This is a genomic window from Aeromonas sobria, from assembly GCF_050266975.1.
Classification (GTDB): Bacteria; Pseudomonadota; Gammaproteobacteria; order Enterobacterales; family Aeromonadaceae; genus Aeromonas; species Aeromonas sobria_B.
In genome coordinates this window covers 1-57,671 of record NZ_JBKISU010000005.1, presented here as the reverse complement: position 1 = coordinate 57,671, position 57,671 = coordinate 1, and the positions used below count along the sequence as shown (strand labels likewise).

Genomic DNA, 57,671 nt, shown 5'->3' with positions numbered 1-57,671 from the left:
ATGAGGGCCAGCACCAGCAGGGGCAGCACGGGGTCGAACCAGGTACCGCCTGAGCCGAACAGCAGGTTGAGCAGGGCGACCCCGGTGCCGCCGATGGCCCAGGCGATGGTGGTGGGGATGGACCAGACCACCATCTGCTGCTTGACGTCCGAGATCCCCATCATGCGGTTGACCACCCAGAACAGGCTGTCGTTGAAGTAGCCGAAGAAGAGCGACCCCATGGTGGCGGCCTGGGCGGCCAGCAGCATGTTGACCCCGGGGATCTGGGCCAGTATGGGGGCCGAGATGGAGGCCGCCGTCACCATGGCGACCGTGCCTGAGCCCTGAATGAGGCGCACCAGGGTGGCGACGATGAAGGGGATCAGAATGGGGGAGATGGGCAGCCCCGCAATCTGCTCGGCCAGCTGGTTGCCGGCGCCGCTGTCGCGCAGCACGGCCCCCAGGGCGCCGCCGGCGCCCGTCACCAGCAGTATGATGCCGGCCGATTGCAGTCCCTCCTCGAGGCGCTCGGCGGTGGCGTGTTTGTCCATGTGGGGCACCAGGGTATAGACCGCCAGCAAGACGCTGATGGCCAGTGCTATGATGGGGGTGCCGATAAAGCCTATCCCTTGCACCAGCGGGTTGCCGGCGAGGAACGCCATCCCCTCCATGGCGCTCAGGGTGGTGAGGATCGCCTTGCAGAAGATGAGGACGATGGGCACCAGGATGGGCAGCAGGGAGAGGGTCAGGCTCGGCAGGGGCTTGCCCGCCTTCTCCTTGAGGTACTGCTCATAGCTGGCTTGCAGCTCGTCCGGGGTCTTCATCCCCTGCTGGCCGAATTCCGGGTACTTCTTGTCGAGCCACTGGGCGTAGAGCACGATGCCGATGACGCAGGGTACCGCCAGGCACATGCCGGTCAGCAGCATGGCGCCGATGTCGACCCCGAACAGGCCGGCGACTCCCAGGGGCCCCGGGGTGGGGGGCACCGTATGGTGGGTCACCACCAGGCCGCCCGCCAGGGCCACCCCCAGGGTCAGCAGGGATCGCTTGCCGCTTTTTGCCAGCGCCTTGGCCACGGGGAACAGGATGACGAAGGCGGAATCCACGAAGATGGGGATGCTGACGATATAGCCGGTGATGGCCAGGGCCCACTCCTCACGGCGCTTGCCGAGCCACTTGATGAAGCTGTAGGCGATCTGTTCGGCCGCGCCCGACACCTCCAGCAGGCGACCCATCATGACCCCGAGGCCGATGACGATGCCGATGCTGCCGAGGGTGGAGCCAAAGCCCTGGGTGATGACGGTGAGGGTCTTGTCGATGGTCATGCCGCCGGTGAGTCCGGCGATGCAGGCCGCGGCCAGCATGGCGATCAGGGCGTGGACCCGGGTGCGCAGCACCAGGAAGACCAGGGCAAAGACCGCGATGATGAGCCCAATGATGGGGGTAGGTATATCGATCATGATGCCTCCTGCATGTCATGGGTGATAAAGCTGTCGATGATGTCGGCGAAGGTCCCGTCCGCCACGAAACCAAGCTCACAGGCCCGGCTGTTGTCGATGCGCCCTGGCCAGCTGGCGACGATGCGCTCGATAGCGCCATCCCGGGCCAGGGTGACCCGCTCCCGGGCGGCCTGGCCACCTGCCTGGGTCAGGGTGGTCAGCATCTCCTCGACCGTGACGCTGATGCCGGGCAGGTTGATGCTGCGCCAGCCGGTCGGCGGGCTCAGGGTCGCGGCGGTGAGGAAGTTCGCCACCACTGTGGCCGGACTCGACAGCCAGAGCCGCAGGGCCGGATCGACCGGGCAGTGGGTCGTCTCCCCCTGCAGCGGCTCGCGGATGATGCTGCTGACAAACGACGAGGCGGCGCGGTTGGGCTTGCCCGGCCGCACGCAGATGGTGGGCAGACGCAGCACCAGGCCATCCACATAGCCCTTGCGGCTGTAGTCGTTGACCAGGATCTCCCCCATGGCTTTCTGGGCGCCATAGGAAGAGGTCGGGGTGAGCGCCGTGCCGTCGTCCACCTGCTCGGGCAGGGGGCCGCCGTACACCGCGAGCGAGCTGGTGAAGATGAAGCGGATGCCGGGGCGGGCGTGGCGGCACGCCTCCAGCAGGGTGCGGGTGGTGTCCAGGTTGACACGCCAGCCGAGATCGAAATCCTGCTCGGCGTGGCTGCTGACGATGGCGGCCAGGTGATAGACGATCCCCGTCTCCCTGGTGATCAGGGTCTCGGCCACCCCGGGGGCGGTGAGATCCTTTTGCAGGCAGCGCACCCTGGGGTCGGGCTGCGGGCTCATCGGCATCTGTATGTCCACCAGCAGCAGTTCGCTGAAGGGGAGGGGTCCTTGCAACAGGGCGCGGGCCAGGCGTTGGCCGAGAAAGCCGCCGCCCCCCGTGATGATGATCTGCATCTTGTTATCCTCAGACTCGTTCGTGTGTAGGGTCATGCTTGTTATGGGTTATCGGGACTGCCATTGCGCCAGCCAGCCGAGACCTGCCTGGGTGCCGGCGCTGGGGTGGTACTCGCAGCCTATCCAGCCCTGGTAGCCGGCCCGGGCCAGGGCCTCGAACAGGTGGGGGTAGTGGATTTCACCGCGATCCGGTTCGTGGCGATCCGGCACCGAGGCTATCTGGACATGGCCGATGGCCGGGCCCAGGGTGGCGATGAGACGGGTGAGATCCCCGTCCATGATCTGGGCGTGGTAGAGATCGAGCTGGACTGCGACATTCGGCCTGTCTATCTCCTGCACCAGGGCCAGGGCATCGCGCTGGTGGGCCAGGAAGTAGCCGGGCACGTCCCGGTTGTTGAGGGGTTCGAGCAGCACCTTGATGCCGTCCGCGGCGAGAAAGTCGGCGGCGAAGCGGATGTTCTCCACCAGGGTCTGGCGGTGGGCCGCCAGGCTATGAGCCGGGTCGACGATGCCGCTCATGGCGTGCACCTTGGTGCAACCGAGCGCCAGGGCGTATTCGCGCACCTTCGGCAGCTGGGCGCGAAACTCCGCTTCCCGACCCGGGATGGCGGCCATGCCGCGCTCACCGGCCGCCCAGTCTCCGGGGGGCATGTTGAACAGGGCCTGGGAGAGGCCGTGCTCCCGCAGCTGACGGGCCAGTTCGGCGGCCGGCCACTCGTAGGGGAAGAGACACTCCACCGCCTCGAAACCGGCGGCGCGGGCCGCGGCGAAGCGTTCGATAAAGGGCAGTTCGGTAAACAGCATGGTCAGGTTGGCGGCAAACTTGCTCATGGCTTCATGTTCCTCAATTGGGCAATGTCGGTTTCGCTCAGGTAGCGGATGGGCTGGCCATGGAGCAGCAGGGCCAGGCGGGCCGTCTCCTCCAGCTCTTCCATGTTGTTGACCGCCTCCACCAGGTTCTTGCCCATCACCACGGGGCCGTGGTTGGCGAGGAGGAAGGCGCCTGCGTCCAGGGCGCGGCGGCCCAGCTCCTCGGCGATGCGCTCATCCCCCGGCCGGTAGTAGGGGATGAGGGGCAGGCTGCCGACCCGCATCACGTAGTAGGGGGTGAAGGGGCGGATCACGTTGGCCGGGTTCAGCCCATCCAGGCAGGAGAGGGCGGTCAGGTGGGTGCAGTGCAGGTGCACCACCGCCTGGCAATCGGGGTTGTTGTGGTAGAGGGCGAGGTGGAAGGCCACCTCCTTGGAGGGGCGATCCCCCCCCAGGTGCTCGCCGCTCATGCTCACGCGGGAGAGGCTCTGGGCGCTGAGCCTGCCGAGGCAGGAGCCGGTGGGGGTGGCGATCAGGGTGCCGTCGGGGAGGCGGGCGGAGAGATTGCCCGCGCCGCCGGTGGCATAGCCTCGCGCAAACAGGGAGGCCCCCAGCATCACCATGGTGTCGCGCAGTGCCTGTTCAGTCATGGAATGCCTCCTGGGCGGTGGAGAAGAAGTGTTCGTCGCCAAAATTGCCGGACTTGAGCGCCAGGGAGAGGGGCCTGTCCGTGGCCCGCACCCAGGGCACCCCGGGGGCTATCTGGGGACCTATGTGGAAGGCATTGATGGCCAGGGCCTGGGTGACCCGGCTCGAGGTCTCGCCCCCGGCGACGATGAGCCGGCTCACGCCCGCCGCCACCAGCAGGCGGGCCACGGCGGCGAAGCAGGCTTCCACCGCCTCGCTCGCAGCCTGCACCCCGTACTGGCGCTGGATCTCACTTAAGGCCTCGGGGGCCGTGGTGGCGTAGAGCAATGGGGCCGGGCCCTCCCCCTGGCCGAGCAGCCAGTCGGCGAGGCGGGCCGGGTAGTCCGGTTCGGTGAGGCAGGCCTCCACCGACAGGGCCAGGCTCGGCGCCAGCGTGCGATAGTGGGCTACCTGACGGTTGGTCATCTGGGAGCAGGAGCCGGACAGGATGGCGCAGGGGCCGGGCACGGGGCGACCGGCGGCCCGGGCCGCCAGGGGCTGACCCCGGCTCAGCTGGCGGGCCAGGCCGATGGCGAGGCCGGAGCCGCCGGTGACCAGGGGCCAGTCGCGCACGGCGGCGGCGATATCCAGCAGGTGCTGCTCGGTCAGGGTGTCGACCACGGCGTAGCGATAGCCATCATCCCTGAGGCGGGTCAGGGCGGCGGCGATGGCCTCTGGCCCGGCCGCAATGGTGTTCAGTGGCACCAGGCCGGTGCGCCCGCGCCCCTGGCCATCCATCAGCCGCAGCAGGTTGCTGTCGGTCATGGGGGTGAGGGGGTGGTGGCGCATGCCGGATTCGGCCAGGGGCTGGGGCCCGACGAACAGGTTGCCCTGATAGACGGTGCGGCCATTGACCGGCAGCGCGGGGCAGATCAGGGTGAAGTCGTGGCCCAGGGCCGCCAGCAGGGCATCGGCCACCGGCCCTATGTTGCCCTGGGGCGTGCTGTCGAAGGTGGAGCAGTATTTTTGATAGATGCGATCGCAACCCTGTTCCCGCAGCCAGGCGAGGGCGGCGAGGGAATCCGCCACCGCCTGTTCGGCTGGGCAGGATCGGCTCTTGAGGCTCACCACCAGGGCATCCGCCCGAGGCAGATCCCCCCCGCTCGGCACCCCGGCCAGTTGCAGGGTGGAGAGACCGTTCTCCACCAGGAAGCCGGCGATGTCGGTGGCGCCGGTGAAATCGTCCGCTATGACCCCGAGTCTCATTGTGCGTCTCCCGGCAGCTGGATCCCGGCATAGGCCTTGATGACGGCGCTGTCGTCCTCCTGGCCGTGGCCGGCGTTGCTGGCGCTGAGGAACTGGTTCAGGGCGGCGCTCGCCAGGGGCAGCGGGAAGTTCAGGGCCCGGGCCGTGTCGGCCACCAGGTTGAGATCCTTGACGAAGATGTCCACCGCGGAGCGGGGGCGGTAGTCGCCGTCGATGACCCTGGGCATGCGGTTTTCAAACATCCAGGAGTTGCCGGCGGCCTGGGTGACCACCTCGTACATGAGATCGAGCGGCACCCCGGCGCGGCTCGCCAGCGCCATGGCCTCGGCGGCCACCGCGATGTGCACTCCCGCCAGCAGCTGGTGGATGATCTTGACCGTGCTGCCCTGGCCCGGTTGTTCGCCGATGACGAAGACCCGGCCCGCCACCGCATCGAGCACGGGTTGCAGCCGCTCGAAGGCGGCCCTGGCGCCCGAGGCCATCACCACCATCTCCCCCGCCTCGGCCTTGACCGCGCCGCCGGAGACGGGGGCATCGAGCACCAGCAGACTCAGGGCGGCGAGCTCGGCGGCGATGGCTTTCGCCTCCTCGCTGGCGATGGTGGCGCTGATCATCACGGCCGTGCCGGGCCTGAGGCGGCGGGCCAGCCCCTCTTCGCCGAGCAGGATGCGGCGCACCTGGGCGGCATTGACCACCAGCAGCAGCACGGCATCGAGCCGGTCGGCGATGGCGTGGGCATGGGTGCCGACACTGGCGGCGCCGGCGGCGGCGAGCCGCTCGCGGGCGGCGGGGGCCAGGTCTATGCCATGGGTCTGCAACCCGGCCCGCAGGCAGGAGAGGGCGGCGCCCATGCCCATGGCGCCAAGGCCGATGACGGCAACCTGATAAGGATGAGACATGCTGAGTTCCTCTATGAGACGACGTATGGGCTCATAGTAGGGGCTAATGGCGGTGAAATATCGGGCGCAAATCACAAAAATTAACTCACTGTCTGTTATTTTTTGTGATTTGGTTCAGTTGGGCCCTTTCGATGGCGCAAATGGTGGGGCTTTTTTGTGAGTTAATGTTAACTTCAGTGACTGTGATGAAGTTTTATCATTTTTTACCATGCCGTTGGGCTAGAATGGCGACGCCACTGACAGGAGGAGGCCCCATGATCCCCATAGAACGACAGCAACAGATATTGCACCTGCTGGCCGAGCGCGGCGTGGTCAGCATACTGGAGCTCACCGAGCGGCTCGATGTTTCCCACATGACGGTGCGTCGGGATATCCAGAAGCTGGAGCAGCAGGGGCGGGTGCTGTCGGTCTCCGGCGGGGTCAGCCTGGCCGAGCGCATCACCAGCGAGCCTTCCCACGCCGCCAAGCGCAGCCTGATGCAGGAGGCCAAGCTGGCCATCGCCCGCCTGGCCGCGGAGCAGGTGACGGCGGGCAGCACCGTCTATCTGGATGCGGGCACTACCTCCCTGGAGCTGGCTCGGGAGCTGGCGCTGCGCGACGACCTCATGATAGTGACCAACGACTTCATGGTGTGTGCCTACCTGATCGAGCATGGCCTGGGCCGGCTCTATCACACCGGCGGCATGGTGATCCGCGACAACCAGTCCTGCGCCGGGGAGGCGACGGCCCACTTCCTGCGCAACCTGCATCTGGATATCGCCTTCCTCTCCTCCTCCTCCTGGGATGGCCATGGCATCTCCACCCCGAACGAGGAGAAGGTGCCGGTCAAGCGGGCCGTGGTGGACGCCGCCTCGACCCGCATCCTCATCTGCGACTCGTCCAAATATGGCAAGGTGGGCACCTTCAAGGTGGTGGGCTGGGAGGCTGTCGATCGGGTGATCAGCGATGACAGGCTCGCCCAGAACGCCAGGGAGATGCTGGCCCAGCACGGGGTTCAGCTCTCCCTGGTGCCCCTGACCCCGGCTCAGGCCAGCGCGTAGCGCCCCTTGCCGGCGGCCTTGGCGCGGTACATGGCGCCATCGGCCTGATTGAGCAGGGCATCCAGGGTCATCTCCCGACCCGGCGGGCACAGGGCCGCCCCTATGCTGCAGGTCAGGCGCAGGTGCTGGCCCGCCAGTTCCCGCTCCATGGCGAGATCCGCCAGCAGCCGCTCGCACACCAGGCTCACTTCCCTGTGGGGATCCCCGAGATCCGGCAGCAGCAGGGTAAATTCATCCCCCGCCAGGCGCGCCACCATGTCCCCCGGCCGCACGCAGGCCTGCAGCCGCTCGGCGAAGTAGCGCAGCACCTTGTCGCCAAAGTCGTGACCCAGGCTGTCGTTGAGCTGCTTGAAGCCATCGAGATCGATAAACAGCAGGGCCAGGTGGCCGCGGCCCTGGCGGGTGCGCGCCAGCTCGCGTTCGAGACGCAGGCTGAAGGCGCGCCGGTTGGGCAGGCCGGTGAGGGCATCGTGGGCCGCCTCGTGCTCGAGGCGCCGTTGCAACTCGGTCAGCTCGCTGATGTCGGTGGCCAGTATGTAGAGGCCGGTGCCGGGCTCCGGGTTGGGCACATAGTGGGAGTGCACCATGCGCTCCCCCTGCAGGGTGTCAAACGGCGTGTCGAAGGCGAGCTCCTCCCCGGCCAGGGCCCGGGCCAGGTGGGGGGCCGCGACCCGGTAGGCCTTGGGGCCGATGAGATCCGCCACCGTCATGGTATAGAGCTGCTCGCTGCTCACCCCGAACCACTCCTGATAGGCGCGGTTGGCGTAGAGATAGCGCTGCTGCGGGTTGATCTGGGCGATCAGGGCCGGCATGTTGTCGGCGATGGCCTTGAGCCGGCTCTTGCTCTGCTTGAGCTGCTGGGCCACGCTGCGCCGGGCCGAGATGTCATGGATGAAGGCGAAGCGGCTCGGCCGCCCCCCATGCTGGCTCGACTCGGCCACCACCTCCGCCTGGACGAGGCGCCCGTCCCGGTCGCGAATGTCCACCTCCTGGCGCCTGGGCTGGGGATCCTGGCCCAGCAACAGCTGGCAGAAGGGGGAGTCCGGGTCGAACAGGGCGACGAGGGGCCGGCCCAGCACGGCCTCGGTCTGCCAGCCAAACAGGCTGCTGGCCGCCGGGTTCCAGCCGCAGAGGCTGCCCTGCTCGTTCACCTCGATGAAGGCGGCGCTGCTGTTGTCCAGCATGTTCTGGAAACGGTTCTTCTCTTCCATCAGCCGCGCCTGCGCCTGGGCGCGCTCCGCCATCTCCCTGTCCCGCTCCGCCAGGGCGCGGGAGAGGGCCTGGGTGCGCTCGGCCACCTGCTGCTCCAGCCGGGCCTGCAGCTGGTGCAGTTGCTGCTCCGCCTGCTTGCGATCGTCAATGTCGGTGAACACGGCGATCAGGTGAGTCTGCTGGGGGCTGCGGCCCCGGCACAGGGTGACGCTGAGCTGGACCCAGTGGGGCGTGCCGTCGAGGCGCAGCAGCCGTTTCTCCAGCCGGTAGTTCTGCCGCTCCCCCGCCAGCAGCTGCTCGAACAGCCGCACCTCGGCCGCGAGATCCTCGGCATGGGTCATGGATTGCCAGTCCCGCTCGATGAGCAGGGACTCCGGATAGCCCAGCAGCTGACACAGGCTCTGATTGGCCCGCAGCCAGCGACCGTCCGGGGCCGAGAGGGCCATGCCCACCGAAGACTGGTTGAAGGTGAGTTCGAACAGCTGGCTGTAGCAAGCCGGGCTCCCGGGGACGCTTTGCAACATGCACACGAGCTGGCGGGCGAAGCCGTCCAGGTCCTGGCGCTCCCAGGGGGTGAAGTCATGGCTGCCGGGCAGCAGGAGCGCGAACCAGCCGAGGGGGCGGCCCTCGCCGCCGGTGAGGGGGACCAGGGCGCAGGCCCCCGGGATGCCGGTGTCAGGGGAGGAGGGGAGGCCAGATATTGGCGGCCGATCCCGATAAAAATGGGCCCCAGCCCCCACCCGGCTGGCGAGGCCGAGGAGGGCGGCCTGCTCCCCCGGCGTCAACCCGAAGGCGGCGGGGGCCATGGGGGCGGCGGGCACGATCAGCACCCGGGCACCCGGGAAGTGGCGACCCATCAGGGCGGCGAAGGAGACAAGGTCGGGGGCCGGGCCGGGAAGAGGGTCAAGAGCGGGCTGAGGGGGCATAAAGGGTCTCTGTGGGGATCCTGCGCAATTTAGGGTCGGCCGGGATCGAGCTGATGGGGTCGAGCATAAGGAGCAGGAAAAACCTTATTACAGAGCGGCGCGGCGAGCCACTGCTTTATGGGGGCGAAGGGCCGGGGGCACCCGGCCCGGGGTCACTTGTCGGCGCTCTTTTGGATCGTCTCGCCGACTTTTTCGACATCCTTGCCCACGCCGCTCATGGTGTTGCAGGCGATCAGCAGGCCGCAGCAGAGGAAAATGGTCAGGGTCTTGAGGGATCTCATGGTCTTGCTCCTTGTGACACTCCGGGATACGGGCCCTCTCAGTTTAGTCGAGAGGTCGAGGCGTCAGCCGCAACAGCTTGCCCGATCCGCTGTCGGTGAGCAGATAGAGGGCACCATCGGGTCCCTCCTTGACGGTGCGGATCCGCTCCCCCCGCTCCCCGAGCAGGGTGCGTTCGCCGACGATGGCGTCGCCGGCCAGGGTCAGCTCCCGCAGTGACTGGCCGCGCAGGGCGCCGACAAACAGCTTGTCCCGCCACTGGGGGTAGCGAGCCCCGGAGTGAAACACCATGCCGGAGGGGGCGATGGAGGGCACCCAGACCTTGAGGGGGGCGACCAGCCCCGGCGCCGATGCCCCCTCGCCAATCTTGCCGCCGCCATACTCCTCGCCGAAGCTGACCCTGGGCCAGCCGTAGTTTTGCCCTCCCAGGATGAGATTGACCTCGTCCCCGCCCTGGGGACCGTGTTCATGGGTCCAGAACTGGTTGGCCAGCGGCCGCCAGGCCGCTCCCTGCATGTTGCGATGGCCCAGGCTCCAGATCTCGGGCAGGGCCCCCGGGGTGTGGCGAAAAGGGTTGTCCGTCGGCACGCTGCCATCCCGGTTCAGGCGCACCGTCTTGCCGATGTGGTTGTCCAGGCGCTGGGCCAGGTCGCGCTGGTGGTAGCGATCCCCCAGGGTGATATAGAGCAGGCCATCGCTCCCCAGCACCAGGCGCGAGCCAAAATGGGCGCCGCCCGACACCTTTGGTCGCTGGCTGAACAGGGGTTGCAGGGAGATGAGGCGATCGTCTTGCAGCCTGGCCCGGGCGACGGCGGTGCTGCTGCCCCCCGGGCCGGGCTCGCTGTAGCTGAAATAGAGCCAGCCCTCGTCATCCAGGGCCAGATCGAGCAGGCCCCCCTGGCCCTGGGCCGCTATCTCGGGCAGGCCGGTCACGGCATGGCGCCGGCCGTCGGCCCCCAGGCGCAGCAGGCGGCCGGGGCGCTCGCTCACCAGCAGATCGCCGCCGGGCAGGAACACCAGCCCCCAGGGGTGGGCCAGGTCCCGGTGCAGCAGGCTGACGTGGAGGGGACTGGCCCCGGGCAGGGGGGCCAGGGTGAGGCAGAGCAGGAGGCAGAGGATGAGACGCGGCACCATGGGGTACTCCGGGTGAAGGATGACACCGGCCAAGTATAGTGGCCGGCTCCTCGGTGCCGCGTCCAGGGGGCGGTGCGTCAGCTGGCCAGCTGGGCCTCCCAGCAGGGCGCGGGGGCCGAGGCAAGGTGGCGACGGCGTGCCGAGACCGCCTCGGCCAGCAGGGCGAGCAGGCTCAGGCTGTCATCCCAGCCGAGGCAGGCATCGGTGACCGACTGGCCATAGGTGAGGGCGCCGAGGGGCGCGGGGGCCTGAGCGCCCTCCACCAGGAAGCTCTCGACCATGACGGCGGCGATGGCCTGGCTGCCCTGGGTCAGTTGCTGGGCGAGGGACTCGGCGACCCTGAGCTGGTTCTTGTGCTGCTTCTGGCTGTTGCCGTGGCTGCAATCGACCATGAGCCGGGGGGCCAGCCCCTGACCGCGCAGGCGCTGCGCCGCCGCGTCCACATCGGCCGCATGGTAATTGGGGCTGGTGCCGCCGCGAAGGATGATGTGGCCGGCCCCGTTGCCCTGGCTCTGGACCACCACCATGCCCCCCTCGCTGCCCGGCGTGGTGAACAGGTGGGGGGCCCGGCTCGCCTGGATGGCATCCAGGGCGACCCGGACGTTGCCATCGGTGCCGTTCTTGAAACCGACCGGGCAGGGCAGGGCAGAGGCGAGCTGACGATGAACCTGGGACTCGGTGGTGCGGGCACCGATCGCTCCCCAGCTGATGAGGTCGGCGAGATAGAGGAAGCTGGTGGTGTCGAGAAACTCGGTGGCGGTGGCCAGGCCCAGCTCGCCAATGTCGAGTAGCAGCTGGCGTGCCAGGCGCAGACCCAGGGCGAGGTCATGGCTGCCATCCAGGTGAGGGTCGAACACCAGCCCCTTCCAGCCCACAGTGGTGCGCGGCTTCTCGAAGTAGGCCCGCATCACGATCTGCAGCCGATCCTGGTACTGAGCGGCCAGGGGGGCCAGGCGCCTGGCATAGTCGAGGGCCGCCTGGGGATCGTGCAGGGAGCAGGGGCCTATCACCACCAGCAGGCGATCATCTTCCCCACCCAGAATGTCGCTGGCCTGCTGACGATGTTGTGCAATCCGGGTCTGCAACTGGGCAGGACAGGGTTGCTGTGCCAGCAGATCTGCCGGGGTGGGGAGCGTCGTCACCGTGGCGGCGCGCATGACCGAATTCAAGACTGCCATCTGGATTACCTTGTGAGGGAATGGAGGCGATGGGGCCGATGCCGAGGTGGCATCCGTCGGTGGGCCTTTCCATCGCAGTTGTTGAGAGTGATTATCATTATCTTGTTTTGCCCGTGACTTGCAAGCACTAACGGGAAGGGCAGGGAGGGGGAGAGACAAACGGAAAGGGCCCGGGCATGGCTGCCACGGGCCCGGACGGGGCAGGGGGAGATCAGCTGTCCATCACGTCGTGGCGGGCGTGGTGATAGGCCTCTTCATCCTTGCCATGGCGCCAGTAGGGGACGGCGTAGACGCGGCTGCGGTCCACCTCCAGGGTGCGCCTGACATGGCGGCGCATGGGGACCACCAGCCCCTCCTCGCCACCGAACCAGAAGTAGCTGTTGTCGCCGCTCATGGGCTGGCTGGTGAGATGGCTGATCAGGGGCTCCGTCTGCTGCGGGCTGCCGACAAACCAGCGCAGCTCGACCCCGGCCGGCAGCGGGATGTCCAGCATGTCTTGCTCATGGGGCACCAGCAGGGCTATGTGGCCCCTGGCCTGGGGCGCCATCACCTCGGCCATGGCGCAGATGGCGGGCAGGGAGGTGAGATCCCCCACCATGTAGTAGTGGTCGGCCGCCTGCAGCATGGGGTTGGGGCCACCGGGACCCGAGATGGCGAGCCTGTCCCCCGGCTTGGCATTGAGGGCGAAGCGGCTGGCCGGCCCCGTCTCGCCATGGAGCGCGAAGTCGATATCCAGCTCCAGGGCCTCGGGGCGAAAGGCGCGAATGGTGAAGGTGCGCATGATGGGTCGCTGGCTCGGATCCTCCCAGCGCGGCCCCTGGGGAGTGGGGGTGGGCAGGACGGCATGGGCCTGGCCCGGCTGCGGCAGCATGATCTTGATATGGGCGCCGCCACAGGTGAAGGGGTAGTCGGCAAGGTCGGGGCCGGTCAGGCAGATGCGGCGCAGGTGAGGGGTGAGATCCTGAACCCGCTTGACGCTGAGCAGACGGGGACGATTGACGGGGGCGGGCTGGGACATGGACGGACTCCTGGCTGACGATGGCGGTCATTATCCGATAAATGCAAATAATTATCAATTGCCGGCCCTTAGTGGTATTCATATGGTTCCGATTTGGCGTGTTCGCCACTGGCCTCAGTGACGGGAAAGCCCCAGCCACCGGCCGTCCTGACGATGGCGGCGACGCTCTCCGATAAATGCAAATAATTATCAATTGCCAGTCATAAGTTGGTTCTCATATGATGCCCAAGTATCACCCAGGACACTGGCCTCCGGGGCTGCAAGCCTCAGCCACCGCCCGCCCTGACGATGGCGGCGACGCTCTCCGATAAATGCAAATAATGATCAATTGCCAGTCCTGAGTGGGTATTCATATGATCCCTTATCATCACCCAGGTCACTGGCCTCCGGGGCGGCAAGCCTCAGCCACCGCCCGCCCTGACTGACGATGGCGGCGACTCTCCGATAAATGCAAATAATGATCAATTGCCAGCCCTGGGTTGGTATTCATATGATCCCTTATCATCACCCAGGCCACTGGCCTCCGGGGCGGCAAGCCTCAGCCACCGCCCGCCCTGACTGATGATGGCGGCGACGCTCTCCGATAAAGGCAAATACTGATCAATTGCCAGTCCTGGCTGGGTATTCATATGATCCCTTATCATCACCCAGGCCATTGGCCTCTGGGGCGGCAAGCCTCAGTCATCGGCTGTCGCAACCCGAGTCCCGGGGCGGGGACCACTCCCGCCCCATGGGGTGGCAGTGCCCTGCATTCTGGCCGATACCCACATAAAGGCTCCCGTTTTGTCCCATGCAAATTCCATTGACCCGGGGATTTCAAAGCGAGTATTTTAGCGCCGCACAATAGTGGACTGATAATAGTTATCATTTATAGTCTTATTCGATGGGTGTGAAATGGATACTCAAGTGATGGAAACCCGCGCGCCGGTTCAGGCTGCGCCCCCCGACGTCCTGTTCACGTCGAGCCAGGGAGAGATCCGGGCCAATGATCTGGGCCAGCCGATCCGAACGCCAGCCAGCGAATGGCCCCTGCTGGAGCGGCAGATAGCGGATGCGCTGGCGGCGGCCAGGGCCGCGGGCCAGGCCAACCCCCTGCTTATCGGCGCCTTCGCCTTCGACCCCTCAGAACCCTCCTGCCTCTATGTGCCCGGCCAGGTTGAGCGCAGCGAACGCCGCCAGCGCGAACCCGGCCCCCAGGCCTCGAACCAGGCCATCTCGGTGCAGAGCACCCCGGCCGCCAGCGAATTCAAGGCCTCGGTCAGCGCGGCGCTGGAGGCGTTCGCCCAAGGTCGCCTCGCCAAGGTGGTGCTGTCGCGCAAGCTCTCCCTCACCCTGCACCAGCCCGCCGACCCCGAGCAGGTGCTGGCCCGGCTGATGGCCCAGAACCCCCATGCCTTCCACTTCTCCCTGCCCCTCGATGGAACGCGCCGATTGCTTGGCGCCAGCCCGGAGCTGCTGTTGCGGGTCAGCGGGGGAGAGGTGTTCACCCACCCCCTGGCGGGCTCCGCCAGGCGGGCGGGCGAGCCGCAGCAGGACGAGGCGGTGGCCCGGGATCTGCTGGCGTCCCGCAAGGATCAGCATGAGCACAAGTTGGTGATCGACGAGATCCGCCGGGTGCTGACCCCCCATTGCCGCGAGCTGGCGATCCCGTCCAGCCCCAGTCTGATGAGCACGGATACCCTCTGGCATCTGGGCACCCCCATCGCCGGTCGCCTCAATGGCGGTGAGGCGTCGGTGCTGTCCCTTGCCTGCCAGCTCCATCCCACCCCGGCCCTGTGCGGCTATCCCACGGATATCGCCCGCCAGTTCATCCGCGAGCAGGAACCCTTCCGGCGCGCCCTGTTCAGCGGCATCGTCGGCTGGTGTGACAGTCAGGGCAATGGGGAGTGGGCCGTGGTGATCCGCTGCGGGGTGCTCGATGGTCATCGGGTGGAGCTGTTTGCCGGCGCCGGCATCGTCGCGGGCTCGGATCCCGCCATGGAGTGGGCCGAGACCGGCACCAAGCTGGGCACCATGCTCAAAGCCCTAGGATTGGATCTGGAGGTGGCGCAATGAGCCTGCATCAATACCTGGGCTGGCCGAGCGGGCAGCCGAATCTCAAAGCCCTGGGCCTGGATTTGGAGGTGGCGCAATGAGCCAGCGTCAATACCTGGGCTGGCCGAGCGGGCAGCCGAATCTCAAAGCCCTGGGCCTGGATTTGGAGGTGGCGCAATGAGCCAGCGTCAATATCTGGGCTGGCCGAGTGGGCAGCCGAATCTCAAAGCCCTGGGCCTGGATTTGGAGGTGGCGCAATGACGCAGTCCAACCGCTTCCTGCCCTATACCCGCTGGCCCGAAGCCTTGGCGGAGCAGTACCGCTCCAAGGGCTATTGGCGTGGCGAGCCGCTGACCGCCATGTTGCATCGCCAGTGCAAAGTGGCGCCGGATGCCACCGCCATCCTCTGCGGCGAGCGGCGCTTGAGCTATGGCGAGCTGGACGCCGCCTCCAGCCGGCTGGCCGGGCGTCTGGCCCGCCACGGCCTGGGGGTGGGGGATACCGCACTGGTGCAGCTCCCCAACGTGGCCGAGTTCTATCTGGTCTTCTTCGCCCTGCTCAAAGCGGGCATTGCACCGGTCAACGCGCTCTTTAGCCACAACCGGCTGGAGCTCCTCTCCTATGCCGAGCAGATCACACCGCGCCTCTTTGTCGGCTCGCTGGCTCATCCGTTGTTTGCGAGCAAGGGGCGCGAGAGCGAGTTGCTGGCAACCATCGGTGCCGAGCTGGTGCTGCTCGATGGCGACGCAGGGGCGCTGGGGCTGACCCGCTGGTTGGCGAAGGGGGATGAGAGTGAGCCGGTGAAATCTGGCCCGACCCCGGCGGACGAGGTGGCCTTCTTCCAGCTCTCCGGCGGCAGCACCGGCACCCCCAAGCTCATCCCTCGCACCCACGATGACTACCTGTACAGCGTGCGCCGCAGCAACGAAATTTGTGGCCTCGGCCCGCACACCCGCTATCTGTGCGCCCTGCCGGCGCCCCACAACTTCCCCCTGAGCTCCCCGGGTGCTTTGGGGGTGTTCGAGGCGGGCGGCACTGTGGTGCTCGCACCCGATCCCAGCCCCATCAGCTGTTTCCCGCTGATCGCCCGCCACCGGGTCAATCTCACCTCGCTGGTGCCGCCGGCGGTCTCCCTCTGGCTGCAGGCCGCGGAAGCGGACCCCACTGCGCGCACTCAGCTCGAGAGCCTCGGCTTGCTGCAAGTGGGTGGCGCCAAGCTGGGGGAGGCGGTGGCCAGCAAGATTGGGCCGCTGCTCGGCTGCCGGCTGCAGCAGGTGTTCGGCATGGCGGAAGGACTGGTCAACTACACCCGGCTGGACGACCCCGACGAGAAGGTCATTCACACCCAGGGCCGCCCCATGAGCCCGGATGACGAGGTGCGTATCCTCGATGAGGCGGGCAATCCGGTCGCCCCGGGCGAGCCTGGCGCCCTGCACACCCGCGGCCCCTATACCTTCCGCGGTTACTACCAGAGCCCGGCCCACAATGCCCGGGTGTTCGATGCCGAGGGCTTCTACTGCTCCGGCGATCTGGTGGTACAGGATGCCGATGGTTACCTCACCGTGGTGGGGCGGCAGAAGGATCAGATCAACCGGGGCGGCGAGAAGATCGCGGCGGAAGAGGTGGAAAACCAGCTGCTGCACCATCCTGCCATCACCCATGTGGCCCTGGTCTCCATGCCCGACAGCGCCATGGGGGAGAAGAGCTGTGCCTTTATCGTCAGCACGGATCCCGCCTTGAAGCCGCTGGCTTTGCGCAAGTTTCTGCGTGAGCGCGGGGTGGCGGACTTCAAGCTGCCCGACCGTTTCGAAGCCCTGGACGCCCTGCCCATGACGGCGGTGGGCAAGATTGACAAGCAGGGGCTGCGGGCACGCATTGCGCACGCCATCGCCGCCAACCAGCCCCTGACAACAGCATAAAACTAAAAGGAATCATGACGTTATGGCTATTCCAACCCTGAACAATTACGCCATGCCCAGCCAGTGGAAGGCCAACAAGGTCAACTGGTCCCTGGATCCCAAGCGCGCCGCCCTGCTGATCCACGACATGCAGGAGTACTTCACCGCCTTCTATGGCGAAAACAGCCCGCTGATTGCGGCGCTCACCGAGCAGCTGGCCGCCGTGCGCAAGCAGTGCAAGGCCCTCGGCATTCCGGTCTTCTACACCGCCCAGCCCAAGGATCAATCCCCTGAAGATCGCGCCCTGCTCAACGACATGTGGGGCCCGGGTCTCAACAAGCGACCCGAGCAGCAGCAGGTGGTGGCCGCCCTGCGCCCGGAGCGGGACGACACCGTGCTGGTCAAGTGGCGCTACAGCGCCTTCCAGCGCTCCGAGCTCGAGCAGATGCTCAAAGCGCTGGGGCGGGATCAGCTGATCATCGGCGGCATCTACGGCCATATCGGCTGCATGATGACCGCCTGCGACGCCTTCATGCGCGACATCCAGCCCTTCTTCCTGGCGGACGGGGTGGCGGATTTCTCCCTGGCCGACCACCAGATGGCGCTGGACTACGTGGCGACCCGCTGCGGCAAGGTGATCCGCTGCGAGGAGGTGCTGGCGCTCGCCCCGGCTTCCACTTCTGCCGCCCAGCCCACCAATCCCTTGCTGACCAATCCGTTGCTGACGTATGAGGGGCTCAAGGCGCGGCTGCTGAGCCATATCGACGAGGACGAGGGGGAGTTTGACCCCGACGAGAACCTCATCGACTACGGTCTGGATTCGGTGCGGATCATGGCCCTGCTCACCGAGTGGCGCGCCGCTGGGGTGGAGCTCGGCTTCGTGGATCTCGCCAAGCTGCCGACCCTCAACGGCTGGTGGCGCCTCATCGAGGCCAAGCTGGCAGCCCAGGCCTTGGAGGTGACCCCATGAACCGCTTCCCCTTGACCATCCCCCAGCAGGGGCTCTGGTCCGGACATCTGCTGAACGATGACAAGGCGATGTTCAACACCGCCGAGTGCATCGCCTTCGACGGCAAGGTCGAGGCGACCGTGCTGGTCGCAGCCCTTGCCAAGGCGGTGGGGGAGTGCGAGGCGCTCAAGGGCCACTTCGAAGACGATAAGGAGGCGGTCTGCTTCGTCTCGCATGAGCTGCCCCTGGCCTATGAAGAGGTCTCCCTCGAGCGCGATGACGAGATGCTGGCCCGCGCCTGGGCCTGGGCTGATCTGCGCCGCCCGTTCGAGCTGACCCAAGAGGCACCCTGCCGTTTCGCCCTGCTGCGCGGCCCCGGCCGCGATTATCTCTACAGCTGCGTGCACCACATCGCCCTCGACGGCTTTGGCACCACCTTGCTGTTCCAGCGCATCGCCGAACTGTATGCCGAGGGGCTGGCCGGTGAGATGAACTCCCCATCTCCCTTCGGCTCGTTGGCTGAGGTGCTGGCAGAAGAGGCGAGCCGCGAGCAGAGCGGCAAGAACGACGCAGCACGCGCCTTCTGGCAGGAGCAGCTGCAAGGCTGGCCCGAGTTGAAGTCCTTTGGCGAGACCCGCGCACCGATTGCCGCCGACTTTATCCGCGAGAGCCGTCCGCTGCCGGCGGCGCTCTGGCAATCCCTGACCGGCTTTGCCGACGAGCACAAGCTGGGCTGGCCCGATCTGCTGCTGGCCGGCCTCTCGGCCCAGCTGTCGCTGTCGAGCGGCCAGGATAAGACCCTGCTCGGCCTGATGATGATGAACCGCATCGGCTCGGCGTCGCTGACCGTGCCCTGCATGCAGATGAACATTACCCCGCTGGCGCTGACTCTGGGTGAAGAACTGGATCTGGCGGGGGCTGCTGGCGCCGTGGCCAAGGCCAAGCGCGGGGTGCGCAAGCACCAGCACTACCGCTACGAGCTGCTGCGCCGCGACCTTGGCCTGGTGGGGGGCGACAAGCGCCTGTTCGGCCCGCTGGTCAACATCATGCCGTTCGATCACGCTCGCCGCTTCGGGCCGCTATCTGCCCATATTCTCAACATCAGCGCCGGGCCGGTGGAGGATCTCACCATCGAAGTGCAGGTCGGCGTCGATGGCCAGCCCAGACTGGATCTGGACGCCAACCCCGGCTGCTACCAGCAGGCCGATCTGGCTGCCATCGCCGATACCCTGTTTGCCCTGCTGGGCCGCTGGCTGGCCGAGCCCGCCCAGACCCTGGGGACGCTCAAGGCCGACTGGCTGGCCGAGCAGCGAGTCAGGGCCCTGATCGCCGGCCCCGCCCATGAAGTGATCAAGACACGGCCGGTGCTGGAGGCGCTCTGCCACTTCGCCGCCCAGACCCCGCACAAGATTGCCTTGGTTCAGAGCACGGAGCAGGGAGAGGCCCGCTTCAGCTACGAGGCGCTGCTGGCCAGATCCGAACAGATGGCGGCTGCCCTGCAGGCCGCAGGCGTCGCCCCCGGCGACAAGGTGGGGGTCATGCTGGCCCGCACCCCACAGGCCATCTTCGCCCAGCTGGCGGTGCTGCTGGCGGGCGCCGTCTATGTGCCCCTCGACCCCGAGCAGCCGCTGGAGCGTCAGGGCCATATCCTGCGGCTGGGGGAGGTCAAGACCCTCATCACCCAGGCCGAGTACCGCCACAAGCTGGCCAGCCTGTTTGAGGGGCGCACTCTCTTGGTTGGGGATCTGCTGGCGGGGGATCTGGTGAGCGATAACCGCTTGAACCAGCCGGCCGCCGGCCGCGCCGTCGCCTACCTGATGTTCACCTCGGGCTCGACCGGCCTGCCCAAGGGGGTGGCGGTGAGCCACGGCGCGCTGGATCACTTCGCCGCCGCCGCCCGCTGCCGCTACCACCTGGATGAAGAGGCGCGGATGTTGCAATTCGCCCCCTTCAACTTCGACGCCAGCATCGAGGAGGTGTTCGCCACCTTGAGCGCCGGAGCCACCCTGGTGCTGCGCACCGACGCTCTGCTCGAATCCATGCCCGCCTTTGCGACCGGGGTGGAGCAGATGGGGATCACCCACCTCGATCTGCCCACCGCGTTCTGGAACGAGTGGGTGGTGGCGCTGACGGCGGGTCAGGCCCACATTCCTGCCGGGCTTACCACCGTCATCATCGGCGGCGAGGCGGTCTACCCCGAGCAGCTGGCCCAGTGGCAGCGCCAGGGCCGCTCCGATGTGTGCCTGTTCAACACCTATGGCCCCACCGAAACGACCGTGGTGGTGACCACCCAGGAGCTGCAACAGGAAGACCCGAACCAGGCCCAGTTGCCCATCGGCCTGCCGCTGCCCGGCATGCAGGCGCTCATTCTGGGGGCGGGGGAGCAACCCGCCGAGGAAGGGGAGCTGGTGCTGCTCGGCCCGCAGCTGGCCAACGGTTACGTGGGGGGCGTGCAAGGGAGCTTTGGCACCCTGCGGGTTGGCGCGGAGCAGATGCCCGTCTATCGCACCGGCGATCGGGTGCGGCTGGTGGCCGGCCGGCTGGTCTACCTTGGCCGGCGCGACAACGAATTCAAGATAAGCGGCTATCGCATCCAGCCCGGCGAGGTGGAGGCCCAGCTGCTGGCCCTGCCCGGGGTGGACGAGGCCTGCGTGCAGGGGGTGAGCATCGGCAGTGTGCGCAGGCTGGTGGCCTTCGTGGCGGGGCCGGAGTGCGACAGCCGGGTCATCAAGGCGCAGTTGGCCAGGGTGCTGCCTGCCGCCATGATCCCCACCGACTATCGCCACTATGACCAGCTGCCCCGCACCGGCTCCAACAAGCTGGATCGCAAGGCCCTGCTGGACGCCTACCAGGCGGGCGGCGAAGCCCTGACCTTGAGCAGCGAGACCGAGAACCGGGTCGGCGCCATCTGGCAGCAGATCCTGGGGCTCGCCACCATGGCGCCCACGGACAACTTCTTCGAACTGGGGGGCCAGTCCCTGCAGACCATCCAGATAGTGAACCGGCTCGGCGCCGAGTTCGGGGTGCAGGTCAAGGTCTCCGACGTGTTCGATCACCCTCGCCTGGATGATTTCTGCCGTTTCCTCGACGGCCTGCTTGCCGAGGACGAAGAGAGCGTGGAGATGGTGTGGTGATGGATAAGGAGCAACAAGCAATGGCCTTTGATTTCACTGGCAAGCGGGTCTGGGTGACCGGGGCCGGGCGCGGCATCGGCCGCGAGGTGGCGACGCAGTTCGTGGCGGCCGGTGCAATCGTGGTGGGGCTGGATCTGGCGTTTCCCGAGGCCGACTACCCCTATGCCACCCGGCTGCTCGATATCGGTGACTCGAAGGCGGTCAACGCCAGCTGCGCAGCGCTGCTGGCGGACGGCGGGCTGGATGTGCTGGTCAACGGGGCCGGTGTGCTGCACCTCGGTCCTACCGAAACCTTAAGCGATGATGACTGGCACGACTGCATGACGGTCAACGCCAGCGGCGTCTTCTATCTGCTGCGGGCCCTGGTGCCCCACTTCAAGGGGCAGCAGCGCGGTGCCATCGTCACCATCGGCTCCAACGCCGCCCATGTGCCGCGCATGCAGATGGCGGCCTATTGCGCCTCCAAGGCGGCGGTCACCAGCCTGACCCAGACGGTGGGGCTGGAGCTGGCCCCCTTCGGCGTGCGCGCCAACCTGGTGTCGCCGGGCTCGACGGATACCCCCATGCTGCGCGGCATGCTGCCAAGCGAGGAGGCCATGGCCCGCACCATCGCCGGGCTGCCGGAGCAGTTCAAGCTCGGCATCCCCCTGCGCAAGGTCGCTACTCCGGCGGAGATCGCCCATACCGTCCTCTTCCTGGCCTCGGATCTGGCCAGCCACATCACGCTGCAGGATCTGGTCGTCGACGGCGGCGCCACCCTGAGTGCCTGAGGCTTGAGAAACAGATGAACAATATGATTTTGCTGTTGAAACAGCTGGAACGGCAGGGAGTGAAGCTGGCTTTGAACGAGAAAGGCCAGCTTATCTCCCAGTCGAGCAAGGAGGCGGTGACGCCGGCCATCGGTGCCACCATCAAGACCCACAAGGATGAGCTGGTGCGCTGCCTGGCGGCCCGTGCCGCCTTCGAGGCGCCCATTCTTGCGCTACGTGATGCCGAGGGCGCCCGGCAGGGGCCGCTCTCGTCGTCCCAGAGCGGGCTCTGGTTTATCGAGCAGTACGAGGAGGCCTCCCACCTCTACAACATGCCGGTCTATTTTCGCGTCAAGGGAGAGCTGGACACGGCGGCGCTGGAATTTGCTTTCGACCACCTGTTTGCCCGCCACCCCAGCATGCGTACCCGCTTCATCAAGGACGAGGCGGGCAGGGGGGCCCAGGAGATCCTGCCCCACACACCTTTCAAGTTGCAGATTGAGGACGTGAGCACAGAGCCCGCAGCCGAGCGCGAGGCCTATGTGGCCCGCCGGGTGCGCGAAGAAATAGGCCGTCCCTTCTCCCTGACCCAGGGGGATCTCAGCCGGGTGCATCTTATTCGGCTGGGCAGCCGCGAACACGTGCTGCTGATCACCCAGCACCACATCATCTCCGACGGCTGGTCGGTCAAGAACATGTTCGCGGATCTCAAGCGTGCCTTTCTTGCCCATCAGAACCGCGAGCCTCTGCAGGTAAGCGAGCTGTCGCTCACCTACATCGACTATGCCCGCTGGTTCAACTCACCGCGTTTTCTCGATTATCACGCCGAGTTCAAGCCGTTCTGGGTCGATCGGCTCGGTGGCAGCCCCGAGGTGCACGGTCTGCCGCTCGACAAGCCGCGCCCGGCCCATCAGGACAGCGGCGGCGAGCTGGTCTTCTCCACCATCGAGAGCGACCTGTGGGAGAGCTTCAAGCGCCTGTGCCAACGGTACAGCACCTCCAACTTCATCGGTCTGCACGCCCTGTTTGCCTTGCTGATGGTGCGCCAGAGCGGCGAGAAGGAGGTGGTGATCGGCACCCCGCTTGCCTATCGCGAGCGTCACGAAATCGAGTCGCTGGTGGGCTTTTTCGTCAACACCCTGGTGCTGCGCACTCAACTGAGCGGCAAGCCCAGCTTTGTCGACTATCTGCAGCAGTGCCGGGAGGAGGATCTGGCGGCCTTCGATCACCAGCTCTACCGTTTCGAGGCGCTGGCCGAGGCCATCGGCGCCGATCGCACCACCGCCATCAACCCCATCTTCCAGATCATGCTGGTCTATCAGGCCAAGGTGGACTTCAACGCTCTCATCCCCGGCTGCCAGCTGGTGGAGGAGACCTCGCCTGTGCTGCCGGCCAAGACCGACATCTCGGTCAAGGTGACCGAGCTGATGGATTCGGTCAGAGTGGACTGGCTGTTCGCCACCGCCCTGTTCGAGCGAGAGACCATCCAGGCTTATGCCGATCGCCTGCTGCACCTGATGCGCGCCGTGGTGGCGGCCCCCGAGACCGACATCTGGCAGTTGCCGCTGGAGGCGGGCACCGACCAGGCAGCGCTGGCCGCCGAGCTTGCAGACCTGCCGCCGGATTACCCGAGTCGCGACACCCTGCTCTGTCATATCGAGCGGCGCGTTGGGAAGTGCTCGGACGCGTTGGCGGTGAGCGACGGTGTGCAATCGTTGACCTATGGCGAGCTGGAGGTGCTAGCCAACCGGCTGGCCCACTGGCTGCAGGCTCAGGGCGTCACCCCGGGCGCCGCCATCGGCATCCAGGCCAGGCGCGATGTGGCCTTCGTCATCGCCCTGCTCGCCTGCTGGAAGGCGGGGGCGGCCTATGTACCGCTCGATCCTGCCTATCCCGCCGAGCGGCTGGCCCATATCCTTGGCGATGCATCCATCAGCCTGGTGCTGGGTGGCGTGCCGGATCCGCGGCTTGGCGAGGCGCTGGCGGGCACGACGGCCGAATATCACGATCTGCAAGGGCTGGTGCTGGACAAGATGCCAACCAGCACGCCCGCACTGCCTCGGGACGCCGCCATGCTGGCCCAGATCATCTACACCTCCGGCAGCACCGGCCTGCCCAAGGGGGTCATGGTGGAGCAGGGCAGCCTGGTCAACCTGATGGCGGATCACGGCGAGCGCATCGCCCTTGATCAGAATGGCGCCATGTTCAACTGCATGTCCCTCTCGTTCGATGCAGGCAACATGACCACCCTGCTGCCGCTCTACTGCGGCGCGGCCCTGCACTTCGGCGAGCCGGGCGAGGGGGTGATCGGTGCCGCGATCGCTTGCGGTGCCAGCCATATGATCCTGCCCACGGCGCTGTTGGCGAATCTATTGCCCCCGGCGGATCTCGGCTCCCTCAAGGCCATCGGCTTTGGCGGCGAGGCGTGCCCGAGCAGCCTGGTGGAGCGCTGGGGGGAGCGGGTGGCGCTATTCAACATGTACGGCCCGACCGAGTGTACCGTCACCGCGCTCTGCGCGCGGCTCACCCCGGGCGCGCCCATCACCATAGGTCGACCGGTCAACAACCTGAAGGCGCTGATCCTGGACGAGGCGGGCAACCTCTGCCCGGTGGGGGTGCCCGGCGAGCTCTGTCTGGCGGGGCTGGGGCTAGCCCGCGGCTATCTCAATCTGCCAGAGCGCACCCAAGAGGCTTTTATCGAGCTGGCCTTTGATGCAACGAATGATGAACCTACCCATCGCCTCTATCGCACCGGCGATCGGGCCCTGCTGCGCCGTGATGGCAACATCCAGTATCTGGGTCGGATAGACGAGCAGATCAAGCTGCGCGGCTATCGCATCGAGCCGGGGGAGATAGAGACCCGGCTTGCCGAATTGTGCCCAGCCATTCGCCAGATCAAGGTGGTGGTGCAGGAGGGGCGCCTGCTCGCTTACGCCTGTTTGCAGGCCGGGGCAAGGGAGCCCGACGGCGATGCCCTGCTGCAGCGGGCCGGCGAGTGCCTGCCCGAATACATGGTGCCGGCGCGCCTCTGCTGGCTGCCCGAGATGCCGCTCACCCCCAACGGCAAGCTGGACTTGCGCCGCCTGCCCGCCATCGTCTGGCAGCAGAGCAAGGGCGAGCCGCAAAACGAACTGGAGCAGACCGTGCTCGCCATCTGGCAAGGGGTGCTCAAGCAGCCCCTCGGGGTGGAGGATGACTTCTTCCGCTTAGGCGGTGACTCCATCCTCAGCATTCAGCTCACCACCCGGTTGCGGGATGCGGGATTGCACTGCAGCGTGAAGGACGTGTTCGAAGCCAAGACGGTACGCCGCCTCTGCCGCCAGCTCGGCCAGCAGCAGGCCGTCAGCCACAGGAGCGAGCAGGGCAGCCTGACCGGCGAGTTTCCGCTCCACCCCATTCAGCACTGGTTCTTCGAGCAGGGCTTTGCCAGGCCCGGTCACTGGAACCAGGGGGTGATCCTGCGCCTGCCGGCCGGGGTGGACGATGAGGCCCTGCGCGGCTGGCTGAATGCCCTGCGCCAGCACCACGATGCCCTGCGTCTGGCGGTGACCCCGACCGGCCAGCGCTACCTGGCCGAACTGCCATTACCGCCGCTGCCGACCCTGGATGCCGGCAGCCTCGATGAGGCCGGGCTGCAGGCCCGCCTGACCGAGCTGCAGGGAGATTTCGACCCTGCCAGCGGCCACACTTTGGCCTGGGCCCGCCTGCGCAATCTCTCTCTGGAAGGTGAGCGGGCGGGCGATCGCGAGACGGTGGAGGGGCTCTTCCTCGCCTTCCATCATCTGGTCATCGATGCCGTCTCCTGGCGCATTCTGGCCGAGGATCTGGTCCGGGTGAGCAGGAGCGAGCCGCTGCCCGCCAAGGGCAGCAGCTATCGCCAGTGGGGTGAGGGGCTCGCGGTCTACGCCAAACGGGAAGAGGATCAGCTTGGCTTCTGGCTGGCGCAGGGGGAAGGCAGCCAGGGTCACCTGCTGGAAGCGGCGCGTTCCGTCGATGGCCGCGCCGCCGCCAGCCTGCTGCAACTGAGTCAGGAGACCACGGCCCGGCTCATCGACACCGCCAACCAGGCCTACTTCACTCAGGTGCCCGACCTGCTGCTGGCGGCACTGACTCGTACCCTGAGCGAGCAGGGTTACGGCAGCCGTCACTGCGTGATGCTGGAAGGACACGGCCGTGAGGCCATCGATGCCGAACTCGACGTGAGCCGCACCCTGGGCTGGTTCACCAGCACCTACCCGCTGGCGCTGGCGGATGCCAAGGAGTGGGATGGGCTGGTGTGCGCCACCAAGGAGCGGCTGCGCGCCGTGCCGGACAAGGGGGTGGGCTTCAACGCCCTGCGGCTGCACCATCCCCGTGGGTCTGAGCTGCCCCAGGCCCTGGTCGTCTTCAACTACCTGGGGGTCAGCCATCAGGGCGAGGCCGCTCAGCCCTGGCAGCCCCTGCCGCTGGCACCGGGGGCACCCAGTTCCCCCGACAACTTGCCGCGCGAGCTGGTCAGCCTGCACGGTGGGGTGTTTGATGGCCGCCTCACCTTGCGCCAGGTGGGCGCCCTCAACCAGCAAGGGAGCGACGCCCTGATGGCGCGGCTGGCGGACAACCTGACGGCGTTGGTGGAGCACTGCTGCGCCCAGAAGGCCCCGCGTCACACCCCGAGCGACTTCCCGGGGCTTGGCCTCTCACAAGCCGCGCTCGATCGGGTGCTGAGCGGGCGTGAGGTGGAGATCCTGCTGCCCATGACCTCGCTGCAGCAGAGCATGTTCCATCACAGGGCGCTGCTGCCCCGGGATCACGCCTATCACCTGCAGACCGAGTTTGACTATCACCAGCCGCTGGACGTGGCGGTCTACCGTCAGGCCTGGCAGGGGCAGATCGCCCGCTGGCCGGCCCTTCGCAGCGAACTGGTGCTGGCGGACGGGGTCGCGCTGCAGCGCATTCTCAAGCGTGCCGAGTTGCCATTCCACTATGAGGACTTGTCTGAAGTGGGACATGCAGAGGCTCGGGTCCAGGCCTATCGCCAGCAGGATCTGGCCCGCCCGATCCCGCTCGAGCAGGCCCCCCTGCTGCGCCTTGCCTGCTTCAAAGTGGCCCCCGATCACCACAAGGTGATCTTCAGCGCCCATCACGGCGTGCTGGATGGCTGGAGCGGCCCCGTGTTGCTGGGGTCCTTGCATCGCGGTTATCAGGCGCTGATGAACGGCCTGCTGCCGCAGGGTGAGCCGGATACCGCCTGGCTCGAATTTGGCGGCCATATCGCCAGCCAAGCCCGCAGTGCCGAGGCTTACTGGCAGGGGCGGGAGGAACTGCTAACAAAGCCTAACGATCTCGCCTGCCTGTTCGGGGTGACGCTGGACGCTCGCTCAAGCGGGCGCCACACCCAGCAGCGACCGGCGGTGTGCGCCACGGCGCTGCCGGCCGAGGTGGCGGCTTTGCTCGCCCATCGTGCCCGCGAGCTTGGCGTGACCGCGGGCCTGTTGGCCCAATATGCCTGGCATCGCCTGCTGGCACGTCGCTCTGGCGATGCCGTCACCCTGGTGGGCAACGTGACCCCGGGACGGGACTATCCCATCGAGGGGATCACCGCGAGCGTCGGGCTCTACATCAACAGCCTGCCGCTGGCCCTGGAGTGGCGCACCGAGCTGACCCTGGCCGAGCATATCGCCCGGTTGCAGTCGGATCTTATGGCCCTCAATGAGCACGGCACCCAGTCCCTGGCGGCGCTGACCAAAGGCCGGGCCCGTCTGTTCCAGAGCCTGTTCGTGTTCGAGAACTACCCCATGCCGGCGGCCCCTGCCGCCCCCGAGCCCCACCAGCTGGTGCCGCGCTTTGGCGCCGTGGTGGAGAAGGTGGAGCTGCCTCTGTCGCTCGTGGTCAGCAGCCGGGGTGAGACGCTCCAGCTGCGCCTCGAATTCGACGGCGATCAGATCCCCGAGGCCCGGGCCGAGGCGGTGCTGGCTGACTGGCTGGCGGAGCTCGGTTGGCTGGCGCAGGCGGATCTAAGCCAGCCGGCCAGAGTGGCGGTGGCACAGTCCCCGGCGAGGGCGCAGGTGGCCATCACCCGGGCGGAGCCCGGCCTGGCTCTGCCACCGGCCGAGGCCCGCGAGCTGGTGGCCCTGTGGGAGCGCCAGTGCGGCGTGCCCGGCATCTGGCAGCAGACCTTGATGGATCTGGGGGTGGATTCGGTGCAGCAGCTCGCCCTGCTGGCGGCCCTCAACGAGGCGTTTGGCCAGGAGCGGGCGCCGCTCACCCTGCAGACCCTCAAGGCCCATCCATCCCCCAGCCGGCTCTATCGCCACTGGCTGGTGCGCCAAACGGAGGCCGTGCTATGACAGTGACCACCAAGAGGGCCCCGGCCCGGCCATCCATGGGAGGCGCCCCCCAGGGGGTGCCTAACCTCGCCTCGCGGCTGGCGGCTTGTCTGGCCGCCACGCCGCTCGCTCCCGCCATCCGTATGGGCGGGGTGGGCATCGGTGAGGGGGGATCGGATGAGCCGTGGCTCAGCTATGGCGAGCTCAATGCCAGGGTCGGTCAGATTGCCTCCCGATTGCAGGGGCTGGCGGTGGGGGAGCGGGTCGGCCTCCATCTCTCCCGCAGCCCCGATCTGGTGGCCAGCCTGCTGGCCTGCCTGCGCCTCGGCCTCTGCTTCGTGCCGCTGGAGCCGGACTTTCCGGTGGAGCGGTTGCAGGGGATCGCCCGTCAGGCGCGCCTGTCGGCGGTGATCTGTGACGACGAAGGGACGACGCCGGACTTCGGCTGTCCGCTGCGTACCCTCGACGGGCCGGCAGCGGCAGGGCCCGTCTCCTGGCCCCAGGTGGATGACGCCCTGGCCGCCTACATGATGTTCACCTCGGGCTCCACCGGCGAGCCCAAGGGGGTGGTGATCAGCCGGCGGGCTCTGCTCTGCTTCCTCGACGGGATCCGCGAGCGGCTCGGGCTCTCACCCAGCTGCCACTGGCTCTTCATCACCACCCCGGCCTTCGACATCTCCCTGCTGGAGATGCTGGGGCCGCTTTGGGGCGGAGGCCGGCTGACGGTGGCGGGTGGCGAGCACAACAAGGATCCCCTGGGGATGCTGGCGCTGCTCGAGGCGGACCCCTCCATCAACTGGCTGCAGGCCACCCCGGCCTGCTGGCGCATGCTGCTCAAGGCCGGCTGGCAGGGGCGCGATACCCTCACCGCCCTGTGCGGCGGCGAGGCGCTGGATATGGGGCTGGCCGAGCAGCTCTGTGCCCGCACCCGGCGGCTGTGGAACTGCTACGGACCGACCGAGGCCACCGTCTGGTCCCTGGTGAGCGAGGTGCGCTGGCCACCGCTTGATGGCCAGATCACCATCAGCCACAGCCTGCCCGGCTATCGCCACTGGGTGCTGGACGAGACGGGGCAGCCGGTGGCAGAGGGGGAGTGCGGCGAGCTCTGCATCGAGAGCCCGGCCCTGTGCGAGGGGTACTGGCGCAAGCCTTCTCTCACCACGGCCGCCTTCCTGCGCCTTGCCACCCATCGCCTCTATCGCACCGGGGACAGGGTGCGGCGGCTGGGGGCGGACCGCTTCCTTTATCTGGGGCGGCGCGATGATCAGGTCAAGCTGCGGGGCTTTCGCATCGAGCTCGGCGAGGTGGAGGCGGGGCTGCGCCGCCAGGCCGGGGTGCAGGAGGCGGCGGTGCGCCTGGTGGGCGAGGGGGATGAGGCCATGCTGGTGGGCTATGTGGAGGCGAAAAGCGGGGTGACCCTCAACCGCCTCGCCTTGCGCAAGGGGCTGCAGGCGACGCTGCCCCACTACATGGTGCCGGCGCGACTTGTTCTGCTGGATGCCCTGCCCAAGACCGGCAGCGGCAAACTGGACAGAAAGGCGCTGTCCTTGCCGGAATGATGAAGGGGCTGCAGGCGACGCTGCCCCACTACATGGTGCCGGCGCGACTTGTTCTGCTGGATGCCCTGCCCAAGACCGGCAGCGGAAAATTGGATAGAAAGGCGCTGCCCTTGCCGGAGTAGGCGTCTTGCCGAGCCATGGATACAAAGAAGCCCGCATGATGCGGGCTTCTTTTTGGCGTCAATCACGCGGACTTTATTGGGCGATGGGGGCCGCATCGGGTTTGGCCAGCAGCTGCTCGACGTCCTCGATCACCTCGAGGGCCGCCTGGGGGCCGCCGGTGGAGGTCCACAGGGACCCGTCCACGGCGCCAAAGCGCTTGCCCTTGATGGCGGTCAGTTGCTGGAAGGCGGGGGTCTGTTCGGCCTGCTTCATGGCATCCACCGCATCGCCGCTGGTGCTGAGGGTGCCGATCACGAGCCAGTCACCGTCCAGCAGGTTGAGGGACTCGAGACTCAGGGCCGGGGAGTGGGGGGTCTTGTCGCCGATCTGGTGGGCCGGGCGGGTGAGCCCCATCTCGGTGACCACGCTGCTGGCGAAGGTGCCGCCGTGCATGTAGCTCGGCCCCTTGGGGTTCCAGCGCACTATGCTCATCTGCTCCCCCTGGTGCGTGGCAAGCTTGCTGCGGGCCTCGGCCAGGCGGGCCTCATAGCGGGTGAAGAAGTCCTTGGCCTCGGCGCTGCGGTTCATGGCGTCGGCGCTGCGCTCGAAGATGGTCTTCCAGGACTCGCCCCAGTGGCCGGTGACGACTGTGGGGGCGATCTCCTTGAGCAGGGCCAGGAGCTCGGGCTTGGTCTGGCCGGTGAGGATGAGGTCTGGCTCGAGATCGATGAGGGTCTCCAGATTGGGGTTGTCCAGATCCCCGACCACCTGTATCCCCTTGCCCGCCTTGCCGAGCAGATAGCGGGGCAGGGTGGGCTGACCGCGACCGTTGACGGTGCCCACCGGTTGCAGCCCCAGGGTCAGGGCGCTGTCGAGATCGATCTCGCTCAGCACCACGACCCGCTTGGGTTGGGCGGGCACCGCCAGGGTCTTGCCGTCGGCGTCGGTCACCTGACGGGTCTCGGTGTCGGCCTTGGCCTGGAAGCCGACCAGACTGGCCAGCATCAGCACGGCGGCCAGAGGAGAAGCGATCTTCATCTGTTACATCCTTCTTGGTGAAATCGGGGGAGACAGGACCCCAAACGGGCGCAAACATGCTACCACAAAAGTAAGTGATAACAATTGTCGTTTGTGTTTGTCGCCTCGAGGGGGGAGCTTTTGCTACCATGTCCCCTTCTTGGCAAGGAGCCCTCTATGCCCGCTCTCCCCTCATCCGTCGCCTCGGATCAAGGCTTTATCCGCCATCTGGACAGTCTGCCGCTGCCGGGTGCCAGCCATCTGTCGCTGCAACGGGTCTGCTTCGATGCCGCCGCCTTTACCCCCGCCTGCTTCGCGGCTCACGCCATGGCGCTGCCCGCCAGCCTGCAGCGTGCGGCCCCCAAGCGGCTGGGAGAGTTTCTGGCGGGGCGCCTCGCAGCCCGCGAGGCCCTGCGTCCCTTTGGCCTGGCGGGATGCAGCGTTGCCATCGGAGCGGCCCGGGAGCCGCTCTGGCCCGCCGGGATGGAGGGGAGCATCAGCCACAGCGTGCTGGCGGGACTGGGGGTGGCGCTCTGTGGGGTGCGCCCCGCAGAGGGGGGCATGGGGCTGGATCTGGAGGCCTGGCTGGGGGATGAGCAGGGGCACCAGCTCTGGCCCGGCATCATGGATGAGGAGGAGTGGGGGCGGTTGGCGACGGGGGCCAGCGCCGCCCAGCTGAGCAGGGCGGAGGGGCTCACCCTGGTGTTTTCTGCCAAGGAAAGCCTGTTCAAGGCGCTCCATCCCAGGGTGGGGCGCTATTTTGACTTTCTCGACGCCCGCTGGCTGGGGATGACGGAGCAGACACTCACTCTCGAGCTCAAGACGGCCCTGACCCCGGCCCTGCCCGCCGGTTGGCGCGCCACCCTGCACTGGCAGCCGCTGCCGGGTGGGGTGCTCACCGCCCTGCTGCTGTGAGGGGCCGGGTGCTTGTCTCCTGCCAGTGCCAGACGGCGGTTTCTTTGTCTCAATCTCAGGCCTGCTTCATGGCTGGGGCCTGGGGGCGGCGGCGCGGCACTATGATGGGAGCGCCGTCGCCGGGGGCGTGCAGTATGTCCACGTCGGTCTGGTAGAGGCGGTCGATCAATGGCTTGGTCACCACCTCCCGGGCCGGGCCCATGGCCTGGATGCCCCCCTCACCGATGGCGATCAGCTCGTCGCAGTAGCGGGCGGCGGTGGCGAGATCGTGGATGACGATAAGCACCGTCTTGCCCTCGGCGGTGATCTGGTGGATCGCCTCCATCACCTCGGTCTGATGGCCTATGTCCAGGGCGCTGGTGGGCTCGTCCAGCAGTATGATGTCCGCATCCTGGGCCAGCACCATGGCGAGCCAGACCCGCTGGGCCTGACCGCCGGACAGCGAACTGGCGCTCTGCTGCAATATCTCCCCGAGCTGCATCCGCTCGCAGGCCCAGCGCACCATGCGGGCGTCTTCCAGGCTCCACTGATTGAACCAGCCCTGGTGGGGGTGGCGGCCGTACTGCACCAGCTGCTCGACCTGGATGCCGGCGGGCACCAGGGGGCGCTGGGGCAGGTAGGCGAGCTCCCGGGCCAGGGCCTTCTTGTCATAGCTGCCAAGGGGCCTGCCCTTGAGCAGTATCTCGCCGCCCTGGGGCAGCTCCTGGCCCGCCAGCAGCTTGAGCAGGGTGGATTTGCCGCCCCCATTGGGGCCGACGATCCCCACCAGCTTGCCCTGGGGAATGGTGACGTTGATGTCCTTGAAGACGGGCTTTTGCTGATAGCCGAAGTGAAGGCGGTTAACGGTGAGCGTCATCAGTCGGTTCTCTGTCTGTCTTTGATGAGAAGGAACAGCAGCAGTATGCCGCCAAGAATACGGGTCATGATGCCGGTGGCCACCTCGTGGGGGCTGGCCAGCACCCGCACCAGGGTGTCGCTCGCCAGCAGCAGCAGGGCGCCGCACAGGGCGGCAATCCACAGCGGCACGATGCGATCCCGGCTGAGCCAGGAGGCGAGGATGGGGGCCGCCATGGCGATGAAGACCACGGGGCCGCCGATGGCGGTGCCAAGGGCCGCGACGACGATGGCCTGGGCCAGCACCCCGATCTGCACCCGGTTCACATTGACCCCCAGGCTCTGGGCGGTGACGGGTCCCAGGCGCAGCACGCCGAGGGCGCGGGAGAGGTAGACTACCCAGGGGCAGATGAGCAGGATCAGTATCCCCACCGGCAGCACTGTGCCGTAACCCTGACCGACGAAGTTGCCCATGTTCCACAGGTAGAGGCTGGTGAGGTGCACCAGGGACTGGGTGGACATCACGAACTGGCCGAGGGCGCTCATCAGCTCGGAGACGCCGATGCCGATCACCACGAACAGGTAGCCCTGCTCCCCCGGCTTGTTGCACAGGGCATAGAGCACGGCGGCGGCAAACAGGGCGCCGAGCGGCGCGGCCCACCAGGGCCAGGTGCCGAGGGTCAGATAGAGGGAGAAGATGATGATGGCGAGCGACGCCCCCTCGTTGACCCCTATCATGTCCGGGGTGGCGAGGCGGTTGCGAATGAGGGTCTGCACCAGGCAGCCGGAGAGGCCCATGGCGGCGCCGGCCACCAGCACCGCCAGGATGCGCGGCAACCGCAGCTTGAATACGGTGACCTGGTCGAGTCGACTCCCCTCGCCAAGCAGTGTCTGTATGACCCCCACCATGGTGATCTTGCCGGAACCCAGGGTGAGGGCCAGCAGGGAGAGCAGGATGAGGGCGACTAGCAGCCCGAGCGTGATCAGCCAGGCGCGGCGATCCAGCAGCAATGCGCCTCCCCCCAGTCGCAGGGAGAAGGTGCCGGAGGGGAGGGAAAGCGGAGTCTTGTTCATGGGATTTCTCATCGAGCAGGGCGACCTTATTTGACGGCCAGCAGGGAGCGGAAGCCGCCGCCGCGCACCACCAGGATGAGCACGGGGGCGCCGACCAGCGCCAGGATCACCCCGTTGGGCAGCTCGAACGGCTGGATCAGCCAGCGAGCCAGGATGTCGGTGCCGAGCAGAAACAGCACCCCGAACAGGGCGGAGAAGCGCACCTGGATGGCGAGGCGCACCGGCTCCACCAGGCGGGCGCAGTAGGCGGCGAGAAAACCGACGAAGCCGATGGGGCCGGCGATGGCGATGGCGCAGGCGGTGAACAGGGTGGCGGCCAGGAGCACACCGATGCGCACCCGGGTCGGCCGTATGCCGAGCGCCTGGGCCTGGGTGTCCCCCATCTGCATCAGGGTGAGCTGGCGACACAGCGCCAGGGTCAGCAGCAGACCGGCCAGGGCGAAGGGGACCACGGTGAGCACGGCGTCGAGATCCGAGGCGGCCAGGGACCCCAGATTCCAGAAACGGAACTGCTCCAGCACCACCTTGTTTGAGAGCAGCAGGAAGTTGGAGAGACCGCCGAAGGTGGCGGAGAGGGCCACCCCCACCAGGATGAGCTTGAGGGGGTTGGCGCGCCCCACCATGAGGCCGAGGCCGAGCACGATGAGGTTGCCAAGCAGGGCCCCCATGCCGGACCAGAGCAGGTAACCGTAGGCGGATTCGACCCCGAACCAGGTGAGCCCTATCACCAGGGCGAACACGGCGCCGGCGTTGACCCCGAGCAGGCCGGGTTCGGCCAGGGGATTGCGGGTGGCGCTTTGCAGCATGGAGGCCGCGAGCGCGAGGCAGACGCCCACCACCAGGGCACACAGGGTGCGGGGCAGGCGCAAGGTATTGACTATCATGGCGAGTTTTTCATCGGCCACCAGGGCGGGATCGCCCAGCAGAAATCCGGCGACCTCGCGGCCACCATAGACACCGGCGCCTGTGGCCAGTGACAGACAAATCAGCAGGAAGAGCAGCAGCACGCCGAGCCAGAACAGCCGAGCTTGGTATCTGAGCACTCAATGACTCCTTCAATACGGGGCGGCAGAAACGCAAAAAGGGAGCCCGCTTGGGCTCCCGCATACAGGGTGGATTACAGCTTGTACTCTACGCCGGCGTAGACGCTGCGACCTTCCAGGATGAAGTCGGCATCGGTGGCGGTCTGGTCACGCTGGGTATTGGTCAGGTTGGTGATACCCAGCTTGAAGTCCAGGGCCGGGGTGACGGTCCAGTTGGTGTTCACGTCCAGGGTCTGGTAGTGCTTGGCGCGTAGCACCTCGCCCTTGACCGGGACCGTCATGGACTGACTACCCACATACTGCCAGGCCAGGTTGGCGCTGACCACGTCGCTCGCCTGCCAGTCCAGGCTGAGGTTGCCGGTGTGATCCGGAGTCTTGGTGAGATCCTCGCCTGTGCTGCGATCCTCGGAATCCAGCAGGGTCCAGTTGCCCGCCAGCTTGACATTGTCCAGCACGTCGAACCAGCCGGTCAGCTCCAGCCCCTTGATGCGGGCTTTCTTGATGTTCTGGTAGGTCATGACGGAAGGCATGTAACCCTGGGCAGGGCGCCACTGATCGCTCTGGATCAGATCCTCGATCTCGTTGTGGAAGGCGGTGACGCCGGCGCCGAAGCGATCGGCCTGGTAGGCGGTCCCGAATTCATAGCTGACGGCGGTTTCCGGCTTCAGATCCGCGCTGCCCACGACCTGGCAGCGGCCACGGCAGGCGGTGGTGGCGAAGCCTTCGCTGGACTGGGCCAGGGTGGGCGCCTTGAACGCCTTGCCGATGCCGCCCTTGAGCACCCATTCGTCGCTCAGGGAGTAGAGGGCGTAGGCGCGCGGGCTGAACTCGTTGCCATAGGTCTCGTGGTGATCCAGACGACCGGAGAGGGTCAGGGCCAGATCGCCCAGGCTGAACTCGTCTTGCAGGTAGACGGCGCTCTGGTTGGCGCTGACGCTGCCATTGGCGATGCTACGGCTGTGTTCGAGTTCGGTGTCGCGGAACTCGGCGCCTGAGGTGAGCAGGTGATCTCCCAGATAGCCGCTGACCTGACCGTCCACCGTGTGGTTGGTCTGGGTGACATCGGCGGCGCCGCCATTGAGCTCGGAGTCATCCATCAGGTCGGTCTGTTCGAAGTAGTAGCGAACCCGGCTGTCGAAGTGCTGCCAGCGGCCGTTGTGGGTCAGCCCCAGGCTCAGGCGGTCGAGCTCCTGCACGTTGTGGGGGGTCGCCACTGCGGTGGCGGCGCGAGGCACGTTGTTGAAGTAGCTGTCCATGTCGTTCTGGTTGTAGCCCAGATCGAAATCGATGTCCTGGTTGTCCGCCACCAGCCACTTCAGGCTGGAGAGCACATTGACCACTTCGCGTTTTTCCAGGGCATCGGCGTCCGGGTTGTTGCTCTGCTCGCTCTTCCAGTTGTCACGCTGATAGCCTTCCACCACCAGGCTGCCCAGCAGGGTGTTGTCGATGAGGGAGCCGGAGACGAAGGCGCTGCCCTGGTTGGCGTCACCGCCCTCGCCCTTGGTGGGCATGGTGTGGGTGTAGGCCACGGCGGCTTCGGTCTTATCCCTGGCTTGGCGCAGGATCACGTTGACCACGCCCCCCAGGGCATCGGCACCGTACAGGGAGGAGACGGGGCCACGGATCACCTCGATGCGCTCGATGGCGGCCATGGGGATGGAGCTCAAGTCGAAGTCGTTGCCATAGGCGCTGCCCAGGGTCTCGCGGGCGTTGACCCGCTTGCCGTTGACCAGCAGCAGGGTGTAGTCGCCGCCCATGCCACGGATCTTGATCTCGTTGCGGCCGGTGGGATTGGTGCCGACCACGTTGACACCGGGCACATGCTTGAGGGCATCGCCGATGTTGTTGACGTTCATCTTGTCCAGATCGGCGCGGGTCACCACGGAGACGCTGGCCGGCGCCGTCAGCTCGGTGTGCTTGGTCTGGGTGGCCGTGACCACCATGGTCTCGTTGGCCTTGGGCGCGTCAGCCTGGGCCAGGGCCGGCAGGGCCAGCAGACCGAGGGAGAGCAGGCTGGTTTGCAGCGGGTTCAAGCGAAAACCTGGGGTGAACTGCATGGTCAAAACTCCATTTAACGTGTTTATTGTTGAGGAAAAACAGGTAATTAGACTCACTCACTTCCTTGTCTGACCGAAGGGGCAGACTCATTGTTGTTATGGGTGGATCTCAGGGCCCTGAGCAGCGCCACCACGCCCAGGCAGGCGAGCAGGGTGCAGGCGATGTTGAGCCAGGCCAGGTCGGCAAAGCCCAGCAGGCGGGCCTGTTCATCCGATTGCAGATAGCGGGCAGACCCCAGGCTGGCGAGCCCGGCGGCAATATTGGTGACCGTGCCCTGAAAGGACATGAAGGCGGCGCGCTGCTGGGGCGGGGGAATGGCCGCGGTGATGGCGAGGGTGGTGCTGGCGCGGGCCGAGCTCAGGGCCATGAAGAGGGTAAACAGCAGATAGACGGGCATCCCCACCGGGGTGGCGAAGCCGAGTAGGGTGACCAGGGCCAGCAGCAGGCTGGTGATCAGGATGGCGCCCATGGCGCGGCCCTTGTCTATCCAGCCGCCGCACAGACGCATGGTGGCCATGCTGGCCAGACCGCCGCACAGATAGAGGCTGGCAATCTGCTCGCGGGGGAAGCCGAGGTTGAACTGGAAATAGTTGGCAAAGTGCGGGATCAGCAGGAAGTGACCGGCCATCTGCAACGCCAGAATGGCGAGGGCGCCCTGACACAGGGGGGAGGCCATCAGGCGCCAGATCCCGCCATGTCCCGCCTCTTGCCTGACCGGCAGGGAGGGAATGAGCACCCCGGCGGCCAGGGTCAGCAGCAGTCCGGCGGCGCCGAGCAGCAGGAAGGGGCTCTGCCAGCCAGACCAGTGGGAGAGGGTGAGGGCGATGGGCACGATCAGGATGGCGGCCAGGGAGAACGCCATGCCCACATAGGCGAGCTTGCGGCCCCGCTCGGCCGGGGGCACCAGGTCCAGCACGGCCGCCATCAGAATGGCGGAGAGGGGACCGGCGACGCAGCCGGAGAGAATGAACAGGATCAGCAGTTGCTGGCTGCTCTGGGCCAGGGCGCAGGCGATCAGCAGGGTGAAGCGCAGGGTCAGCAGCAGCAACAGGGCCGGGCGGCGGTTGAAACGATCGAGCCAGGGGGCGGCCAGGAGTCCCACCAGGGCCGCCCCCAGGGTGGCGCCCCCGCTGAAGTAGCCGGTCTGCTCGGGGGCCATGGCAAGGGCGAGCACCAGCTCGGCGCCAAGGGGCATCACCATCATCATGCTACCCATGGATAACATGTTGATTAACAGCGCTAAATGTATGACGGCCGCCGGTCTGGCACCCTGGAAAAAAGGGATCACAAGAGTCTTCTCGAGCACAGGAGCCCGAATTCTATCCGAGGATTTTTTTCATGACAACAAATGATAATTGTTTTTATTTGTATTGTGAGGCGCTTCTCTCGCCGCCTTGTGGGCGCCAGATGGCCTCTTCTTTGCCCCGCCGCCCGCCGCCCAGCCCGCAGATCCCCATCATCCGCCACCCCAGGGCCGAGCTGGGCCTGCTGGCGGTGCAGCATCTGGTGAGCCGGATCCGCAACCAGGCCCTGGAGGTCGAGTCCATGAGGGTGCAGCCCGAGCTTATCGTTCGTCGCTCGCTCAAGTCCCTGGGCTGACGGCGCCACGAGTGCCATGAACCAGAAACCCCCTCGCTGGCGAGGGGGTTTCTGTTTTTGGGGCGCCTCAGGCCTTGAGGCCGAGCCGCCTGGCGAGTCGGTGCAGGTTGCCGCCGTCCAGATCCAGCGCCCGGGCGGTGGCCGCCCAGTTGCCGTCATGAGTCGCCAGGGTCTGCTCGATGAGCTGGCGCTGGAACAGATCGGTGGCGGCGCGAAGACCCAGGCCCGGGACGGCCTGGGGGGCTGGCTGGCGGGGGGCATCGGCGGGCAGGGGCGAGCCCGTCGCCCCCAGGTTGAAGTGATGGGGGGCCAGTGCGGGTGAGGGGCTGCCCTGCTCGGCCCTGGCCAGCACGGCGGCGCGGTGGATGGCGTGTTCGAGTTCGCGCACATTGCCCGGCCAGTCGTGACCCTCGAGCAGTGCCAGGGCGTCTGGCTGGATGCGCAGCTGCTCCAGCCCCAAGCCGAGGCGGCAGCGCTCGCAAAAATAACCGGCCAGCAGGGGGATGTCGCCGGGGCGCTCGCGCAGCGCCGGGGCCTGGATCGGGAACACGCTCAGCCGGTGGTAGAGGTCGGCTCGGAACTGCCCTTCGACCACCGCTTGTTTCAGATCCCGGTTGGTGGCCGCCAGGATGCGCACATTGACCTTGAGTGGGGTGTCGTCACCGATGCGTTGCAGATCGCCGTATTGCAGCACCCGCAGCAGCTTGGCCTGCAGCGGCAGAGAGAGCTCGCCGATCTCGTCGAGAAACAGGGTGCCCTTGTCCGCCAGCTCGAACTTGCCCGCCCTGTGGTGAATGGCGCCGGTGAAGGCCCCCTTCACGTGGCCGAACAGCTCGCTCTCCGCCACCGATTCCGGCAGGGCGGCGCAGTTGAGGTAGACCAGGGGCGCATGGGCGCGCGGTGAGCCGCCATGCACCGCCTTGGCGATCAGCTCCTTGCCGACCCCGGTCTCCCCCAAAATCAGCACGTTCAGCTCCGAGCTCGCCACCACGTCTATCTCGTGGCGCAGCCGTGCCATGGCTGGGGAGTGGCCTATCATCTCCGGCTGGCCCTCGGCATGGGGGGTCGAGGCGAGCGGCTCGCTGCTCTGGCGGGCGAGCCGCTCCAGCAGCAGGGCGTTGCTGAGGGCGGCGGCGGCCAGGGCGCCCACCAGCCGCAGCTCCTCGTCGCTGATGCCGTCGAACTGGGCCGGATTCATGCCGTCTATGGTCAGGGCGCCGATCAGCGTCTGATCCGAGAACAGCGGCAGGCCGACGCAGGCGTGCACCTTGAAGTCGTCGTGATCCGGCAGCAGGCCGTCATAGGGGTCGGGCAGGCTGCTGTCGGCGGGGAAGCGCACCACGTCGCCGGCGCGGGCGATGGCCTCCATGCGAGGGTGATCCCGCAAGGCGAAGCGGCGCCCCAGCACGTCCTGCATCAGGCCGTCGATGGCCAGTGGAATGAACTGGCCCCCCTCGTAGCGCAGCAGGGCCGAGGCATCCGAGTGCAGCAGGCTGCGCACGCTCTGGATCAGGCGGTGGAATCTGTCCTGATGGGAGATGCCGAGTTGCAGGTCGAGGGCGATGCGCGCCAGGCGGTCGGTCGAGATCACGATGATTGTCCAAATGACAGTTTGTTTGTGAATATGACTATATATAGTGGCTGTCCAAATGACAATTTTGGTTTTTTGTTCCCATTAAAAACAATAGGTTACGAGTTGGCACGTCCGCTGCAATAGGGAATTCAGTCACACATTCACTATTGCCTGCTGAGGAACTGCCTGATGAGCATTCACGTCAAAAACAACATCCACTGGGTCGGCCAACGGGACTGGGAGGTACGCGACTTTCACGGCACCGAGTACAAGACCCACAAGGGCACCAGCTACAACAGCTACCTCATCCGCGAAGGGAAGAACGTGCTGATCGACACCGTCGATCACAAGTTCAGCCGCGAGTTCGTGCAGAACCTGGCGGCACAGATCGATCTCGCCTCCATCGACTATGTGGTGATCAACCACGCCGAGGAGGATCACGCCGGCGCCCTGACCGAGCTGATGGCCCGCATCCCCGGCACCCCCATCTACTGCACCCACAACGCCATCGACTCCATCACCGGCCATCATCACCACCCGGAGTGGAACTTCCACCCGGTCAAGACCGGCGACAGCCTGGACATCGGCAATGGCAAGCAGCTGGTATTCATCGAAACTCCCATGCTGCACTGGCCCGACAGCATGATGACCTACATGACCGAGGATGCGGTGCTGTTCTCCAATGACGCCTTCGGCCAGCACTATTGCGACGAACACCTGTTCAACGACGAGGTGGATCAGACCGAGTTGATGGAGCAGTGCCAGCGTTACTACGCCAACATCCTTACTCCCTTCAGCCCGCTGGTGACCGCCAAGATCAAGGAAGTGCTCGGCTTCAACCTGCCGGTGAGCATGGTGGCCACCTCCCACGGCATCGTCTGGCGCGAGGATCCCACCCAGATCATCCTCAAATACCTGGAGTGGGCCGACCACTATCAGGAGGATCGCATCACCTTGTTCTACGACTCCATGTCCAACAACACCCGCATGATGGCCGACGCCATCGCCCAGGGCATCCACGAGGTGGATCCGGGCGTGGCGGTGAAGATCTTCAACGTGGCACGCCACGACAAGAACGAGATCCTGACCCAGGTGTTCCGCTCCAAGGGGATACTGGTGGGCTCCTCCACCATGAACAACGTCATGATGCCCAAGGTGGCGGGCATGCTCGAAGAGATCACCGGCCTGCGCTTCAGAAACAAGCGCGCCTCGGCCTTCGGCAGCTACGGCTGGACCGGCGGCGCGGTGGACCGCATCCAGACCCGATTGATGGACGCGGGCTTCGACATCAGCATTTCCCTCAAGGCCAAGTGGCGCCCGGATGGTTCGGCCCTGGCCGAGTGCCGCGAGCACGGTCGCCAGCTCGCCCGTCAGTGGGCGCTGCATTCGCTTGAGGCATCCCGCCCGATCACCACAACTCAGACGGCGGTGACGCCTGCCCCGGTGATCGCCAAGGCGCCGCAAGCCGCACCGGCCGTCGGTGAATGGGACGACGACCAGCCCATGCTCTGCACCGTCTGCCAGTGGGTCTATGACCCGGCTCTCGGCGAGCCGGATCAGTTGGTGGCACCTGGCACCCCCTGGGCCCAGGTACCTGACAGCTTCCTCTGTCCGGGCTGCGGCATCGGCAAGGAGGTATTTGAACCCTGTGGGGCGGAGGCCTGTGTATGAATGCAGCAACCCTGAGTGACGCCGGTGCCAGCCGGGAGATAGTGGTGATCGGCAGCGGCTTTGCCGCCCAGCAGCTGGTCAAGAGTTTGCGCAAGCTGGATGGGGAGCAGCCCATCCGTCTCATCACCGCCGACAGCGGTGACGAGTACAACAAGCCGGATCTCAGCCACGTGGTGAGCCGGGGCTGCGCCGCCGCCGCCATGACCCGGCAGAGCGGCAGCGACTTTGCCGAGCAGCAGCGCGTCACGCTGCTGCCCCACTGTCCGGTACTGGGCATAGATCCCACCCGGCGGGTGGTGCTGACCGGACAGGGAGAGTTCCCTTACGGCCAGCTGGTGCTGGCCACCGGTGCCAGCGCGGCGCGACCCGACCTGCCGGGCAGCGAGCATCTGGTCACCCTCAACAGCCAGCAGGAGTACGCCGCCGCCGAGGGGGCAATCCAGCATGCCCGCCGCATCCTGGTACTGGGGGCCGGCCTCATTGGCTGCGAGCTGGCGATGGACATGGCGAGCGATGGCCGCGAGGTCACCCTGCTGGATCTGGCCGACAGCCCGCTCAGTGCCCTGCTGCCCGCCACCCTGACCCAGCCGTTGCAACAGGCGCTGCGCTGCCAGGGCGTCAGCCTGCAGCTCGGGTTGGGCATCGCCAGGATAGACGCCCAGCCTGGCGATGGCTGGCGCGTCACCCTGACCGATGGCCGCGTCAGCGAACAGGATCTGGTGATCGCCGCGATCGGCCTTAGGCCGAACCTGACCCTGGCCCGGCAGGCCGGGCTGGAGGTGGAGCGCGGCATCCTGGTCGACGACAGGCTGCAGACCAGCGATCCCCATATCTTTGCACTGGGGGATTGCGTGCAGTGGCGAGGCCAGCTGCTCCCCTTCCTGCAACCAATCGTGCTGGGAGCCAATGCGCTGGCGCGCACCCTGCTCGGCACGCCGACCCCGCTGACCCTGCCGCCCATGCTGGTGAAGGTGAAGACCCCGCGCTACCCGCTGCAACTGGCGGGCCGCACCCGGGGTGAGGATCTCGCCTGGCAATGCCGCTGGAACAGCCACGGCATGGTGGCCGAGGCGCGCGACGAAGCCGGCGAGCTTTGCGGCTTCGTGGTGGGGGGCGATCAGATGAGCGCCGCCTTCCCGCTGCTGCGTCAGCTGCCCCGTTAACCCCTTTCATTGCACCGGCCGGGTCGACCCGGCCATTTGAGGAGAACTTCTATGTCCCTGCACCTGATCCCCGCCCACTGGGTGGTGCGTCGTTCCACCCCCTTCTTCACCCGCGAGAATGTGCCCCAGGCCCTGCTCACCCACCACAACACCGCGGCCGGGGTGTTCGGCCAGCTCTGCGTGATGGAGGGGTCCGTGACCTACCACGGTTTTGCCGACGAACAGGCCGAGCAGCCCGAGCTCACCCTGGTGATCCGGGCCGGGGAGTTTGCCACCAGCCCGCCCCGGTATTGGCACAGGGTCGAGCTGTCGGAAGACGCCCGCTTCAACATCCACTTCTGGGCCGAGCAGGCCGAATCGGACCAGCCGCTGTTCCACAGCCGCAGAGAGTAGGCTTCCTCCGTCGCGAGGCGCGAGGTCGGGCCTGTCACTTCGATGGCCGCTCACGCCGACACAGGGTTCATCCTGGTTGACACTGGGGATGAATGCGCCCAGAGCGGGTTTGAGATCCCACTTCTGGGCGGTTGCCGTTTGCCGACATGAAAGTATTCAGTCTGGCGTCAGGCTGGCGCATACACTTCACCCTGACGCCGCGCCTGCATCCCGCCGCAGCCAGGCGCTCAGGATGTGGCACCTGGCCGCCCTTGAGCGCCATGCCCTGCCGGCGTGCGGCCAGACAAGCAATCATGGAGGATAAGATGTCATCACCCGCATCGGCGCCAAGGCGCTCCCTGTCCGACCTGTTGGCCGGTGTCACCGCGGCGGCCGTCGTGCTGCCCAAGGCCATGGCCTATGCCAGCGTGGCCGGTCTGCCGGTCTGCCGGTCTGCCGGTGGCCGTCGGCCTCTACACCGCCTTCGTGCCCATGCTGCTCTACGCCCTGCTGGGCTCCTCCCGGGTGCTCAGCGTCAGCTCCACCAGCACGCTGGCTATCCTGACGGCCACCCAGCTCGGACTGGTGGTGCCGGATGGGGATCCCGGTCGGCTGCTCACCGTGACCGCCACCCTGACCCTGCTGGTGGGGGCCATGCTGATGCTGGCGGCGCTGCTGCGGCTCGGCTTCGTGGCCAACTTCATCTCCCTGCCGGTGCTGGTGGGGTTCAAGAGCGGCATCGGGCTGGTGATCATCCTCGATCAGCTGCCCAAGCTGTTCGGGGTGCACATCCAGAAGGAGAACTTCTTCCTGGATCTCTACCACCTGGGTCAGGCCCTGCCCCAGAGCTCCTGGCTGACCCTGGGGGTCGCCCTCGTCACCCTGGTGGTGCTGGTGTTCATGGAGTGGCGCTTTCCCCATTCCCCCGCCCCCTTGCTGGGGGTGGGCATCGGCATCGCCCTGGTGTGGGGTTTTGGCCTGAATGAGGCGGGTGTCGCCATCGTCGGCAGCATCCCCACCGGCTTGCCCGCCCTGACGATGCCGGACCTGACCCTGGTGTTGCAGCTGCTGCCGGGGGCGGCGGGTATAGCGCTGATGAGCTTCACCGAGACCATAGCCGCAGGGCGGGCCTTCGTGGGCAAGGAAGAGCCCGAGATCAACCCTAACCGCGAGTTGGTGGCCACCGGGTTGGCCAACCTGGGGGGCGCCTTCTGCGGCAGCATGCCGGCTGGGGGCGGCACCTCCCAGACCGCCGTGGTGCGCTCCGTCGGGGGCCTGAGCCAGTGGGCCTCCGCCGTCACCGCCGCGATGGCGCTGGCCACCATGATCTTCCTCGCCCCGCTGCTCTCCTGGCTGCCGAGCGCCACCCTGGCGGTGGTGGTCATCGTCTATTCGGTGGGGCTCATCCAGCCGGGGGAGTTTCGCAAGATAGGGCAAATTCGCATGATGGAGTTTCGCTGGGCCGCCATCGCCTGCCTGGGGGTGCTGCTGTTTGGCACCCTGGAGGGGATAGTGGTCGCCATCCTGGCCTCCCTGCTGGGGCTCGCCAACCAGACGGCGCAGCCGCCCGTCTATGTGATTGGCCGCAAGCCCGGGGAGGATGTGCTGAGGCCGCTGGCCGCCCGCCACCCCGATGACGAGACGATCCCGGGCCTGCTTATTCTGCGGCCTGAGGGGCGCCTCTTCTTCATCAATGTGCAGCATGTGGCGGCCCAGATCCGCCAGTTGACCGAGGCTCACCAGCCCGAGGTGGTGGTGCTGGACATGAGCCGGGTGCAGGACGTGGAGTACTCGGCACTGATGATGTTGATGGAGGGGGAGCGGCAGGTACGTGACAAGGGGGTCAGCCTCTGGCTGGCCGGGCTCAACCCCAGGGTGCTCGAGAACGTGCGCCGCAGCGGGCTGGCCGACCAGTTGGGAGCGAACCGCATGTTGTTCAATGCCAGGGCGGCCATCCGCCAGTATCAGCAAAGCAGGGAGTGAGAGAGTGTGAGCGAGCAAGGGGCGAGCCAGAGGCTGCCCCTTGACGGTGATCAGAACAGTTCCGGGATCACCCGGAACGGGTGCTCCGAGGCCTTGACCTTGCCAATCTTGCGCCTGGGCAGCTTGACCGGCTCGGCCGGCAGCGCCTCGTAGGGCACGTGGCTCAGCAGGTGGGAGATGATGTTGAGCCGCACCCGCTTCTTGTCCTCGGAGCGGGCCACAAACCAGGGGGCCCAGGCGGTGTCGGTGGCGGTGAACATGGCATCCCGCGCCCGGGTGTAGTCATCCCAGCGATCGAAGGACTTGATGTCCATGGGGGAGAGCTTCCAGATCTTGCGGCCATCGTCGATGCGATCCCTCAGCCGCCGCTCCTGCTCTTCCGGGGTCACCTCCAGCCAGTACTTCAGCAGTATGATGCCAGAGTCGACCATGGCCTGTTCCACCATGGGGGCCCCCGCCAGGAATTTATCGCTCGCCTCCTGGCTGCAAAAGCCCATGACGCGCTCCACCCCGGCCCTGTTGTACCAGCTGCGATCGAAGATGACGATCTCCCCCGCCGCCGGCAGGTGGGGGATATAGCGCTGGAAATAGAGCTGGCTCTTCTCCCGCTCGGTAGGAGCCGGCAGCGCGATGACACGAAAGACCCGGGGGCTGACCCGCTCGGTGATCGCCTTGATGGTGCCCCCCTTGCCGGCGCCGTCGCGCCCCTCGAACACTATGCAGACCTTGAGTCCCTTGTGCACCACCCACTGCTGCAGCTTCACCAGCTCCACGTGCAGGCGACGCAGCTCCTTCTCGTATGCCTTGTTGCCAAGGGGCTTGGGCTCGGTGACCGGTACCGATTGTGCTTGTTCTGCCTTGCCTTTTTTCTTGTTGGCCATGATGTCCTTCTTTTGTCTCAAACGGATGGGGAGTGGCCGTCATCCCGGACGGCGCACTTCAAGCGTAGATGAAGCCCCTTTCGCGCAAGGCACAAGAGGGGGAGGGGGATGATCGAGATCATGGATAGTCCTGCACTCTCTTCGCGCAGGCCCATCAGCTGGCCTGGTCGTTTTGCCCCGGTCACAGCATTGAACCGTCGGAACAGGCCGCTTCAATATCCACTGCTGGGCCGAGCAGGCCGAATCGGACCAGCCGCTGTTCCACAGCCGCAAAGGGTGAACACGAGCGGGGCCAATCCGGGTGAATGGCTCCCTCTGCCCATGCAGATCAAAATAATCAACTCAGATGTTCGTTATCCTGCCCCCTTATCCGAATGAGTGCTATGAGGGAGATGCATGAGCCTGATCGAAGCCGTGACCATGGCCGCCGGCCTGGTCTATCTGGTGCTGCTGGCCTGGCAGGGGCGTAGCGGCTGGCCGTGGCGCCTCGCCCTCGGCCTGCTGCTCATGCTCTGGTTGCTGGTGGCGGACAGCCTGCTCTGGCTCGGCCTGGGGCTGGTGGCCGCCGCGCTCGCCCTCTGGCACCGTTATCGGCCGCTGCCCGCCCTCGAGGCGCTCGACGGCCAGTGGCTGCGGGGGCGCACGCGGCACTTGCTGCTGCTCTGCTGGGGGCTGGTGACGGTGCAGTACGGCCTGCACGTCTGGCAACTGGGGCAGGGGATACCCCCCTGGCTGGTGCGCCCAGACGTGGTGGACGGTTTCCTGCCCATCGCAGGCGGACTCGGGCTGCGGGCCTGGCTCGGACAGGGGCTGGCGGACCCGCACCATCCGGCGGCCACCGTCACCGTGCTGGTGCTATCCCTGTCGACCCTGCTGCTGGGTCGGGCGTTTTGTGCCTGGTTCTGCCCCCTTGGCCTCGCGGGAGAGTGGCTGCACGGCCTGCGCTCGCGTCTGTTGCCGGGGGAGTGGACCCCGCCGCGCTGGCTCGATGCCGTGTTGCGCGGCCAGAAGTTTCTGGTGCTCGGCTTTCTGCTCTTCATCATATTGCTGGCGGTACCCGCCGCCGCCCTGCCCGGCTATCTGGCCAGCCCCTATCATCAGGCGGCGGACATGAAGATGGGGGCCTTCTTCTTCAATTTGAACCTGATCTCGGGTCTGTGCCTTGGCTGGGTGCTGCTGCTCACCGCCAGCTTCCGCCAGGGGTTTTGCCGTTATCTGTGCCCTTATGGCGCCTGGCTCTCTTTACTCGGCCTGCTGACACCGCTGCGCATTCGCCGCGACCCGGTCCGCTGCCTGCGAAGCCAGGGCCACGACTGTGACAAGTGCAGCCGGGCCTGCCCGTCCCGCATCCAGGTGCACCAGCTCATGGCGGTGCGCAGTCTCGAGTGCACCAGCTGTCTGAGCTGTGTCGCCGCCTGCCCCAAAAGCGCCGATGCGCTGCACCTGGGCAGCAGGGCACGCAGGCTTGCCCCCCGCCAGCTGCTGGGGCTGCTCTGCCTGTTGCTGCTGGTGTTGCCGCTGCTCTCCTACGGCCTGCTGGATCTCTGGGTCAGCCAGACGCCGATCCCTGACCGCTACGAGCTGCTGCAACGGCTGCCCTGGTTGAGCCACTGAGGGGGAAAGGGCAAAAGGTGGATGATGGGGGGATCTTTTGGATTGGCGATAATAAGCTGTATAAAAATCCCCCGCCAAATTGTTAGCGCCATCCCACTTTGCTCATATTGCAATTGATCCTATAGCGCTCCCCACCATAATGGATGCTGTTATTTGGCGTTGTTAATTTCAATTGGATGAGCAACAACATGAATATCAAGGTCAGCTATCCCAAGTGGTTTACCCTGGATCACAAGATCGCGTTCTTCTTCCCGCTGTAATTCCCCGCGGCGGCGCGGCATGCCTGCCATGCCACGAGCTCGCCTCCATTCCTGAACTGAAATAGCTGCACCCGTCTTCGCCTGTTTATTCTGGCGAGGCCATGTCGTGCACCCATTTTCAATATTTCCTACCTGCCGGATATTATATTTTCGGCGGGGGAAGAGACTCATTCTGAATATTCAAATCTGGGGTGTTTATATTATGGAAAACTTCAAGCATCTGCCCGAACCCTTCCGTATTCGCGTCATCGAGCCGGTCAAGCGCACTACCCGCGCCTACCGGGAAGAGGCCATCGTCCGGGCAGGCATGAACCCCTTCCTGCTGGACAGCGAAGATGTCTTCATCGACCTGCTGACAGACAGCGGCACCGGCGCCATCACCCAGGACATGCAGGCCGCCATGCTGCGCGGCGACGAGGCCTACAGCGGCAGCCGCAGCTACTATGCCCTGCAGCAGGCGGTGCAGGAGATCTTCGGCTATTCGCTGACCATCCCCACCCACCAGGGGCGCGGCGCCGAGCAGATCTACATCCCCGTGCTCATCAAGAAGCGGGAGCAGGAGAAGGGGCTGGATCGCAAGAAGATGGTGGCGCTCTCCAACTATTTCTTCGACACCACCCAGGGCCACACCCAGATCAACTGCTGCGTGGCGAAGAACGTCTACACCAGGGAGGCGTTCGACACCTCGGTCACCGCCGACTTCAAGGGCAACTTCGATCTGGCCAAGCTGGAGGAGGCCATCCTGGAGGCGGATCCTGCCAACGTGCCCTACATCGTCAGCACCATCACCTGCAACTCCGCCGGGGGCCAGCCGGTGTCGATTGCCAACCTGAAGGCGGTCTACGAGATCGCCAGAAAGTACGACATCCCCGTCATCATGGATTCGGCCCGCTTCGCCGAGAACGCCTACTTCATCCAGCAGCGGGAATCCGGCTACGCGAACTGGTCTATTGAGGAGATCACCAAAAAGGCCTACCAGTACGCGGACGGCCTCGCCATGTCGGCGAAGAAAGATGCCATGGTGCAGATGGGGGGGCTATTGTGCTTCAAGGATGACAGCATGCTGGATGTCTACACCGAGTGCCGCACCCTGTGCGTGGTGCAGGAGGGCTTCCCGACCTATGGCGGTCTGGAAGGGGGCGCCATGGAGCGCCTGGCGGTGGGTCTGCGGGACGGCATGCGCCAGGACTGGCTGGCCTATCGCATCGGCCAGGTGCAGTACCTGGTGGACGGACTGGAGGCCATCGGCGTGGTGTGCCAGCAGGCGGGGGGCCATGCGGCCTTCGTGGATGCGGGCAAGCTGCTGCCCCACATCCCGGCGGATCAGTTCCCGGCCCATGCCCTGGCGTGCGAGCTCTACAAGGTGGCGGGCATCCGCGCGGTGGAGATAGGCTCATTGCTGCTGGGGCGCGATCCCGCCACCGGCAAGCAGCACCCCTGTCCGGCGGAGCTGCTGCGCCTGACCATCCCCCGTGCCACCTATACCCAGACCCACATGGACTTTGTCATCGAGGCCTTCGGCGAGGTGAAGAAGAACGCCCACCGGGTGAAGGGGCTGGACTTCATCTATGAGCCGGCCGTGCTGCGCCACTTCACCGCCAGACTGAAAGAGGTCGAGCATAACGACCCGTCAGCGGGCAAGACGCAGAAAAAATTGATAGAAGCATGACGAGTCAGGGGCACCTTGTTGGGTGCCCCTTTTTTTCACAGCTCTGTGAAATTTCGGGAGTGACAACACATGACATCAACACCGTCCGTCATCGGAGGGGCCTGCATCATTGCCAGCGTCTGTGTCGGCGCCGGCATGCTGGGGCTGCCAAGCGCGGGAGCCGGGGCCTGGACCAGCTGGTCAACCCTCGCCATCATGCTCACCATGGTCGTCATGACGGTTTCAGGCTGGATGCTGCTGGAAGCCCTGAAACCCTACGCATTGACCGCCTCCTTCAACTCGGTGACCCGGGATCTGCTCGGTCACAGGATCAATTTCTTCAACAATCTGACCGTCTATTTCGTGGGCGGCATTTTGCTCTATGCCTATATCACCTCGTCGGGTCTCATCCTGGGGGGGCCTGCTCGGCATCGACAGCCAGCTGGCGTCCGTCCTGTTCGTGCTGGTGTTCTCCTGCTTCGTCTGGCATTCGACCCGGGCGGTGGACCGGATTTCGGTCGTGCTGATCGTCTTTATGGTGCTGAGCTTCGTGTTCGGAATCTCCGGGCTTGCCAGCAAGGTGGACACCGCCAAGCTGTTCAACTCCTTCGCCGAGGAGCTGGGCCGCGCCCCCTACGCCCTGGCCATGCTGCCGGTGGCACTCACCTCCTTCGGCTATCACCACTCGGTGGCCTCGATGCGCGCCTATTACGGCGAGGAGCAGAAAGCCAGGCAGGCGATCCTGGGGGGCACCCTGATCGCCCTGGCGCTCTATCTGCTGTGGCTGCTCAGTATCTTCGGCAACCTGCCTCGCCCCGCCTTCGGTCCCGTCATCGCCAAGGGGGGCGACGTGGACGTGCTGCTCGGGGCGCTGGCCTCGGTGATAGAGTCCAGGCGGGTATCGAGCGCCATCCACCTCTTCTCCATGGCGGCCATCCTCTCCTCCTTCATCGGGGTGGGCCTGGGGGTGTTCGACTATTTGGCGGATCTGTTCAAGTTCGACAACAGCCGCCAGGGCCGTGCCAAGTCCTGGGCGGTGACCTTCCTGCCCCCCCTGGCGCTCTCCCTGATGTTCCCGTTCGGCTTCGTGGTGACCATCGGCTATGCCGGGGCCGCGGCGACCGTCTGGGCCTGCATCATCCCGGCCCTGCTGGCGAAGAAGTCCCGGGAGCAGGCCCCGGACGAGGTTGGGTTCAAGGCACCCGGCGGCCAACCCATGGTGGTGGCCGTCATCGTCTTCGGGGTGCTCACCGCCATCTTCCACCTGATGGCCATGGCGGGCATCTTGCCGGTGTACGGGGGCTGAGCCAGGACTGGGGGGGGAGGCGCCGTTTGCCCTCTATGGCGGCGACCCCGGTCGTCAGAGTGGACGAGAGAGGCGACCCCTGCCGCTTTCGCCGCCAGGCCAAGGGAGATTGCGAGCTGACCTGGCCCCATTTTGCCCCCGGATTTGATACCCGAAGGCATGCAGGGTAAAGTCCCCCGTCGCCAGCACTGGCGAACGCAGGAGAAGCGCGGCGGTGTGCCGTGACCAGTCGACAATCCGTTTGGGGGAGTAATGGAACAGAAACCATCGTTGGTGGGCGGGGCATGCATCATTGCCGGCGTCTGTGTGGGGGCCGGCATGCTGGGCTTGCCGAGTGCGGGGGCGGGGGCCTGGACCCTCTGGTCCGTGCTCGCCGTGGTGCTGACCATGGTGGTGATGACGGTCTCCGGCTGGATGCTGCTCGAGTCCTACAAGGGCTACCCGCTGCGGGTATCCTTCGATACCGTGACTCGGGATCTGCTGGGGGAGAAGGTCAACGCCCTCAACAACCTGAGCGTCTACTTCGTCGGCGGCATCCTGCTCTACGCCTACATCACCTCGGCCGGCCTCATCATCGACGGCATGACGGGGATGGGCAGCCAGCTGGGCTCCATCCTCTTTACCCTGGTCTTCTCCCTGCTGGTGTGGCACTCCACCCGGGCGGTGGACCGCATCTCTGTGCTGCTGGTGATCCTGATGGGGCTGAGCTTCGTGTTCGGCATCTCTGGCCTGTCGCTGAACATTCGCCTCGATCTCTTGCTCGACCGGGTCGGCAGTGAAGTCAGCTACGCCCCCTATGCCCTGGTGATGCTGCCGGTGGCGCTCACCTCGTTCGGCTATCACCACTCCGTCTCCTCCATGCGCGCCTACTACGGCGAGGAGCGCCGCGCCAGCCGCGCCATCCTGGGAGGGACCGTCATCGCGCTCACCTTCTATCTTATCTGGCTGGTGAGCGTGTTCGGCAACCTGCCCCGCAGCGAGTTCGGCCCTGTGATCGAGCAGGGCGGCAACGTGGATGCCCTGCTCAAGGCGCTGGGCTCTGTCATCGAGTCCAAGGCGGTGGCCAATGCCCTGAACGGCTTCTCCATGGCGGCCATCCTCTCCTCCTTCATCGGGGTGGGTCTGGGGGTGTTCGACTACCTGGCGGACTTGTTCAAGTTCGACAACAGCCGCGCCGGCCGCGCCAAGTCCTGGGGGGTGACCTTCCTGCCGCCCCTGCTGCTCTCCCTGCTGTTCCCGTTCGGCTTCCTGATCGCCATCGGCTATGCGGGGGCCGTGGCGACCCTGTGGACCTGCATCATTCCGCCGCTGCTGGCCTGGAAGGTGCGTGCCGGCAAGGGCCACGCCGACGCCCAGCCCCAGGGTTTTCGTGCTCCGGGCGGCGTGGTCATGATTGGTGGGGTGATCCTGTTTGGCGTGCTGACCGCCGCCTTCCACCTGCTCAACATGGCGGGGCTGCTGCCCGCCTACACCGGCTGATCCTCCCCACTGCTGGGGAAGGGATAAAACGGCGCCATCAGGCGCCGTTTTTCATGGCCGCTGGCGGCACCTGTGAGAGCCAAAAAGCACAAGGCCCCACCCTCTTGCGAGGGTGGGGCCTTGAAAATCATGGTGCTCCCGACTGGATTCGAACCAGTGGCCTGTCCCTTAGGAGTCTAGTTGTTATTAGTTTCATATAGAATCAGTTGGTTTTATATGAGATTTTATTTTGATTAAAAACAGTGTGTTACTTAATATGCTCGTATCCAGTGGTTTCATAAAGTCTCACTCCAATGCACTGCGTTAGAGGGGTACGAGGAGGGGTACGGATGGCAATAAGTAAAGACTTGGAGGTCTCGTCACTCAAGCCAGTTGAAGGGGTTAAAGTGAAACGCTATGCGATTCAATCGAAGCATGGTGGTGGGCTCAAGATAGAAATCCGTGAAAGTGGCCTCAAGCGTTTTGTATATCGCTTCAAGATTGGTGGTACTGAAGGCGAATTGTTGCTGGGGAGTTATCCTGCCCTGACTCTGGCTAAAGCCAGAGAGGAGCATGGGAAAGCCGTGCAGCTTGTGAAGCGGGGCATTGATCCCACCAAGTTTGCGGCGCAAGAAAAGGCTAAAAATGAAACGGCTCTGACGATGGATGAGTTACTCGGACGATGGCTCGATGCGCAACGTGTTGCTCAGGTCGTCAAACCAAAAACCCTCCAATGTCATCAGGAGCGTTGGAATCGTCATCTCAAGAAGACCCTGGGCAATATTCGCTTAATCGATCTGACTCGTGCCCACTTGGCACAAGCGTTAGAGATAACTAGGCGCGCAACAAAAGACGAAACCCGTAAAGGGTTGGGAACGCTGAACCAGATGTTGGATTATGCGGTGGTTCACTGTCTGATCGAGGCCAACCCTGCAAGATTGTTGCGACCAAAAGATTTTGGTGCCAGTGCCGGTTCGCCAAGAGAGAGATGGCTGACAGTCCCCGAATTGCGCAGGCTATGGAAGGCCATTGATGAGGATCTTGGAAGTGGTGGCAGCTTGGCTGCTGGAGGGCGGGGTGTTTCTCGCCATGCCACTATTTCTCTACCCGCAGCGAATGCGATCAAGTTATTGATACTGACTGGATGTCGTAGAAGTGAAGTCGCTAATATGCGTTTTTCACAGATCAAGGATGATATATGGACCATACCAGAAACGAAAAATGGTAGAGCGCATACGGTCTTTATTTCTCCTCAAGCTAGATCAGTAATTGAAGAGCAGGAACAGTATGCCAATGGTGATTTCGTATTCGAATCTGACCGTTTAAAAGCAGATGAGATAGAGCCGATTTTGGTCGATTCAATTACACGAGCACTAAGAAGATTCATCGTGCGATGTCTACCTGATATGGTACCATTTACTGTCCATGATTTGCGACGTAGTGCGGCGACTAACTGGGCGGAAAGACTGGATACAGAGGAAAGAGTTATTGAGCTTTGCTTGAACCATACGCCAATTAATAAACTTGTTAGAACTTATCATCGTTCACGGCATACCGAAAAAACCCGCCTTGTATGGGTTAATTGGGGCCGATTGATAGCCGATGAGGTGATGCAAGATCCTGTTGCTGAAGCAGCATTCAAGAACGTTGTGAAAGTGAGTTTTAATAGAAAATAAGTAGCTATGATAATGTTGAACGATGGACTAAACCATTTAATGGTTTAGTCCATTTTTATTTTGTTTGCACTGAAAACACTTTAATATTATCCAAATGTTCTTCAATGGTTAAAAGTTAAAGCCTTTATAGCTATTTAATTGTGAGATTCAAGTTCTCACTATTTTATCATACTCAGCTCTGATAAGTGCTTCAACGATTGTATTCTTATTTTCATTTTGAGCCAAACTGAGCTTATCAAGAATATCTCCAATATCTTTGCTCATATTAATGCTGTATTGTTTTTTATTTGAGTTTTTGTCTCGATATATTTTTTGATTCCAAGATTTCTTCATGTTGGAAACCAATAATTTATACTTGTCAAAATTAATAACACTTAATACATCAAAAAATGAAATCAGGTCATCCTTTTGCATAGATGAGCCATTTATAACCAGGGGGGTATAGTTCGACTTATTGTGTTCCAGGTAGTTGCATAACCAAATCACTTTTTCTTTATAATCTTTTTTAAACCAAAATAAAACCTCATTGTTTTTCATTGCCGCTTCTGAAAAACAAAATAATTTGCGCGTAAGATTTTCCTTTTCAACTTTATTGCAAGGAGCTCTGTTGATAGTTGATATTATATATGGTTTGCTAACGATGCCACTTAGTTTGGTATCAATATTTACACAGGTTTTTAAATTCTCATCCAATATTGATGAGTGAAAAATAAAATTGTAGGTTTTAACTGGCCATTGTTCTCTATTTTCATTTAAGCCTATGTGGCTCATTAGTCTCCATATGAAGCAATGAAGTCGGATATGCTTTTTATCCAGCCAGTCATAATGTTCCTCAATAAGGCAATTAGATGAAAACTCGCTTGCTAAACTATCAACCCATCTCTCAAGTCCAAAAGAACGTTCATCCCTAACGCTGTGGTTATTCATAAATGCTTGGGCGTTAGATGTGGTGCAAGCGTTTTTTAAAGCTTTTTCCAGTGAATCGCGGGATGGCGCATTCGTTACTATTACATTATTAATTTGGCCCGTTCTATACCAGAGATAATCCACAAATATTTTGTCATCCAATTTTTTTAAAATACTTACATCAATGCCATTATCGTAAATTGTCATGTCGTTAGATATCCATGATTCTACTATGTAGTGTTATGTGTACCACTCCTGCTGTGTTCTTGTCGAGATGTAGTCGTGTTTAGTGTGTGGTTTTCAGTCATGTTTTTCATGCTGAGTACCCTAATGTATTAGCTTCTTGCTAGCGGATTTGTTCATGTTACTAAGGGTCTTCTTATCTGTCACGTGTCGCTGAGCTGTTAGGAGGGGGTATCGTCAGTGTTAAGTGGGGGCATCATGCTCATTGTCATCTCAGGCATGGGGCATGTCTGGCAACATCATGTAAATGATTACATTGCTGGTCTAGCTATGAACCAATAGCCGGATTAAGAACATGAAACTAATAAAGCTTAAAGAAGTTGTTGAGATGACAACCTTATCCAAAGCAACCATTTATCGGTTAATGAAGAACGGGAAGTTTCCTTGTGCCATTCATTTGGGGGCTAAGGCTGTCGCTTGGAAGCTGAGTGAGATAATTGAATGGATTGAGCTCAAAGCATTAGCGAGGAGTTAAGGCTAAGTTCAGAGTGATGCGTGGCCTTTACACATCAATGAATGATGGGAATTGTTGAATGTCTTATCTGTGTTCTCGGTGATTTATTTCAATCACCGAGTTCGGTAATAGTATTACATAAGTAACCAAGTGTTAGAGGTGAGGGGAGTAAGAAATAAGAAGTAATGTGTTAGAGGTAATGAGTTAACATTAAGATGCAAAATGAGTATTCATCTAAAACATCAGATGCCAATATCCAATCAGTGGAGCTTGTGCGATAGACACAAGCCATTCTGTGTATTTGAAAAGCTGAGGCTATGATAACTCACGAGCGCCACTGCTTGATAATAAATTTTAACATAACCCTTCCAATTAATGAGTGGAATGACACTCAAGGATTTTAATGTCAGTAGCATGAAATTAGCGTGGGGCAATCCCACGCATAAAGGAGAGGTTATGAATTTCAGTAATGGGTGTCGTGTAGTTTCCGATGATATCGGAAACTTGCTTGCAGAGGCTGAGAAAATGTATGGTGAGATTTCAAGTGAGCAGTTTAATCTCGCTGTGGGCGTGGTGAATGACTTTCTGAGCAAATACCCTCGAGTTTGTGCGATGCGTGTTGATTTGCACTTTCCTCAGATGACGTTGGCTGATGACCCTGATGTACCGACTTGTTTTCCGAGAACAGAGCCTAAAGCGATTACGCGCTTCTTTGAGTCGCTTAAAAGTCAGTTGTTGGCAGTCCATCGCAGTAAAGGTAAGCTTGGTGGTCCAGACCCTTTTGGTTATATCTGGGTAAAGGAGCAGGTTGTAAGCGCCTATCCTCATTATCACGCAGTCTTACTTTTCAATAAAGACGTCTATGCTTACTTAGGTAACTACGCCGATTTCGATGCGGTTAATATGGCTACGAGAATACGGAAAGCGTGGTGTAGTGCATTAAAGCTTTCGTTCCCTGATTATGCTCATGTAGTGCACTTCCCTGAGAGTGGAGTATATTGGCTTGAGCGCCACTCTGCGACAATGGATAGCGTAGCGTATCGAGGATTCTTACTGAGAATTGCGTATCTCTTTAAATTGCACTCTAAAGTGCCAGGCGAACGTAACTTTGGTCGTAGCTTGCTAATAGGCAAGGCTTGTATTTAATTTACTACTATAATTGAGGGGGCACTAGGCAAGCCCCTGTTATGTGAGTGACACTGAATGCTTTGCAACTTGAATTTGGTCGTTGTTATAATGCATTGCTTGAACATATCCGTTACTGCCAGTGTTCTATGGCGAATACCAATATTCCATCAGGGATTATATATGAGTGAATTTTTGAAAGTGATGTTGAACATCCGCAGTCTGCGCGCTGCAATGCGCGAGTTGTCCCTGGAGCAAGTCAAAGAAGCTCACGAGAAAATCGAAGCGATTTATCTGGAGCGCCTGGAACTCGCAGAGAAAGAGCAAGTAGCCAATGCTGAGCGTCAACAAAAGCTGGCTGAGTTCCAAGCGATGTTGGCTGATGCCGGGATTGATCCGGCTGAGTTGGTCGGTAGTGCTCCTGCCGTTGCTACCAGTACCAAAGCGAAACGAGCGCCACGTCCCCCGAAATACCGTTATGTCGAGAATGGTGTAGAGAAAACCTGGACTGGTCAGGGCCGCACGCCCAAGTTCCTGGCTGAGCAGCTCGAGCAGGGCCGTCAGCTGGACGAGTTCCTCATCTAAACGTACGGGCCGCATCGAATATTGATGTGGCCTAGTCCGCTCCCCATCTTCTTCTGGGAGAGGCTGTAAGCCGGGGTCTTGAAGCTGTAGTCTTTGAGCTCTACCTCTGCGGGGCGGACTGATTCGCGGTAGTGGAACTGGCGCACGTAGGGGCCTTGTTCCAGCAAGCGGTTGCCGAGGTTGAAGAACAGCTCGGGACCAGCGGTTAATGCTGCAGCATCGTCGGCAAAGACAATGCGATGCTTACCTTGCTCGAATTCGTGGAAGTAGAACAGCCCCTCTTCGGCAGCAAGGCGGTTGACGAACTCGAGGTCAGTCTCCCGGTATTGGACACAATACTCTCGCTGGGCGTGCTCGTTCTTGAGCGCAAAGGCGTAATCGGTGATGCCGTGTTCTTGCAGCAGGATGCTGAGGATTTCATCAGGCTTTTGCGCCTGGAAGATGCGGGAGTTTTGGCGCAATCCCAATCGCCACAAGGCCGGTTTCACCTCCAGTGTGTAACGGGTGCGGCGAAAGCCACTGTCCCCTTGCGCAAACTCGCTCACTACGCCGCATACCCGGCGTTGCAGCTCGCCGTTGTATGTAGTGGTCTAATCATCCCGGACACCATTTTAGGTGGTACAGTCGCCACCCAGACCTGAGGTGTTCAATGACCAGATTACGTCGCTCATTTACTGCTGAATTCAAACTGGAAGCCGCATCCTTGGT

The 57,671-nt window shown here is 64.1% G+C and carries 41 protein-coding genes and 4 pseudogenes (1 of these 45 running past the window's edge); 24 read left to right on the top strand and 21 right to left on the bottom strand.

Annotation, left to right across the window (positions count from 1 at the left end; all coding sequences use genetic code 11):
* The 6 genes in view from ACLHZ1_RS04210 to ltnD are tightly spaced (at most 48 nt apart) and all read right to left on the bottom strand, a layout consistent with a single transcriptional unit that may run on beyond the window.
* Positions 1 to 1,439 carry the 5' portion of a GntP family permease gene (locus tag ACLHZ1_RS04210; protein ID WP_427261096.1) on the bottom strand. The gene continues 64 nt to the left of window position 1, outside the view, so only the first 1,439 of its 1,503 coding nucleotides appear in the window; it begins with the start codon at positions 1,437 to 1,439; the stop codon falls past the left edge of the window.
* Entirely contained in the window at positions 1,436 to 2,386 is a 951-nt protein-coding gene (denD, locus tag ACLHZ1_RS04205) for a D-erythronate dehydrogenase (protein ID WP_427261095.1), read from the bottom strand. Before denD ends, ACLHZ1_RS04210 begins: the two co-directional genes overlap by 4 nt.
* 48 nt (positions 2,387 to 2,434) lie before the next feature.
* Complete coding sequence (gene otnI, locus ACLHZ1_RS04200; protein WP_427261094.1) at positions 2,435 to 3,217, bottom strand: 2-oxo-tetronate isomerase; 783 nt, start codon at positions 3,215 to 3,217, stop codon at positions 2,435 to 2,437.
* Positions 3,214 to 3,846 carry an aldolase gene (locus tag ACLHZ1_RS04195; protein ID WP_427261093.1) on the bottom strand — a complete coding sequence of 211 codons (633 nt, stop codon included), beginning with the start codon at positions 3,844 to 3,846 and terminating at the stop codon, positions 3,214 to 3,216. The genes otnI and ACLHZ1_RS04195 overlap by 4 nt, the downstream gene beginning before the upstream one ends.
* Complete coding sequence (gene otnK, locus ACLHZ1_RS04190) at positions 3,839 to 5,089, bottom strand: 3-oxo-tetronate kinase (protein WP_427261092.1); 1,251 nt, start codon at positions 5,087 to 5,089, stop codon at positions 3,839 to 3,841. Before otnK ends, ACLHZ1_RS04195 begins: the two co-directional genes overlap by 8 nt.
* Positions 5,086 to 5,988 carry an L-threonate dehydrogenase gene (ltnD, locus tag ACLHZ1_RS04185; protein ID WP_427261091.1) on the bottom strand — a complete coding sequence of 301 codons (903 nt, stop codon included), beginning with the start codon at positions 5,986 to 5,988 and terminating at the stop codon, positions 5,086 to 5,088. Before ltnD ends, otnK begins: the two co-directional genes overlap by 4 nt.
* Before the next feature lie 254 nt (positions 5,989 to 6,242).
* Between ltnD and ACLHZ1_RS04180 the strand changes: the two genes are divergently transcribed.
* Positions 6,243 to 7,028 carry a DeoR family transcriptional regulator gene (locus tag ACLHZ1_RS04180; RefSeq protein ID WP_427261090.1) on the top strand — a complete coding sequence of 262 codons (786 nt, stop codon included), beginning with the start codon at positions 6,243 to 6,245 and terminating at the stop codon, positions 7,026 to 7,028.
* On the opposite strand, the gene ACLHZ1_RS04175 is transcribed toward ACLHZ1_RS04180, so the two are convergent.
* The 5 genes from ACLHZ1_RS04175 to ACLHZ1_RS04155 all read right to left on the bottom strand — a co-directional run bounded on the left by ACLHZ1_RS04175 (position 7,013) and on the right by ACLHZ1_RS04155 (position 12,775).
* Positions 7,013 to 9,166: a PAS domain S-box protein gene (locus ACLHZ1_RS04175; protein WP_427261089.1), complete on the bottom strand. Its 2,154-nt coding sequence runs from the start codon at positions 9,164 to 9,166 to the stop codon at positions 7,013 to 7,015. The two genes, ACLHZ1_RS04180 and ACLHZ1_RS04175, sit on opposite strands and share 16 nt — an antisense overlap.
* Before the next feature lie 152 nt (positions 9,167 to 9,318).
* Positions 9,319 to 9,447 carry an entericidin A/B family lipoprotein gene (locus ACLHZ1_RS04170; protein WP_427261088.1) on the bottom strand — a complete coding sequence of 43 codons (129 nt, stop codon included), beginning with the start codon at positions 9,445 to 9,447 and terminating at the stop codon, positions 9,319 to 9,321.
* 43 nt (positions 9,448 to 9,490) lie between these two features.
* Positions 9,491 to 10,579, bottom strand: a complete 1,089-nt coding sequence (locus ACLHZ1_RS04165) for a PQQ-dependent sugar dehydrogenase (RefSeq protein ID WP_427261087.1) — start codon at positions 10,577 to 10,579, stop codon at positions 9,491 to 9,493.
* Positions 10,580 to 10,656: 77 nt separating this feature from the next.
* A complete protein-coding gene (locus ACLHZ1_RS04160) occupies positions 10,657 to 11,757 on the bottom strand; it encodes a 3-deoxy-7-phosphoheptulonate synthase (RefSeq protein ID WP_427261086.1) in 1,101 nt (366 codons plus the stop codon).
* Positions 11,758 to 11,968: 211 nt separating this feature from the next.
* A complete protein-coding gene (locus ACLHZ1_RS04155; protein WP_427261085.1) occupies positions 11,969 to 12,775 on the bottom strand; it encodes a siderophore-interacting protein in 807 nt (268 codons plus the stop codon).
* 894 nt (positions 12,776 to 13,669) lie between these two features.
* On the opposite strand from ACLHZ1_RS04155, the gene ACLHZ1_RS04150 reads away from it, so the two are divergent.
* The 8 genes and pseudogenes from ACLHZ1_RS04150 to ACLHZ1_RS04115 all read left to right on the top strand — a co-directional run.
* Complete coding sequence (locus tag ACLHZ1_RS04150; RefSeq protein ID WP_427261084.1) at positions 13,670 to 14,830, top strand: isochorismate synthase; 1,161 nt, start codon at positions 13,670 to 13,672, stop codon at positions 14,828 to 14,830.
* Between the two features lie 236 nt (positions 14,831 to 15,066).
* Positions 15,067 to 16,728: an amonabactin biosynthesis (2,3-dihydroxybenzoyl)adenylate synthase AmoE gene (gene amoE, locus ACLHZ1_RS04145; protein WP_427261083.1), complete on the top strand. Its 1,662-nt coding sequence runs from the start codon at positions 15,067 to 15,069 to the stop codon at positions 16,726 to 16,728.
* Positions 16,729 to 16,750: 22 nt separating this feature from the next.
* The gene (amoB, locus tag ACLHZ1_RS04140; protein ID WP_264786703.1) at positions 16,751 to 17,677 is read left to right on the top strand and encodes an amonabactin biosynthesis bifunctional protein AmoB; all 927 of its coding nucleotides are present in this window, start codon (positions 16,751 to 16,753) and stop codon (positions 17,675 to 17,677) included.
* On the top strand, positions 17,674 to 20,790 hold the full coding sequence (amoF, locus tag ACLHZ1_RS04135; RefSeq protein ID WP_427261082.1) for an amonabactin biosynthesis non-ribosomal peptide synthetase AmoF: 3,117 nt from the start codon (positions 17,674 to 17,676) through the stop codon (positions 20,788 to 20,790). Before amoB ends, amoF begins: the two co-directional genes overlap by 4 nt.
* Before the next feature lie 20 nt (positions 20,791 to 20,810).
* Positions 20,811 to 21,560, top strand: a complete 750-nt coding sequence (gene amoA / locus ACLHZ1_RS04130; RefSeq protein WP_319893212.1) for an amonabactin biosynthesis protein AmoA — start codon at positions 20,811 to 20,813, stop codon at positions 21,558 to 21,560.
* Between the two features lie 14 nt (positions 21,561 to 21,574).
* A complete protein-coding gene (amoG, locus tag ACLHZ1_RS04125) occupies positions 21,575 to 27,865 on the top strand; it encodes an amonabactin biosynthesis non-ribosomal peptide synthetase AmoG (RefSeq protein WP_427261081.1) in 6,291 nt (2,096 codons plus the stop codon).
* Positions 27,862 to 29,403, top strand: a complete 1,542-nt coding sequence (gene amoH, locus ACLHZ1_RS04120; protein WP_427261080.1) for an amonabactin biosynthesis glycine adenylation protein AmoH — start codon at positions 27,862 to 27,864, stop codon at positions 29,401 to 29,403. Before amoG ends, amoH begins: the two co-directional genes overlap by 4 nt.
* Positions 29,400 to 29,525, top strand: a pseudogene (locus ACLHZ1_RS04115) (hypothetical protein); the annotation flags it as partial. The gene amoH and the pseudogene ACLHZ1_RS04115, both read left to right, overlap by 4 nt.
* Positions 29,526 to 29,598: 73 nt before the next feature.
* Here the strand turns inward: ACLHZ1_RS04115 and ACLHZ1_RS04110 are convergent.
* Positions 29,599 to 30,543, bottom strand: coding sequence for an ABC transporter substrate-binding protein (locus tag ACLHZ1_RS04110; RefSeq protein WP_427261079.1), 945 nt, complete (start codon positions 30,541 to 30,543; stop codon positions 29,599 to 29,601).
* 156 nt (positions 30,544 to 30,699) lie between these two features.
* On the opposite strand from ACLHZ1_RS04110, the gene ACLHZ1_RS04105 reads away from it, so the two are divergent.
* Entirely contained in the window at positions 30,700 to 31,437 is a 738-nt protein-coding gene (locus ACLHZ1_RS04105) for a 4'-phosphopantetheinyl transferase family protein (protein ID WP_427261078.1), read from the top strand.
* Between the two features lie 55 nt (positions 31,438 to 31,492).
* On the opposite strand, the gene ACLHZ1_RS04100 is transcribed toward ACLHZ1_RS04105, so the two are convergent.
* The 5 genes from ACLHZ1_RS04100 to ACLHZ1_RS04080 form a co-directional block, all read right to left on the bottom strand.
* The gene (locus tag ACLHZ1_RS04100) at positions 31,493 to 32,293 is read right to left on the bottom strand and encodes an amonabactin ABC transporter ATP-binding protein (protein WP_427261077.1); all 801 of its coding nucleotides are present in this window, start codon (positions 32,291 to 32,293) and stop codon (positions 31,493 to 31,495) included.
* Positions 32,293 to 33,357 (bottom strand): amonabactin ABC transporter permease subunit 1, encoded by a 1,065-nt coding sequence (locus ACLHZ1_RS04095; RefSeq protein WP_427261076.1) that lies wholly within the window; start codon positions 33,355 to 33,357, stop codon positions 32,293 to 32,295. The genes ACLHZ1_RS04100 and ACLHZ1_RS04095 overlap by 1 nt, the downstream gene beginning before the upstream one ends.
* Before the next feature lie 14 nt (positions 33,358 to 33,371).
* Positions 33,372 to 34,388, bottom strand: a complete 1,017-nt coding sequence (locus ACLHZ1_RS04090) for an amonabactin ABC transporter permease subunit 2 (protein WP_427261075.1) — start codon at positions 34,386 to 34,388, stop codon at positions 33,372 to 33,374.
* Positions 34,389 to 34,462: 74 nt separating this feature from the next.
* The gene (locus tag ACLHZ1_RS04085; protein ID WP_427261074.1) at positions 34,463 to 36,445 is read right to left on the bottom strand and encodes a siderophore amonabactin TonB-dependent receptor; all 1,983 of its coding nucleotides are present in this window, start codon (positions 36,443 to 36,445) and stop codon (positions 34,463 to 34,465) included.
* A gap of 53 nt (positions 36,446 to 36,498) precedes the next feature.
* Complete coding sequence (locus ACLHZ1_RS04080; RefSeq protein WP_427261073.1) at positions 36,499 to 37,671, bottom strand: MFS transporter; 1,173 nt, start codon at positions 37,669 to 37,671, stop codon at positions 36,499 to 36,501.
* A gap of 215 nt (positions 37,672 to 37,886) precedes the next feature.
* Here ACLHZ1_RS04080 and ACLHZ1_RS04075 point away from each other — a divergent pair.
* Positions 37,887 to 38,045: pseudogene (locus ACLHZ1_RS04075) on the top strand (transcriptional repressor PurR); the annotation flags it as partial.
* A 67-nt stretch (positions 38,046 to 38,112) separates the two neighbouring features.
* Here ACLHZ1_RS04075 and norR read toward each other — a convergent pair.
* A complete protein-coding gene (norR, locus tag ACLHZ1_RS04070; protein WP_427261072.1) occupies positions 38,113 to 39,636 on the bottom strand; it encodes a nitric oxide reductase transcriptional regulator NorR in 1,524 nt (507 codons plus the stop codon).
* A 171-nt stretch (positions 39,637 to 39,807) separates the two neighbouring features.
* Here norR and norV point away from each other — a divergent pair, with 171 nt between their 5' ends.
* The 4 genes from norV to ACLHZ1_RS04050 all read left to right on the top strand — a co-directional run bounded on the left by norV (position 39,808) and on the right by ACLHZ1_RS04050 (position 44,807).
* Positions 39,808 to 41,289 carry an anaerobic nitric oxide reductase flavorubredoxin gene (norV, locus tag ACLHZ1_RS04065; protein WP_427261071.1) on the top strand — a complete coding sequence of 494 codons (1,482 nt, stop codon included), beginning with the start codon at positions 39,808 to 39,810 and terminating at the stop codon, positions 41,287 to 41,289.
* Positions 41,286 to 42,452, top strand: coding sequence for an NADH:flavorubredoxin reductase NorW (norW, locus tag ACLHZ1_RS04060; RefSeq protein WP_427261070.1), 1,167 nt, complete (start codon positions 41,286 to 41,288; stop codon positions 42,450 to 42,452). The genes norV and norW overlap by 4 nt, the downstream gene beginning before the upstream one ends.
* Positions 42,453 to 42,503: 51 nt before the next feature.
* A complete protein-coding gene (locus tag ACLHZ1_RS04055; protein WP_427261069.1) occupies positions 42,504 to 42,845 on the top strand; it encodes a DUF1971 domain-containing protein in 342 nt (113 codons plus the stop codon).
* Between the two features lie 399 nt (positions 42,846 to 43,244).
* Positions 43,245 to 44,807: a SulP family inorganic anion transporter gene (locus tag ACLHZ1_RS04050; RefSeq protein WP_427261068.1), complete on the top strand. Its 1,563-nt coding sequence runs from the start codon at positions 43,245 to 43,247 to the stop codon at positions 44,805 to 44,807.
* A gap of 50 nt (positions 44,808 to 44,857) precedes the next feature.
* Here ACLHZ1_RS04050 and ppk2 read toward each other — a convergent pair whose 3' ends face one another.
* Positions 44,858 to 45,688 (bottom strand): polyphosphate kinase 2, encoded by an 831-nt coding sequence (gene ppk2 / locus ACLHZ1_RS04045; RefSeq protein WP_427261067.1) that lies wholly within the window; start codon positions 45,686 to 45,688, stop codon positions 44,858 to 44,860.
* A 396-nt stretch (positions 45,689 to 46,084) separates the two neighbouring features.
* Between ppk2 and ACLHZ1_RS04040 the strand changes: the two genes are divergently transcribed.
* The 6 genes and pseudogenes from ACLHZ1_RS04040 to ACLHZ1_RS04015 all read left to right on the top strand — a co-directional run bounded on the left by ACLHZ1_RS04040 (position 46,085) and on the right by ACLHZ1_RS04015 (position 53,650).
* Positions 46,085 to 47,302, top strand: a complete 1,218-nt coding sequence (locus ACLHZ1_RS04040; RefSeq protein WP_427261066.1) for a 4Fe-4S binding protein — start codon at positions 46,085 to 46,087, stop codon at positions 47,300 to 47,302.
* Between the two features lie 143 nt (positions 47,303 to 47,445).
* Positions 47,446 to 47,562 (top strand): tryptophanase leader peptide, encoded by a 117-nt coding sequence (gene tnaC / locus ACLHZ1_RS04035; RefSeq protein WP_111873301.1) that lies wholly within the window; start codon positions 47,446 to 47,448, stop codon positions 47,560 to 47,562.
* A 202-nt stretch (positions 47,563 to 47,764) separates the two neighbouring features.
* Complete coding sequence (gene tnaA / locus ACLHZ1_RS04030; protein WP_427261065.1) at positions 47,765 to 49,231, top strand: tryptophanase; 1,467 nt, start codon at positions 47,765 to 47,767, stop codon at positions 49,229 to 49,231.
* Positions 49,232 to 49,300: 69 nt separating this feature from the next.
* A pseudogene (locus ACLHZ1_RS04025) lies at positions 49,301 to 50,516 on the top strand (aromatic amino acid transporter).
* A 252-nt stretch (positions 50,517 to 50,768) separates the two neighbouring features.
* Positions 50,769 to 51,995 carry an aromatic amino acid transporter gene (locus ACLHZ1_RS04020; RefSeq protein WP_427261064.1) on the top strand — a complete coding sequence of 409 codons (1,227 nt, stop codon included), beginning with the start codon at positions 50,769 to 50,771 and terminating at the stop codon, positions 51,993 to 51,995.
* Between the two features lie 329 nt (positions 51,996 to 52,324).
* Positions 52,325 to 53,650 (top strand): tyrosine-type recombinase/integrase, encoded by a 1,326-nt coding sequence (locus ACLHZ1_RS04015; RefSeq protein ID WP_427261063.1) that lies wholly within the window; start codon positions 52,325 to 52,327, stop codon positions 53,648 to 53,650.
* A gap of 147 nt (positions 53,651 to 53,797) precedes the next feature.
* Here ACLHZ1_RS04015 and ACLHZ1_RS04010 read toward each other — a convergent pair whose 3' ends face one another.
* Positions 53,798 to 54,763, bottom strand: coding sequence for a hypothetical protein (locus ACLHZ1_RS04010; RefSeq protein WP_427261062.1), 966 nt, complete (start codon positions 54,761 to 54,763; stop codon positions 53,798 to 53,800).
* Positions 54,764 to 55,094: 331 nt separating this feature from the next.
* On the opposite strand from ACLHZ1_RS04010, the gene ACLHZ1_RS04005 reads away from it, so the two are divergent.
* The 3 genes from ACLHZ1_RS04005 to ACLHZ1_RS03995 all read left to right on the top strand — a co-directional run bounded on the left by ACLHZ1_RS04005 (position 55,095) and on the right by ACLHZ1_RS03995 (position 56,963).
* Entirely contained in the window at positions 55,095 to 55,274 is a 180-nt protein-coding gene (locus tag ACLHZ1_RS04005) for a helix-turn-helix transcriptional regulator (protein WP_427261061.1), read from the top strand.
* A gap of 363 nt (positions 55,275 to 55,637) precedes the next feature.
* Positions 55,638 to 56,399 carry an inovirus Gp2 family protein gene (locus tag ACLHZ1_RS04000; protein WP_427261060.1) on the top strand — a complete coding sequence of 254 codons (762 nt, stop codon included), beginning with the start codon at positions 55,638 to 55,640 and terminating at the stop codon, positions 56,397 to 56,399.
* A gap of 162 nt (positions 56,400 to 56,561) precedes the next feature.
* On the top strand, positions 56,562 to 56,963 hold the full coding sequence (locus ACLHZ1_RS03995) for an H-NS family nucleoid-associated regulatory protein (protein WP_427261059.1): 402 nt from the start codon (positions 56,562 to 56,564) through the stop codon (positions 56,961 to 56,963).
* Between the two features lie 26 nt (positions 56,964 to 56,989).
* Here the strand turns inward: ACLHZ1_RS03995 and tssI are convergent.
* Positions 56,990 to 57,544, bottom strand: a pseudogene (gene tssI, locus ACLHZ1_RS03990) (type VI secretion system tip protein TssI/VgrG); the annotation flags it as partial.
* Positions 57,545 to 57,671 lie beyond the last annotated feature (127 nt).

Bases quoted from the DNA above. Each gene is read 5' to 3' on its own strand.
- denD (WP_427261095.1), bottom strand. From the start codon at position 2,386: ATGCAGATCATCATCACGGGGGGCGGCGGCTTTCTCGGCCAACGCCTG.
- otnI (WP_427261094.1), bottom strand. From the start codon at position 3,217: ATGAGCAAGTTTGCCGCCAACCTGACCATGCTGTTTACCGAACTGCCC.
- ACLHZ1_RS04195 (WP_427261093.1), bottom strand. From the start codon at position 3,846: ATGACTGAACAGGCACTGCGCGACACCATGGTGATGCTGGGGGCCTCC.
- otnK (WP_427261092.1), bottom strand. From the start codon at position 5,089: ATGAGACTCGGGGTCATAGCGGACGATTTCACCGGCGCCACCGACATC.
- ltnD (WP_427261091.1), bottom strand. From the start codon at position 5,988: ATGTCTCATCCTTATCAGGTTGCCGTCATCGGCCTTGGCGCCATGGGC.
- ACLHZ1_RS04180 (WP_427261090.1), top strand. From the start codon at position 6,243: ATGATCCCCATAGAACGACAGCAACAGATATTGCACCTGCTGGCCGAG.
- ACLHZ1_RS04175 (WP_427261089.1), bottom strand. From the start codon at position 9,166: ATGCCCCCTCAGCCCGCTCTTGACCCTCTTCCCGGCCCGGCCCCCGAC.
- ACLHZ1_RS04170 (WP_427261088.1), bottom strand. From the start codon at position 9,447: ATGAGATCCCTCAAGACCCTGACCATTTTCCTCTGCTGCGGCCTGCTG.
- ACLHZ1_RS04165 (WP_427261087.1), bottom strand. From the start codon at position 10,579: ATGGTGCCGCGTCTCATCCTCTGCCTCCTGCTCTGCCTCACCCTGGCC.
- ACLHZ1_RS04160 (WP_427261086.1), bottom strand. From the start codon at position 11,757: ATGGCAGTCTTGAATTCGGTCATGCGCGCCGCCACGGTGACGACGCTC.
- ACLHZ1_RS04155 (WP_427261085.1), bottom strand. From the start codon at position 12,775: ATGTCCCAGCCCGCCCCCGTCAATCGTCCCCGTCTGCTCAGCGTCAAG.
- ACLHZ1_RS04150 (WP_427261084.1), top strand. From the start codon at position 13,670: ATGGATACTCAAGTGATGGAAACCCGCGCGCCGGTTCAGGCTGCGCCC.
- amoE (WP_427261083.1), top strand. From the start codon at position 15,067: ATGACGCAGTCCAACCGCTTCCTGCCCTATACCCGCTGGCCCGAAGCC.
- amoB (WP_264786703.1), top strand. From the start codon at position 16,751: ATGGCTATTCCAACCCTGAACAATTACGCCATGCCCAGCCAGTGGAAG.
- amoF (WP_427261082.1), top strand. From the start codon at position 17,674: ATGAACCGCTTCCCCTTGACCATCCCCCAGCAGGGGCTCTGGTCCGGA.
- amoA (WP_319893212.1), top strand. From the start codon at position 20,811: ATGGCCTTTGATTTCACTGGCAAGCGGGTCTGGGTGACCGGGGCCGGG.
- amoG (WP_427261081.1), top strand. From the start codon at position 21,575: ATGAACAATATGATTTTGCTGTTGAAACAGCTGGAACGGCAGGGAGTG.
- amoH (WP_427261080.1), top strand. From the start codon at position 27,862: ATGACAGTGACCACCAAGAGGGCCCCGGCCCGGCCATCCATGGGAGGC.
- ACLHZ1_RS04110 (WP_427261079.1), bottom strand. From the start codon at position 30,543: ATGAAGATCGCTTCTCCTCTGGCCGCCGTGCTGATGCTGGCCAGTCTG.
- ACLHZ1_RS04105 (WP_427261078.1), top strand. From the start codon at position 30,700: ATGCCCGCTCTCCCCTCATCCGTCGCCTCGGATCAAGGCTTTATCCGC.
- ACLHZ1_RS04100 (WP_427261077.1), bottom strand. From the start codon at position 32,293: ATGACGCTCACCGTTAACCGCCTTCACTTCGGCTATCAGCAAAAGCCC.
- ACLHZ1_RS04095 (WP_427261076.1), bottom strand. From the start codon at position 33,357: ATGAGAAATCCCATGAACAAGACTCCGCTTTCCCTCCCCTCCGGCACC.
- ACLHZ1_RS04085 (WP_427261074.1), bottom strand. From the start codon at position 36,445: ATGCAGTTCACCCCAGGTTTTCGCTTGAACCCGCTGCAAACCAGCCTG.
- ACLHZ1_RS04080 (WP_427261073.1), bottom strand. From the start codon at position 37,671: ATGTTATCCATGGGTAGCATGATGATGGTGATGCCCCTTGGCGCCGAG.
- norV (WP_427261071.1), top strand. From the start codon at position 39,808: ATGAGCATTCACGTCAAAAACAACATCCACTGGGTCGGCCAACGGGAC.
- norW (WP_427261070.1), top strand. From the start codon at position 41,286: ATGAATGCAGCAACCCTGAGTGACGCCGGTGCCAGCCGGGAGATAGTG.
- ACLHZ1_RS04055 (WP_427261069.1), top strand. From the start codon at position 42,504: ATGTCCCTGCACCTGATCCCCGCCCACTGGGTGGTGCGTCGTTCCACC.
- ACLHZ1_RS04050 (WP_427261068.1), top strand. From the start codon at position 43,245: ATGCCAGCGTGGCCGGTCTGCCGGTCTGCCGGTCTGCCGGTGGCCGTC.
- ppk2 (WP_427261067.1), bottom strand. From the start codon at position 45,688: ATGGCCAACAAGAAAAAAGGCAAGGCAGAACAAGCACAATCGGTACCG.
- ACLHZ1_RS04040 (WP_427261066.1), top strand. From the start codon at position 46,085: ATGAGCCTGATCGAAGCCGTGACCATGGCCGCCGGCCTGGTCTATCTG.
- tnaC (WP_111873301.1), top strand. From the start codon at position 47,446: ATGCTGTTATTTGGCGTTGTTAATTTCAATTGGATGAGCAACAACATG.
- tnaA (WP_427261065.1), top strand. From the start codon at position 47,765: ATGGAAAACTTCAAGCATCTGCCCGAACCCTTCCGTATTCGCGTCATC.
- ACLHZ1_RS04020 (WP_427261064.1), top strand. From the start codon at position 50,769: ATGGAACAGAAACCATCGTTGGTGGGCGGGGCATGCATCATTGCCGGC.
- ACLHZ1_RS04015 (WP_427261063.1), top strand. From the start codon at position 52,325: ATGGCAATAAGTAAAGACTTGGAGGTCTCGTCACTCAAGCCAGTTGAA.
- ACLHZ1_RS04010 (WP_427261062.1), bottom strand. From the start codon at position 54,763: ATGACAATTTACGATAATGGCATTGATGTAAGTATTTTAAAAAAATTG.
- ACLHZ1_RS04005 (WP_427261061.1), top strand. From the start codon at position 55,095: ATGAAACTAATAAAGCTTAAAGAAGTTGTTGAGATGACAACCTTATCC.
- ACLHZ1_RS04000 (WP_427261060.1), top strand. From the start codon at position 55,638: ATGACACTCAAGGATTTTAATGTCAGTAGCATGAAATTAGCGTGGGGC.
- ACLHZ1_RS03995 (WP_427261059.1), top strand. From the start codon at position 56,562: ATGAGTGAATTTTTGAAAGTGATGTTGAACATCCGCAGTCTGCGCGCT.